Annotated in this window: 41 protein-coding genes (1 of these 41 only partly in view); 20 read left to right on the top strand and 21 right to left on the bottom strand. The window is 70.6% G+C overall.

The genetic code is table 11. The features are described from left to right. Nucleotides 1-124 precede the first annotated feature (124 nt). Nucleotides 125-838, top strand: a complete 714-nt coding sequence (locus EER30_RS39295; RefSeq protein WP_127506626.1) for a hypothetical protein — start codon at nt 125-127, stop codon at nt 836-838. A 172-nt stretch (nt 839-1,010) separates the two neighbouring features. Continuing rightward, the gene (locus EER30_RS39290; protein WP_127506624.1) at nt 1,011-2,240 is read left to right on the top strand and encodes an NAD(P)-binding domain-containing protein; all 1,230 of its coding nucleotides are present in this window, start codon (nt 1,011-1,013) and stop codon (nt 2,238-2,240) included. Nucleotides 2,241-2,249: 9 nt separating this feature from the next. Here the strand turns inward: EER30_RS39290 and EER30_RS39285 are convergent, their stop codons facing one another. Further along, complete coding sequence (locus tag EER30_RS39285; RefSeq protein WP_127506623.1) at nt 2,250-2,615, bottom strand: YciI family protein; 366 nt, start codon at nt 2,613-2,615, stop codon at nt 2,250-2,252. A 210-nt stretch (nt 2,616-2,825) separates the two neighbouring features. On the opposite strand from EER30_RS39285, the gene EER30_RS39280 reads away from it, so the two are divergent. Genes EER30_RS39280 through EER30_RS39275 form a run of 3 tightly spaced genes read left to right on the top strand, consistent with a single transcriptional unit; the run spans nt 2,826 to nt 4,805 of the window. Beyond that, nucleotides 2,826-4,292, top strand: coding sequence for a tyrosinase family protein (locus EER30_RS39280; protein WP_127506621.1), 1,467 nt, complete (start codon nt 2,826-2,828; stop codon nt 4,290-4,292). 46 nt (nt 4,293-4,338) lie between these two features. Continuing rightward, nucleotides 4,339-4,506, top strand: a complete 168-nt coding sequence (locus tag EER30_RS47590; protein WP_164842642.1) for a hypothetical protein — start codon at nt 4,339-4,341, stop codon at nt 4,504-4,506. Between the two features lie 14 nt (nt 4,507-4,520). Next, a complete protein-coding gene (locus EER30_RS39275) occupies nt 4,521-4,805 on the top strand; it encodes a hypothetical protein (RefSeq protein ID WP_127506619.1) in 285 nt (94 codons plus the stop codon). A 156-nt stretch (nt 4,806-4,961) separates the two neighbouring features. Here the strand turns inward: EER30_RS39275 and EER30_RS39270 are convergent, their stop codons facing one another. Then, a complete protein-coding gene (locus tag EER30_RS39270; protein ID WP_127506617.1) occupies nt 4,962-5,825 on the bottom strand; it encodes a hypothetical protein in 864 nt (287 codons plus the stop codon). 102 nt (nt 5,826-5,927) lie between these two features. Here EER30_RS39270 and EER30_RS48180 point away from each other — a divergent pair, with 102 nt between their 5' ends. After that, nucleotides 5,928-6,386 (top strand): nuclear transport factor 2 family protein, encoded by a 459-nt coding sequence (locus EER30_RS48180; RefSeq protein WP_205650612.1) that lies wholly within the window; start codon nt 5,928-5,930, stop codon nt 6,384-6,386. 462 nt (nt 6,387-6,848) lie between these two features. Here EER30_RS48180 and EER30_RS39260 read toward each other — a convergent pair whose 3' ends face one another. The 3 genes from EER30_RS39260 to EER30_RS39250 all read right to left on the bottom strand — a co-directional run bounded on the left by EER30_RS39260 (nt 6,849) and on the right by EER30_RS39250 (nt 11,379). Beyond that, complete coding sequence (locus EER30_RS39260) at nt 6,849-9,710, bottom strand: 3-keto-alpha-glucoside-1,2-lyase-like domain-containing protein (protein ID WP_240670586.1); 2,862 nt, start codon at nt 9,708-9,710, stop codon at nt 6,849-6,851. Between the two features lie 182 nt (nt 9,711-9,892). After that, the gene (locus EER30_RS47585; protein ID WP_164842649.1) at nt 9,893-10,477 is read right to left on the bottom strand and encodes a sigma-70 family RNA polymerase sigma factor; all 585 of its coding nucleotides are present in this window, start codon (nt 10,475-10,477) and stop codon (nt 9,893-9,895) included. Then, entirely contained in the window at nt 10,474-11,379 is a 906-nt protein-coding gene (locus EER30_RS39250) for an alpha/beta hydrolase (RefSeq protein WP_240670585.1), read from the bottom strand. Before EER30_RS39250 ends, EER30_RS47585 begins: the two co-directional genes overlap by 4 nt. 100 nt (nt 11,380-11,479) lie before the next feature. On the opposite strand from EER30_RS39250, the gene EER30_RS49625 reads away from it, so the two are divergent. Continuing rightward, nucleotides 11,480-14,089 (top strand): ATP-binding protein, encoded by a 2,610-nt coding sequence (locus EER30_RS49625; protein ID WP_205650611.1) that lies wholly within the window; start codon nt 11,480-11,482, stop codon nt 14,087-14,089. Here the strand turns inward: EER30_RS49625 and EER30_RS47580 are convergent. The 4 genes from EER30_RS47580 to EER30_RS39225 all read right to left on the bottom strand — a co-directional run bounded on the left by EER30_RS47580 (nt 14,079) and on the right by EER30_RS39225 (nt 16,908). Then, nucleotides 14,079-14,528 (bottom strand): hypothetical protein, encoded by a 450-nt coding sequence (locus EER30_RS47580; protein ID WP_164842641.1) that lies wholly within the window; start codon nt 14,526-14,528, stop codon nt 14,079-14,081. The two genes, EER30_RS49625 and EER30_RS47580, sit on opposite strands and share 11 nt — an antisense overlap. 61 nt (nt 14,529-14,589) lie before the next feature. Beyond that, nucleotides 14,590-15,540, bottom strand: coding sequence for an ABC transporter substrate-binding protein (locus EER30_RS39235; RefSeq protein WP_127506609.1), 951 nt, complete (start codon nt 15,538-15,540; stop codon nt 14,590-14,592). Nucleotides 15,541-15,630: 90 nt separating this feature from the next. Beyond that, complete coding sequence (locus EER30_RS39230) at nt 15,631-16,086, bottom strand: hypothetical protein (protein WP_127506607.1); 456 nt, start codon at nt 16,084-16,086, stop codon at nt 15,631-15,633. Between the two features lie 63 nt (nt 16,087-16,149). Continuing rightward, entirely contained in the window at nt 16,150-16,908 is a 759-nt protein-coding gene (locus tag EER30_RS39225; RefSeq protein ID WP_127506605.1) for an MBL fold metallo-hydrolase, read from the bottom strand. Between the two features lie 93 nt (nt 16,909-17,001). Here EER30_RS39225 and EER30_RS39220 point away from each other — a divergent pair, with 93 nt between their 5' ends. Further along, the gene (locus EER30_RS39220) at nt 17,002-17,958 is read left to right on the top strand and encodes a TIGR03885 family FMN-dependent LLM class oxidoreductase (RefSeq protein WP_127506603.1); all 957 of its coding nucleotides are present in this window, start codon (nt 17,002-17,004) and stop codon (nt 17,956-17,958) included. A gap of 1 nt (nt 17,959) precedes the next feature. Here EER30_RS39220 and EER30_RS39215 read toward each other — a convergent pair whose 3' ends face one another. Further along, on the bottom strand, nt 17,960-18,451 hold the full coding sequence (locus EER30_RS39215; RefSeq protein WP_127506601.1) for a hypothetical protein: 492 nt from the start codon (nt 18,449-18,451) through the stop codon (nt 17,960-17,962). 156 nt (nt 18,452-18,607) lie between these two features. Between EER30_RS39215 and EER30_RS39210 the strand changes: the two genes are divergently transcribed. The 5 genes from EER30_RS39210 to EER30_RS39190 all read left to right on the top strand — a co-directional run bounded on the left by EER30_RS39210 (nt 18,608) and on the right by EER30_RS39190 (nt 25,247). After that, the gene (locus tag EER30_RS39210) at nt 18,608-19,231 is read left to right on the top strand and encodes a GntR family transcriptional regulator (RefSeq protein ID WP_127506599.1); all 624 of its coding nucleotides are present in this window, start codon (nt 18,608-18,610) and stop codon (nt 19,229-19,231) included. Next, nucleotides 19,228-20,424, top strand: coding sequence for a CaiB/BaiF CoA transferase family protein (locus EER30_RS39205; RefSeq protein WP_240670584.1), 1,197 nt, complete (start codon nt 19,228-19,230; stop codon nt 20,422-20,424). Before EER30_RS39210 ends, EER30_RS39205 begins: the two co-directional genes overlap by 4 nt. Before the next feature lie 8 nt (nt 20,425-20,432). After that, a complete protein-coding gene (locus tag EER30_RS39200; RefSeq protein ID WP_127506595.1) occupies nt 20,433-22,490 on the top strand; it encodes a hydantoinase/oxoprolinase family protein in 2,058 nt (685 codons plus the stop codon). Between the two features lie 4 nt (nt 22,491-22,494). After that, entirely contained in the window at nt 22,495-24,366 is a 1,872-nt protein-coding gene (locus tag EER30_RS39195; protein WP_127506593.1) for a hydantoinase B/oxoprolinase family protein, read from the top strand. A gap of 89 nt (nt 24,367-24,455) precedes the next feature. Beyond that, the gene (locus EER30_RS39190; RefSeq protein WP_127506591.1) at nt 24,456-25,247 is read left to right on the top strand and encodes a class I SAM-dependent methyltransferase; all 792 of its coding nucleotides are present in this window, start codon (nt 24,456-24,458) and stop codon (nt 25,245-25,247) included. On the opposite strand, the gene EER30_RS39185 is transcribed toward EER30_RS39190, so the two are convergent. Beyond that, nucleotides 25,216-26,409, bottom strand: coding sequence for an LCP family protein (locus EER30_RS39185; RefSeq protein ID WP_164842647.1), 1,194 nt, complete (start codon nt 26,407-26,409; stop codon nt 25,216-25,218). The genes EER30_RS39190 and EER30_RS39185 overlap by 32 nt on opposite strands. A 431-nt stretch (nt 26,410-26,840) precedes the next feature. Here EER30_RS39185 and EER30_RS39180 point away from each other — a divergent pair, with 431 nt between their 5' ends. Then, entirely contained in the window at nt 26,841-27,488 is a 648-nt protein-coding gene (locus EER30_RS39180; RefSeq protein ID WP_127506587.1) for a class I SAM-dependent methyltransferase, read from the top strand. A gap of 50 nt (nt 27,489-27,538) precedes the next feature. On the opposite strand, the gene EER30_RS39175 is transcribed toward EER30_RS39180, so the two are convergent. Continuing rightward, nucleotides 27,539-28,225 carry a S1 family peptidase gene (locus EER30_RS39175; RefSeq protein WP_127506585.1) on the bottom strand — a complete coding sequence of 229 codons (687 nt, stop codon included), beginning with the start codon at nt 28,223-28,225 and terminating at the stop codon, nt 27,539-27,541. Between the two features lie 153 nt (nt 28,226-28,378). Here EER30_RS39175 and EER30_RS39170 point away from each other — a divergent pair, with 153 nt between their 5' ends. Next, complete coding sequence (locus EER30_RS39170; RefSeq protein ID WP_205650610.1) at nt 28,379-29,815, top strand: aldehyde dehydrogenase family protein; 1,437 nt, start codon at nt 28,379-28,381, stop codon at nt 29,813-29,815. A gap of 22 nt (nt 29,816-29,837) precedes the next feature. Beyond that, a complete protein-coding gene (locus EER30_RS39165) occupies nt 29,838-30,122 on the top strand; it encodes a hypothetical protein (protein WP_127506583.1) in 285 nt (94 codons plus the stop codon). A 94-nt stretch (nt 30,123-30,216) separates the two neighbouring features. On the opposite strand, the gene EER30_RS39160 is transcribed toward EER30_RS39165, so the two are convergent. Both EER30_RS39160 and EER30_RS49505 read right to left on the bottom strand, forming a co-directional pair. Further along, nucleotides 30,217-31,032: a hypothetical protein gene (locus EER30_RS39160; protein ID WP_127506581.1), complete on the bottom strand. Its 816-nt coding sequence runs from the start codon at nt 31,030-31,032 to the stop codon at nt 30,217-30,219. A 76-nt stretch (nt 31,033-31,108) separates the two neighbouring features. Beyond that, nucleotides 31,109-31,798 (bottom strand): DivIVA domain-containing protein, encoded by a 690-nt coding sequence (locus EER30_RS49505; protein ID WP_127506579.1) that lies wholly within the window; start codon nt 31,796-31,798, stop codon nt 31,109-31,111. A gap of 120 nt (nt 31,799-31,918) precedes the next feature. Between EER30_RS49505 and EER30_RS39150 the strand changes: the two genes are divergently transcribed. After that, nucleotides 31,919-32,269 carry an MmcQ/YjbR family DNA-binding protein gene (locus tag EER30_RS39150; protein WP_205650618.1) on the top strand — a complete coding sequence of 117 codons (351 nt, stop codon included), beginning with the start codon at nt 31,919-31,921 and terminating at the stop codon, nt 32,267-32,269. 156 nt (nt 32,270-32,425) lie between these two features. Here EER30_RS39150 and EER30_RS39145 read toward each other — a convergent pair whose 3' ends face one another. From EER30_RS39145 to EER30_RS39135, 3 genes are read right to left on the bottom strand one after another with little or no spacing between them, the layout of a single operon-like run. Next, a complete protein-coding gene (locus EER30_RS39145; RefSeq protein ID WP_127506577.1) occupies nt 32,426-33,208 on the bottom strand; it encodes an ABC transporter permease in 783 nt (260 codons plus the stop codon). Then, the gene (locus tag EER30_RS39140) at nt 33,205-34,170 is read right to left on the bottom strand and encodes an ATP-binding cassette domain-containing protein (RefSeq protein ID WP_127506575.1); all 966 of its coding nucleotides are present in this window, start codon (nt 34,168-34,170) and stop codon (nt 33,205-33,207) included. The genes EER30_RS39145 and EER30_RS39140 overlap by 4 nt, the downstream gene beginning before the upstream one ends. Nucleotides 34,171-34,228: 58 nt before the next feature. Then, complete coding sequence (locus EER30_RS39135; RefSeq protein WP_164842646.1) at nt 34,229-37,075, bottom strand: ATP-binding protein; 2,847 nt, start codon at nt 37,073-37,075, stop codon at nt 34,229-34,231. Between the two features lie 64 nt (nt 37,076-37,139). Here EER30_RS39135 and EER30_RS39130 point away from each other — a divergent pair, with 64 nt between their 5' ends. Further along, the gene (locus EER30_RS39130; protein WP_127506571.1) at nt 37,140-38,267 is read left to right on the top strand and encodes an AI-2E family transporter; all 1,128 of its coding nucleotides are present in this window, start codon (nt 37,140-37,142) and stop codon (nt 38,265-38,267) included. Nucleotides 38,268-38,524: 257 nt separating this feature from the next. Then, nucleotides 38,525-39,481: a prolyl aminopeptidase gene (pip, locus tag EER30_RS39120; protein ID WP_127506567.1), complete on the top strand. Its 957-nt coding sequence runs from the start codon at nt 38,525-38,527 to the stop codon at nt 39,479-39,481. 44 nt (nt 39,482-39,525) lie between these two features. On the opposite strand, the gene EER30_RS39115 is transcribed toward pip, so the two are convergent. The 3 genes from EER30_RS39115 to EER30_RS39105 all read right to left on the bottom strand — a co-directional run bounded on the left by EER30_RS39115 (nt 39,526) and on the right by EER30_RS39105 (nt 42,246). Further along, a complete protein-coding gene (locus tag EER30_RS39115; RefSeq protein WP_127506565.1) occupies nt 39,526-40,044 on the bottom strand; it encodes a hypothetical protein in 519 nt (172 codons plus the stop codon). Between the two features lie 118 nt (nt 40,045-40,162). After that, on the bottom strand, nt 40,163-41,866 hold the full coding sequence (locus EER30_RS39110) for a sodium:solute symporter family protein (RefSeq protein ID WP_127506564.1): 1,704 nt from the start codon (nt 41,864-41,866) through the stop codon (nt 40,163-40,165). After that, nucleotides 41,863-42,246, bottom strand: coding sequence for a DUF3311 domain-containing protein (locus EER30_RS39105; protein WP_127506562.1), 384 nt, complete (start codon nt 42,244-42,246; stop codon nt 41,863-41,865). The genes EER30_RS39110 and EER30_RS39105 overlap by 4 nt, the downstream gene beginning before the upstream one ends. Before the next feature lie 214 nt (nt 42,247-42,460). On the opposite strand from EER30_RS39105, the gene EER30_RS39100 reads away from it, so the two are divergent. Beyond that, entirely contained in the window at nt 42,461-43,801 is a 1,341-nt protein-coding gene (locus EER30_RS39100) for a cellulase family glycosylhydrolase (RefSeq protein WP_127506561.1), read from the top strand. A gap of 311 nt (nt 43,802-44,112) precedes the next feature. On the opposite strand, the gene EER30_RS39095 is transcribed toward EER30_RS39100, so the two are convergent. Further along, nucleotides 44,113-45,113, bottom strand: partial view of a glycoside hydrolase family 43 protein gene (locus EER30_RS39095; protein ID WP_127506559.1) — the 3' portion only. 664 nt of this gene lie beyond the right edge of the window; 1,001 of the gene's 1,665 nt are visible here — the last part of the coding sequence; its start codon lies off the right edge, out of view — the gene reads right to left on this strand; its stop codon occupies nt 44,113-44,115.

The raw sequence follows: 45,113 nt of genomic DNA, 5'->3' as shown, positions 1-45,113 counted from the left end.
CAACGCCCTACGCCTGGCCGGCCGCACTAACATCACCGAAGCCACCCGCTGGGCCAACCGCGAAATGACCAGGCCATTCACCATCCTCGGCCTCACGGGATGATGTTGAAACGGCCGTGGCCTGATGCTCGGGATGATGGCGTTTCCCGTAGCCGTGTCGGCGGCTCATCGACCCATCTGGTGGCAATGGCACAGCAAGCTCGAGCCACTGGTGCTCCGTCCCCGGGCTGTCGTCGTCGCCTACGTGCTGCTCGCCATTTTCTTGGCGGTCATGAACCATTCGATCGCCATGATCATCATGGATCTCAGCCTGTCGGCGACGGCGCCGATCACCGCGATCGTCGTCGGCTTCCTCATCACGCTCTCCGGCCCGGCTATGTTTCGCGCGGCGCCCGGGAACGCGGACTCGATCCGAGACGTCAGCCCCGAGGAGATCTACAGTTCGGCGTGCCGCCGCTTGATCGAGCGGGTGTTGTTGACGTCGACATGCGCGACAGTGGCGGTTGCTGCCCTTTTCCTCTCGAGTGTCTGGGAAACCTCGCCGCTGCTGGTCCCCGCCGTGGCCGTCGTGACGACCTTCAGCTGTTGCATCTTCGCCCTGAGTCTCGGTCAGTCCCTCGGACCGGTGATCGGGCTGGCGGTGGTCGAGTTGGCCCTGCTGCCGACGGGTCGCCGGGTGAGTTTCATGAAATTGCTCCGTCAGGCCGCCGACCGGCAGGTGCTGCGGCAGGCGGGCCGGGTTTTCCAGTTCCGGCACGCCGAGCTCCAAGATCTGCTCGCGAACCTGGATACCGACGGAGACTCCCTGGTCAGAGCCGCCCCGGCAGCGGACCGGTAGGCGACCGCACTGCACCCGTGACGCGTACCGGGCATGTGATGGCGCTTACGAAAGCCCGGCCAGCCGGTGTTTCGGGTGAACCTGGTGGCTCCGCGTGCGTTGGCCTGTCGTGGCGCATCATTCGGCGGTCGAACACACCCCATGGCGCCGCCCGGGTCGAGGGGAATCTTTGATGGCGGTCACCAGTGAATCAGGTCGTCGGTCCGATGTTGTCGTGGTCGGCGCCGGGCCGGCCGGGCTGGCCACCAGCAGGCACCTGTCGATGCTCGGCGTCGGCCATGTCGTGCTCGAACGCGACGAGGTGGGGGCGACCTGGCGCTCGGAACGCTGGGACAGTTTCCACCTGGTGACCCCGGCCTGGTCCGTACGTCTTCCCGGCCTCGACCTCTCCGCCCACGACCCGGACGAGTTCCTGTCGCGGACCGACATCATCCACATGCTTGACCGCTACGCGCGGCTGACCAAGGCGCCGGTGCGGACCCACGTCGAGGTCAGGGCAGTACGCCGCGACGGTGACAGCTTCGTGCTGATGACCTCCGAGGGGGAGTGGTCGGCCCGCGCGGTCGTCGTGGCCAGCGGCCCGTTGCGACTGCCCAGGGTTCCCGCGATCGCTTTGCCTACGGGAGTCGCCGGGGTGCACGCGATCGACTACCGCCGGCCGGACCAGTTGGCGCCCGGCGCCGTTCTGGTCGTCGGCAGCGGGCAGAGCGGCGTACAGATCGCCGACGAGCTGCGCCGTGCGGGCCGGACCGTCTTCCTCGCCACCAGCGCGGTCGGGCGGGTGCCGCGGCGCTACCGGGGCCGCGACGTCTTCGTCTGGCTGCGCGAACTCGGCCTTCTGGAGCAGTCCCGGGAGAAGACGCCCGAGGAGGTCCGCCGCGCTCCGCAGGTTGCGGTGAGCGGGTCGGGCGGGGGCCGCACCATGGCCCTGCAGCAGCTGGCCCGCGACGGAATCACCCTGCTCGGGAAGCTCGTAGGGGCCGACGGGGCCCGCTTCCGGCTGGCCGGCGACCTGGCTCACAACATGAAGGCCGCCGACGATTTCGCCGCCCGTTTCCGGGCCCAGATCGACCGGCACCTCGGGGCTGAGACGCCGGGAGACGTCGATCCGGTGGAGGCGCCCCTAGGGTACGAGCCCGCCTCGCCGACCGAGCTGGACGCCGCGACGGCCGGGATCGGCAGTGTGGTCTGGTGCACCGGCATGCGGCCGGACACCGGCTGGCTCCCCGCCGACGTGGTCGACCCGTCCGGAACGCCCGAGCAGCACGACGGCGCGCTGGCGCTGCCGGGGCTGTTCGTGGTCGGGCTGCCGTGGCAGACCCATCGCGGCTCGGGAATCCTCTACGGCATGGCCACGGACGCCGCCGACGTGGCTTCGCAGATCTCGAACTATCTGGGATGAAGCAGCCGATCAGCCCGCGGGGACCTCGTCGCTGCCCGGCACCCGCCTGACCTCGATCTTGGCGCCGCGAGCCACCGGGACCCGCTTGGCCCACTCGACCGCCTCCGTCTTCGTGGCGACATCGACCATGAAGAAGCCCCCGAACAGCTCCCTGGTCTCGCCGTAGGGCCCGTCGGTGACCACCGGGGTGTCGCCGCTGAAGTCGACCACCACACCCTGACCCGGGTCTTCGAGGCCCTCGGCCGCGAGCAGGACGCCCGCCTTGACCGCGTCCTCGATGAACTGGTGGGTGGTGGCCATCATCGCGTCGATGTCGGCCATCATGGCCGCGTTCGACTCGTCGGTGCCCCGCATGATCAACAGATATTTCGGCATCTGGCTCTCCTCGTCCCGGGGCCGCCGCTCGGCTCCCACATCCTCAGGTCGAACGACCGACCCGCGGATCGACACGCCCTGGGAAAGATTTTGCGCCCCGGGGACCAGGCCTGCCGGGAAATACCACCCTGTCGACGTCCCGACTGATTCGACCCCGCCCTCTCCGGCAAGGAGTAGGCAGGGGTTATTCAAAATGTCGCGGAGGTTCACATGTCCGTTGAACAGGTCGTCGCATCCCCGACCTACCTGGCCGATATCCGAAACTTCTTCCGCCCCGAGGACATCGAGCACATGGCCCTCAAAGGAATCGACCTGGCCACGTACGACGGGGTGAAAAGAAACGCCCTTTCCGTCTTCACCCACACCGCCCCACCGACGCCCGATATGCCACCCGACGCCGAAGGACAATGGAGTGCCGAGCGCTCCCAGACCTTCCGCAACTGGATCGTCAACGGCTTCCCGATGGGCGTCGCGGTCCCGCCCGTGGAAACGCCGGACACGCCTTCGACCCGCATCCGCAAGAACATCGAAACCCTGTCCGAGTCCGAGCTCGAAACACTCAAGACCGCCTTCGCCGGCCTGATGGCCCGCCCCGCGTCCGCGCCCGACAGCTACTTCGCGCTCGCCGGCATCCACGGCCTGAGTCAGCGCTGGTGCCTGCACCACGAGGACCGCTACAACCCGTGGCATCGCGTCTACCTGCAGGTCTTCGAGGACGCGCTGCGCTCGGTGCCCGGCTGCGCCGACGTCACCCTGCCCTACTGGGACATCCGTACGCCTCTGCCCGACCGCCTGCAGGAGCCGCCGTTCGACCAGTACGCCCTGCCCGAGGACCCCGGCGCCGCCGCCACTCCACAACCCGTCGCCGGCTATTTCCCGTACAAGACCGAACGCTTCTCACCCGCCGAGATCGCACTCAACGTGGAGGCCTTCGGCGTGCTCTCCGACATCGCGACGTCGATGAAACAGTCGATCTGGGGCGAGTACAACGTCGACGGCTACCAGGACTTCTCGATCCAGGCCCACGACGGCGGCCACGGCTCCATCGGCCCGACAATGGGCGACCAGAACGTTGCCTCCTTCGACCCTGTCTTCTGGTTCTTCCACTGCAACCTGGACCGTTTGTGGCTGAGCTGGCAGCACAAGGTCGGCGCGACCACTCTGACCGGCTTCAAGTCGACTCTGACCACCAGCGCCGAATGGCTGTCCGCGCCGTTCAACGCGCTCCCTCCGTTCGACGCCACCTCCGACGCGTCAATAGACCTGCCGATCGCGTACGACAAACTGGATACAGGCGACACGATGGAGAACACCGTCGGCAGCCTCCGGGCAGCCCGAACCTTCTCGATAAAGCGAAGCAGCCCGGTCTCGGTCCGCGTGAAGGGCATCAGCCGCCTGGACATCCCCGGCTCCTTCGCCGTGAACCTGCTCGCCGACGGCCGCCCGATTGCCAAGCGCTACTTCTTCCAGCCCAACCTGCCCCGAGACTGCGAAACCTGCAGAAAACACGGCATCATCAACATCGACTTCCGCCTGGACCAGGACTCGATCCTCGACCGCACGCTGACGGTCACGATCGACGTCCCCGGTCACGGAGACCAGGTAGGCACGGCCTTCCCCCTCGACCAGGCCGGCAGCCCCACGATCAACGCCCGCCTGCTCCTCGAGGACGAATGAGTTCGACCGCGGGCGTCGCGACGCTGAGGCGTTCTATCGTGATGGCGTGAGCACTCGCGACCTCCCCGCGCAGATCGGTGACCTCCCGCCGATCGGACGGCCGGCCAACGGCGCCCTGCTCGAGGCGGAACGGCAGGACGTCGCTCCCGCGCTGTCGCCTGTCGGATCCACAGTCACCTCGGCGGTCGCGCTCAAGGTGGGCGTGCTCTGCTGACGTACGGTGTCGGGATGAACCCGGACACCCCGGACGACCTTGCTCCGCGCAGTTGCCGCCAACAGGACTTGGCCGGCTTGATCGGCGTGCTTGCGGTCCTGGAAGGGGAGATTTCGGCGGGCGCTGTCTCGCCGCATCTACGTGATCGGATTGGGCGTCGGCTGGCGCGAGAGGCGCTTGTCCGGCCAGACCCCACCGAAAGGGAGTTGCGGCAGGCGATCAGCGACCTCAACCATCGCCTTCGGTATGCCCTCGGCGAGTATCAGGACTCGCCACCGCAGCTTCCCGTACCGGAGTAACAGCCGCCAAGGTCTACTGATCTGCCGCGGAGCCGACGTGGGGCTCCCTGTTCCTCGATGTAGCGGGCCAATGCGATCAGCGCAACAGGATCGGTGACCTTGGCCTGGCCGAGGCTTGGCGCATGCCGCCGAATGCCTGTGCCGACGTCTCTGTCTCTACTTCCGGGAGGCGCTCGACGATGCACGCCATTGGAGCGACGCCATCGTTCCCGTCCCGGCGGAGGCGAGGAGGCTGAGGATCAGCTGGAACAGTTTCGGGCTGTCGTTCCATCCGGCCGACACCGACGCGAAGGTGGCGATGCCTGTTGCGATACCCGCCCGGACGTGCCCGCTGCCGAACGAGAACTTGGACGTCTTCACCGGCGCGGCGGGGGACCAACTGGGGCGTGTTCGCGGGGAAGCGGGAGGCGGCCGACGCCCAGGAAGCGGACGAGTGCTAGTCGGGACGCGCTCCTGCGGGCCGGGGCGTGGCCGGGAGATAACATGGATCTTCCCGTCGTGGGCCGACAGGGGAGCGACCGACCAGAACGACCGCACCGCCATCGGCAGGCCGATGACCAGTCCGATCAGTGCCGTGATCCTCGGGTTGGCCAGCGAGGGAGCGTGGGTCAGCGCCCACACGATCGCCTCGCCGATCCGGCCACTCGCGCCGGTCTCACTGGAAATCGCGAACGGTTTCGGCCCGGTCAACAGGCCGGCTATCCCGACAACCCAGCCAACCCCGATCAGAAGCCCGAAGCCGATGGCGCTTACGACACCGGCGGCCGCGCGCGCCCTCCACGCTCGTAACGGAAGCCGTTTCTCGGCGGCCTCGAAGCCCAGCCAGAGCAGAATCATGGCGAACGGACTGGCGTAGACGTAGGCCTGCGATATGCCGTGGCGCGCTGAAAAGGCGTCCACGAAGCCGTAGATCCCGGTTCCGACGTAGTAGATGCCACCGAGAAACACGACGGCCGAGACGGCTATCGCGCCAACGGCGAGCAGGAGGCCGACCAGTCCCTTGCCGAATTTTGAAAGCATCCCAGCCGACCGAGGTCCAATGTGCAGTCAGGATCGAACAGCATACCCCGCGCAGGCCGCCCTGGTGAGACGATGATCTTGAGTCGGCGCTAACCTGCGCGGGTGCGAAACAAGATCATTTTCACCTGCCTTGCGACGACCTTGCTCACGGCCGCCTGCGGTGACGCAGCCGACCCGGCGGCGGCGCCCACCACGTCGGAGAAACCGGCCGCGATCACCCCGGCGAGTCCCGTGACTTCGCAGCCCGCGAAGGCTGAAGGCAGCACCGAGTTGAGGCAGGCCGTTCAGGCCTACAGCGACGCGTTCCTCACCGGTGACGCCACAACGGCCTACGGCCTGCTGTCCGAGCGGTGCCGCAAGCGGACGTCACTGTCGACGTTCACCGGAATCGTCAGCGCGGCGGAGCAGATGTACGGCAGCGCTCTGCCGTTCGAGTCGTACTCGGCCAAGGAGTCCGACGACCTAGCCCGCGTCACTTACACCTATTCCATCAAGGCGATCAACCAGGAGGCCGAGCCCTGGACCCGCGAGGCCGGCAACTGGCACCAGGACGATTGCTGACCAGCGCGCGCTCGGTGCGATTCCACTAAAACCGCATGGGCCCCGCCCCCGCACCCCCGCCCGAGCGCTAGGAGACCACCCAAGCTTTCGCCAGGCCTTTGTGAAACATCGATTGGGCGTCCGCGGCCCAATTACCGCGAGGGCGCGATGCGCCCGAACCGCAACCGGCACAGAATGTTCCCTTGACCACCACATAGGCCGGCCTGAGTGACGCGTCGACTGCCTTGACCACAGCGCGGCAGCCGGCCCACCTCCCGCCGGGGGATCACTCACCCCGAGTTGCACTCAGAGCCCCGGTGACCATTCCCCTGGCCGTCACTCGATGCCCGGCAAGGTCGGCCCCGGGATGCTCCACCACAGACATAGCTGCCTCTCAAAGTCAGTGGTGGAACATTCCGGGGCCGACCGTCCGAGCGCAAGAAAGCCACCGGGCGAAACACACCCGGTGGCCCTCAAGAAACCTCAGACCGTAGGTTCGATCCAGATGTTGCGGTACTGCACCTTGTTCCCGTGATCCTGCAACCGGATCGACCCGGTAGCCGGCCCCTCAGGAATGTTCCCACCAGTCCCGTTCGGGATCTCGATGTTGTCGTGGACCTTCTTGCCGTTCCACACGACCGTGATCCGCGCGTTCTCCGTCTTGGCTCCCGCGTCGTTGTACCGCGCCGCCCGGAACGTGATGTCGTACGTCTGCCACGTCTCCGGCGCCGTAGCCGCGTTCAGATCCGGCGCCTTCACCGTGTAGATCGCCCCCGCCTCGTTGTTGGCGAGGGTCGTGTCCCCGTACGAGTCGAGGATCTGCAGTTCGTAACGTTCCTGCTGGTAGACCCCGCTGTTGCCACGGTTCTGCCCGGTGACGTCGGCCGGGAGCAGCGGCACCTTGAATTCGACGTGCAGCTTGTAGTCCCCGAACGCTTCCTTGGTCCGCAGGTCCCCACAGCAGACCTCGGTTGCGTTCGGCGCCACCGCCGGCCAGGCCGGGCGACGCCCGTCGGTGTGCTGCCACTCGTCCAGACCGTGACCGTCGAACAGCGTCAACCGCGAGGACGGTTTGCGCACGCTGATGAAGTCGAGGTTCACGTGCCCGCTGTCGAGCGCGTCCACCCGGTACGTGATCGTGTTCGTGCCGCGCGAGAGGGCCAGCTTCGTCGTCACGGTCGCCCAGTCGTCCCACGTGACCGTGCTCGGCAGCGTCACCTGCTGGATCTTCCGGCCGTTCACGTGGACGCTGATCGTCTTGTTGCCGCTGAACGGGTTGGGCCCGTTGGAGTAGCGCAGTCCGACCGCGTAGTCGCCGCTCTTGTCCACGTCGACATGCATCGTGGTCGAGGCGTTCAGGTTGCCGAAGCCGGCGGCGAAGCCCACTCCGCTGAATCCCCGGTGGTCCGTGGCTAGCGCCGCGGTGCCTTCCCGGTAGCCCTCTTCGGCCTCGTAGAAGATCTTCTGCTCGTCGCGCCCCGGGATCTCGTTCAGCGTGTACCAGGCCTCGGTGCTCCACAGCGTCTCGCCGTCCTTGGCGGCGAACGGACGCGGCGACCGCAGGTGCACCACCCGGTCCGCCCGCAGCCCCGGGATCGTGAGCGTCACCGTCTTGCGGTCGTGCGACACCTTCGCGCCCGTGACCGTCAGCGCCTCTTCGTCGACCTTGGGCCCGCCGTACTGGGCCGTAGGCGCGTACCGCCACTGCTTCACCGCGTACGAGCTGGCGATCTTGGCGACCGTGGCGTCCGACAGCGGTTCGGTGTATTCGATCGCGAACCCGGTCGATGTCGCCTTGACCGTCTTCATGTCGAACACGCTCTTGCCGTTCGGCGTGAGCTTCTGCAGCCCGTACCGGAGCTTGCCGTCCTGTCCCCAGTTGCCGTCCGCGCCGAGCCCACCGACGTAGATCGCGCCGTCCGGCCCGAGCGACACCTCGTTGATGCCCGCTTCGAGGCCTTGCGTGTGGCGGAAGACCGCGCCCTGCTCGACCCCGTTGACCTCTTCGAGCGCCGCCCGCTGCAGTCCGCCGTAGGTGACGTCGCCGATCAGGAATTGCCCGCGGTAGGTGCCCGACTTGAGCAGTACCGGCGTGCTCGGCGAGTTGGCGATCTCGTTCTGTGGGAGCCACAGCACCGGCCGGGCCGGCTTGGCCGCGTCGAACTGGCCGTCCGGGTTGGTGTAGTGGTTGTAGAACGCGCCCTTCTCCATCTTGAGGAGCTTGGACGACGGCAGCCAGCCACCCTGGTTGTCGGTGACGTAGATGTCGTCGCCGTTGCCCCAGCCGATGCCGTTCGGGGTACGCAGACCGCCGGCCAGCATCTTCACCTTGCCGGTCTTGCGGTTCACCTCGATGTGCGTGCCGCGGCCGCCGACCGGCTGCGGGTCGGTCGTCGCCCCGCCCAGGTTGATCGAGACGGAGAGGTTGGCGTAGAAGTTGCCGTTGCGGTAGAGCAGCCCGAACGCGAACTCGTGGAAGTTGCCTCCGAAGGGCCACACCGCGACCGTACGGCGGGTGTCGAGCACCTGGTCGCCGTTGGTGTCGCGCAGCTCGGTCAGCTCGTGCTTCTGCGAGACGTAGACCAGCCCGTCGACGACCGCGATGCCCATCGGCTCCTTGAGCTTGTCGGCGATCTTGGTGTATTTGACGCTGGCCGGGCCGGTCTTGCCGGTCACGTTCTCGACCAGGTAGACCTCGCCGAGCACCTTGTCGGTGCCGCCCCAGGTGCTGATGACCATCTTGCCGTCCGGCCGCCAGGCGATGCCGGTCACCGCCGGCTCGAAGCCGTCCGGGCGCAGGTTCGTGAGGTCGTAGCCGGGGTTGACGATGGTCAGCGGCAGGCCGTCGCCGGGGGCGTCGGTGCCCTCGATGCACTCCTTGCGGCCCGGCGCGGTCACCCGCACGACGCCCGCGTCGGTGCTCAGCGCGCTGGTCGGCACGGTCGCGAAGTCGCCGCTGCCCGGGGTCTTCCAGGCCAGGGTGAGCCGCTGGCCGCCGGCGCGCTCGAAGTATTCGACGCGCAGCGCGTGCACGCCCGCGGTCAGTTCGGCCTCGCCGTCCTTGGCCGGGTCGGTGCCGTGCAGGCCGTCGTGGTCGATGACGAGCTTGTCGTCGATGTAGAGCTTCGACCCGTCGTCGCTGGTGAGCCGGAAGGTGTAGTTGCCGGCCGAGGCGGCGGTGAGGTTCGCCAGCGCGTGCGTGACGAAGTTGTCCTCCTGGCCGAACTGCTCGGCGGTCGACCAGTCGATGGTCGGCATCAGCTTGTCGACGTTGGGCGTCTGTCCGGGCTTGAGCTCACAGACCTTGTTGAGCGGCAGTCCGATGTCGTACGTCCGAAGGGTCACGCCCGGTTCCTGGGGCGGCAGGTCGGCAGCGGCCTGAGCCGTTGCCGGTATCGCAGCGAAAGTTCCTATAAGTACGGCGGCCAAGATCAGACGTTTCATCCACGCTCCCCGGTTACCAACCCGATGCAGAAGTGTGAACATCATCATCAGCTTTTGACGCGCCGTCCATATCTTTCGATAAATCAATCCTTACTTTTTTCTGTCGCGCGAAAAGTCCGCCATGCCAGGTCCGCCAGGCATGTCGGGTCGCCAGTGTGGACGGTGCGGTGGAAAGCGGACATCAGAGCCCGGTGGTCCTCACGCGACACTGCCCGATCGTGGCCCTCCGCGAGGCGCCGGCGGGCCCGTCGCACGAGCTGCCGGGCATAGACCTCGGAAACTCCCAGAAGATCCCCGATTTCCCGGTACGGCACCTCGAACGCCTCGCGCAGGGTGTAGGCCACACGCGAGCGCGGTTCGAGACGGGCCACCAGCAACCGCAATGCCGTACGCAGTTCGTCGGCTTCGGCGACACGGTCGGCGGGGTCGGGGGACGGCTGCATCGACGCGGTGAGCGCGGTCGTCGGGCGCTGCTGCGCGCGGTTGAGCGACAGATGCACGGTGGTGCGCGACAGGTACGCCGGAGGATCGTGCACCTCGGCGTGGTCGACCCGCTGCCAGCGCAGCCACGCGTCCTGCACGACGTCCTCGGCCTCGGACCCGGCGATGCGGGTGGCGATGCGCAGCAACCGCTCGCGTACGCCCAGGAAATCGGCCAGCGGGCTCACGAGAGCGCCTCGCGCAGCACCGCGATCGCCTGTGCCGTGGCGGCCCGCGCGGCGAAGGTGTCGCGCAGCGGGTTCAGGCTCAGGAAGTCGTGGCAGATGCCGTCGTAGCGCACCGTGGTGACGGCGACCCCGGCGGCGCGCAGCTTGGCCGCGTACGCCTCGCCCTCGTCTCTCAGGACGTCGGCCTCGGCCACGCAGACGAAGGCCGGGGGCAGCCCGCGCAGCTCGTCGAGGGTCGCCTGGTTGGGCGAGGCGGTGATCTCGGAGCGGGTCGCGGGGTCGGGCGCGTAGTTGTCCCAGAACCAGGCCATCGCCCGCGCGGTGAGCCACGGCCCGTCGGCGAACGCGTGGTACTCCTGCCGGGCGTCGGTGACCGGGTAGTACAGCGACTGGTGCACGAACCGGACATCGCCGCGGCGCAGGGCGAGGATGGCGACGGCCGCCGCGAGGTTGCCGCCCGCCGAGTCGCCCGCGACCGCCATCCGGGACGCGTCGAGGCCTTCGGCGGCACCGTGCGCGGTCACCCAGCGTGCGGTCGCATAGACCTGCTCGACCGCGACCGGATAGCGCGCCTCGGGCGAGCGCGCGTACTCGACGAAGAGAACCGCCGCGCCCGTGCCGGCCGCCAGCAGCCGGATCAGCCGGTCGTGGGTGCCCGCGTCGCCGAGCGTCCAGCCGCCGCCGTGCGCGTATACGACCGCGGGCAGGATGCCGTCGCTGCCGTGGGGCCGGACGATCCGTACGCGGACATCTCCTACCGAAGCGGGCACGGTCACCCAGTGGGAGTCGACCGGCGGCGCCTCGACCTCCCCGGCCTGCAGGCGGTCGAACGCGCGGCGGGCCTCGGCCGGCGAACCGGGCGGTGGGGTGCCCAGCGCCTCAGCGGCGGGTTCCAAGATCACGACAAGCCCCCTGACGACGGTGCAGAACTGCTGCCCGGATCGACGGTACGAGCCCTCGGTGCCGATCGAGTGCGGCCCGCGCTGTCGTAGGGTCGGCTGGATGGCGGACTTCGTGATCGGCCGGGACGACGAGTTCGCCCAGCTCCAGACCTTGATCGACCGCGCCGCGGCGGGGGAGGGCGGCGCGCTGCTGCTGCACGGACAGCCCGGCATCGGCAAGTCGGCGCTGCTCGGTCACGCCGCCGAGCGAGCCTCCGCGGCCGGTTTCCGGGTCCTCACCGGTTCCGGCACGCCGGGCGAATCCGCGTTCGGCTTCGCGCTGCTCGATCAGCTTCTGCGCCCCCACCCGCTGCCCAGGACCGAAAACCCCGGGGTGTACGCCGTGGCGCAGGCGACGCTCGAGCTGGTCACCTCGCTGGCCGACAGTCAACCGGTCGCCCTCGTCGTCGACGACCTGCACTGGGCCGACCCCGCCAGCGCGGTCGTGCTGTCCTTCGTCGGCCGGCGCGTCGGGGCCGACGCGGTGCTGCTGCTGGGCGCCCGCCGCGACGACTTGCCCGACAGCAGCGGACTGCCGGCCCGGACGGTGACACCGCTGGGCCCGTCCGAGTCCGAGCGTGTCGTACGGGCGTACGCCCCCGGTCTCTCGGCTGCCGTGAGAGGGCGCATCCTGCGGGACGCGGCCGGCAACCCCCTGGCCCTGACCGAGCTGGCCCAGGGCGCGCACGGCCCCGAGATCCTGACCGGGGAGCTGCCCCTCACCGAGCGTCTCGAGCAGACCTTCGCGGCCCGGCTGGCCACACTGCCCGAACCGGCCCGGATCGCGCTGCTCGCCGCGGCCGTCGGCGAGGGCGACGTCGACGAGGTGCTCGCCGCCGCGACCGAGGTGACCGGGCAGCCCGTCGAGGCGCCCGCGCTCGCGCCCGCCGTGATGGCCCGCGTGATCGAGCCGCTGGGGTCCGGCCGGGCCGTCCGGTTCCGCCATCCCCTCGTACGCGCCGTCGTCCGCCGCTCCGCCGCCGGCAGCGACCTGCGCGCCTGCCACCGCGCTCTCGCCGCGCTCACCGCCGACCGCCCCGACCGGCACGTCTGGCACCGGGCCGCCGCGGCCGACCGGCCCGACGAGAGCATCGCCGCCGCCCTGGAATCCTCGGCCCGTGAGGTGCGTGAACGCGGCGGCGGGGTCGGCGCGCACGGCATGTTCCTGCGCGCGGCCGAGCTGTCCACCGGACCCCGCCCGCGCGCCCGGCGGCTGATGGCGGCGCTGATCGCGGTCTCCGACGTGGGCGACGCGGCCGAGGCCGCCCGGCTCGTACGGCTCGTCGAACCCGAACATCTCGACCCGGCGTCGCGGCTGCTGCTGAGCCTGCTGCGGGAGAGCTACGTCGAGCTCGGGCTGGGCACGGCCGGGCGGCACGAACCGGTGACCGAGGTGGCCGCGGCGCTGCCGTCCGGGGCCGACGTCGACCAGCTGCTGGTCAGCGTCGGCGAGATCGCCACCCGCTTCTACTGGTCGGGCGACTTCGAGTCACCGGTGCGGCGGGCGCTGGCCGAGCTGCTCGACCGGCTCGACCTCTCCCCGTACGACCCCCGGCGGATGCACGCCGAGGTCATGCTCCGCCCGGTCGAGCGGGCCGCCTCGGTCCGCGAACGGCTGCGCGGGCTCGACACGACCGGGCTCGGTCCGATCGGGCTCTACCAGGTCGGGCTGGCCGCCCAGGTCTGCGGCGACCTCGTGCTCTCGCACCGGCTGCAGACCAGCGCGATCGCCGCCCTGCGCGGATCGTCGCAGCTCACCCTGCTGGTCAACGCCCTGTCGTCGCAGGCCGTCGCGGCGCTGCTGCTGGGCGACCCACGGCTGGCCGCCACCTGCGCCGAGGAGTTCGCCCGCCTGGCCACCGACATCGGGCAGCCCCTGTCCCGGCCGGTCGGGCAGATCTATCTCGCCGCGGCGGCCGGGCTGCGCGGTGACGAGGCGGGCTCGCGCGATCCGTTGGCCGAGGCCGAGAAGGTGCTGCTGCCGCTGGGCGCGACCGAGCTGCTGATCCTGGTGCGGCTGGCCCGCGGGCTCATCGCGCTCGGCGCCCACCGGCCCGACGAGGCGTACGAGGAACTCAGCGCGATCACGCATCCGAGCTTCTCGCTGTTCCTGGTGCAGCCGCTGGCCGAGGCGGCGATCGGGGCCGGCCGCCACGACGAGCTGGCCGCCCGGGTCGCCGAGCTGCGCCCCTCGCTGGAACGCACCGGGTCGCCGGCACTGGCGATCGGCCTCGCCTACGCGACCGCGGTGCTGACCGACGAATTCGACTTCAGTGACGGTCTGCCGCCGGTGGCCGAGGCACACCTGCGAATGGCGTACGGGCAGTCTCTGCGCCGTCGGAGGCGGGCGGTGGAGAGCCGGTCGCACCTGAGGGCCGCGCTCCGCACGTACGAGGCCTTCGGTCTGGGGCCGTGGGCGGCGCGAGCCCGGGAGCAGCTGCGCGCCGCCGGGGAAAGGGTCGAGACGCCGCGCTCGGACCTGATCGACCGGCTCACCCCGCAGGAGCTGCAGATCGCGACGCTGGCCGCGCAGGGGCTGACCAACCGCGACATCGCGCGGCGCCTCTACGTCTCGCACCGCACGATCGGCTCGCACCTCTACCACATCTACCCGAAGCTCGGCGTGACCTCGCGCGCCGAGCTGACCGCGGTGCTCGGCCCTACGTCGTAGCGCAGTCCTTCTCGGCCTGCGCGGCCGCCTTGTCGAAGCCCGGGTCCACCTTGCCGGTCCACGGGCTGGGCAGCTTCGACACCCGGGCCGCCTCGGCCGAGAACGCCTTGAGGTCGGTGGCCGCCTTGCCCGGCTGCCCCTCGTCGGCGAGTTTGGTCAGCGTCAGGGCGAGATCCCCGTACGCCTTCTTGGCCGTGGCGGGCGGAACCTTGCCGCTGCCGTCGATCGCGGCCGAGATCGCCGACGTGAAGTCGTTGAACGCCACATCCACCTTCGCGCAGATCTCGGCGGCGGTCGGCGGGACCGACGGCGACGGGGCCGTGCTGGTGGCGACGGCGCTCGGCTTCTCGACGGCCTGGTCAACCGTCCTGTCGTCACACGCGGTCAGACCGGCGATCAGCGGAACGAGAAGCAGTGTGGACAGCAGACGAGGTTTCACGGCCGCAGACGTTAGTGCGGCCGCGTCGACCCGCTTCAGCCGGGTCAGCGCCTCGCCCGGCCTACGGGAGCAGTTGGTCGAGGGTCGGGGCCTTGGCGAAGATGCCGTCGCGCTGGCCGAGCTGGGCGACGCGTTCGAGGGACTGCCGGTTGATGTCCTCGGGCCAGCTCGGCAGGATCATCGCGATGCGTACGGTGTCGTTGATCTGCGTGTACGTCCCCACGACGTCGCGCACCTCGTCGGGGTGCTCGGCCGCGTAGCGCATCGACTCCTTTATGGCCGCGGTGAAGTCGGCGGCCAGCTTGGGTTTCGCCGTCAGCGTGCCCTGGCTGGTGAAATAGAGCGCCACGGTCAGGTCGGGCGCGGTGTCGACGAAGTTCGACGCCAGGATCTGCCCGCCCTGGGTCAGCACCGCGCTCAGCGCCGGCTCGACCACCCACGCCGCGTCGACCTTGCCGGCCTGCAGGGCGCCCGGCATGTCGGGGAACGGCATCGCCTGGAACCGCAGGTCTTCGGCCTTGCCCCCGGCCCGGCGCACCGACTGGCGCACGGTGGTGTCGCCGAGGTTCTTCAGCGTGTTCACCGCGATCCGCTTGCCGGTCAGCTCCCGCGCCGAGCGGATCTTGCTGGCGCCGCTGACCACGATGGCCGAGAAGTCGCGCCCGGCCCGCCCGTTCGAGGCGACGCCGCTGGCCACCGCCTTCAACGGCGCCCCGCCCGTCTGCGCGGCCATCAGCGACGTCACGTTACTGAACCCGAACTGGTACTTGCCGCCGACCACGCCCTCGACGATCGGCGCGCCACCCTGTTCGGCCGAGAGTACGAGGTCGATTCCGCGCCGGGCGAAGAAGCCCTTCTGCTTGCCCAGATAGATCGGCGCCACGTCGATGATCGGGATGACACCGACGCTGACCTTCGTGGCCGTGCCCTCACCTTTTGTCTCGTCCGGGGAGCAGGCCACCGCGGCGACGAGCGTCATGACGGCCATGGCGGCGACGAGAATCCGGCGCATGGTGTGCCCTTTCAGCTACGCGGCGCGACTGCGCCCGGCGCAACATACCGGATCAAGGGCCCGGCTCGGCTCCCGCGCGAAGACAAAATTTCAGGACGTGCGAAGGTGCTCCATGCGCTGCCGCACGGCCTCGGCCGACGACGCCCCCGACGCGAAACGGTCCACTTCGGATTCGGCGCTCTCGAGCCTTTCCCGTACGCCCTGAGCCTCGGACCCGGCCAGGTCGAACCGCAGCCTCCACCCCGCCAGCTCGAGCCGGGACGCGTGCACCAGGAGCGTGCCCTCGGCCGCGGGCTTGTCAGCGGCGTGCACGAGTTCGCGGTCGAGCTCGTCGAGCCCCCGATCGAGCCCGTCCACGTAGTCGGCCCACTTCTGCTCGTCGACCTCGGCGGCGCCGGCGTGGGCGTGACCGAGTCCCGTGCGCAGCCGGTCGAACGAATGCCGGATCGCCTCGGCGAATCCGCTGTGCCGAGCGGCCGCGGCCCGCTCAGCGGCGGTCAGGCGGCGCAGGACGTCGGAGGCCTGCTCAGTTCTCGGTGTCGTCACCGCACGACATTACGATCCGCCACCGGCTCCCGGGCGAACATCGCGTGAACTCTGCCCGCGCGCTCAGCCGGTGGCGGCCAGTTTGCGGAGGGCCTCGGCCGCGTTGTCGGTGAAGGGGTCACCGTGGCCGGGGAGGATCGTCTTGACGTCGAGCGTGGCCATCTTCTTCACCGACTCGGCCGCCTGGGTCATGTTCTCGCTGTACTGCGAGTCGGGGCCGGACAGGCCGTTGGCGTTGCGCAGGGCGTCGCCGGGCAGGAGCGTGCCGCTGGCGGGGTCGAAGATGGCGATGTGGCCGGGGGTGTGACCCGGGGTGTGGATCACCTGGAGGCTGAAGACCTCGTCGCCGTCCTTGAGGGGAACCAGTTCCTTCGCCGCGACGATCTCGGGGACGTCGGCGGCGCCGGTGTAGATCTTCGCGTTCGGGGTCAGGGGTTCCACGCTGCCCAGACCGCCCGCGTGGTCGTCGTGTTTGTGGGTGAGGATCACGTGGCGGACGGCGGCGAAGCTGCTGCCCGCGGCGGCGAGACCCTGCCCGATGGCGTCGGCCGACCCGGGAGTGCCCAGGTCGACGATCGCCGCCGTGTTGCCGCGGACCAGGATGTAGGCCGACACGAACGAGAGGTTCACCCGCTGCCAGCCGCCGTTCGCGGTCCCGCCCGGCGGCGGGGTGGCGGAGCCGGACGCCGGGGCCGGGGCCACGGCCCCGGGCGACGACGAGGGCGAGGACGAGCACCCGGTGATCGTGTTCAGCACGGTCACGCCGACCGCGCCCGAGCCGGCGATGAACAGGAGCCTTCTGCTGATCCGGAGGTCGCGCATGACCTGATGCTCGACCCGCCGCCGGGATGATCGCTACCGATTCGGGAGAGTCTTGGCCGATTCTTGTCCTGCGGGTCTGGGTATGGGGCTCCCATGACGGAGTACGGAATCCACGCCTCACACGAGCAGATCCCGCCCGCCGAGTTGCTTGCCGCGATGGTCGCCGCGGAACGCGCCGGCTTCGACGCGGCGATGTGCTCCGACCACTTCTCCCCGTGGAGCCGCCGCCAGGGCGAGTCCGCGTTCGCCTGGTCGTGGCTCGGCGCCGCGCTGCAGGCCACGAACCTGTCGTTCGGGGTGGTCAACGCGCCGGGTCAGCGCTACCACCCGGCGATCATCGCGCAGGCCATCGGCACGCTCGGCGCGATGTATCCGGGGCGGTTCTGGGCCGCGCTGGGCAGCGGCGAATACAGCAACGAGCACATCACCGGCGAGCCGTGGCCGCGCAAGGAGGTGCGCGAGGCCCGGCTGCTGGAGTCCGTCGGCGTGATCCGCGACCTGCTGGCCGGCCAGGAGGTCACCCGCGACGGGCTGGTCAAGGTCGACCGGGCCCGGCTGTGGACCCGGCCCGAGACCGCCCCGGCGCTGATCGGGGCCGCGGTCAGCACGAAGACCGCGGCGTGGTGCGCGGGCTGGGCCGACGGCCTGGTCACGGTGAACGCGCCTGACGACCACCTGCGCTCGATGATCTCGGAGTATCGCGACGCCGGCGGCCGCGGCCCGATCTGCCTGCAGGTGCATCTGAGCTGGGCGGCGACCCAGCGCGAGGCCGAGCAGATCGCGCACGACCAGTGGCGCAGCAACATCTTCGCGCCGCCGATCTGCTGGGACCTCGAGACCGTCGAGCACTTCGACGTGATCAGCGAGAACGTGACCGTCGAGCAGGTCGGCCAGGTCGTCAACATCTCGGCCGATCTGGAGGAGCACATCGAGAAACTGCGCGGGTACGCCGCCCTCGGCTTCGATCGCGTCTATCTGCACCACGTCGGGCAGGACCTGACCCCGTTCATCGAGGCGTTCGGGGCCAAGGTCCTGCCGGCCCTACGTTGACCTAGGCCGCTCCGCAGTTGGCACGGAACTGGTAGGTGGTGGAGTTGGTCTGCGAGCCGCCGTCGTAGTCGAGGCGCATTCCGGCGGCCGAGCCGTCCAGCGCCCCCCGCTTCACCACCACCAGCAGGTTGGCCTCCTCGCCGGCCCGGACCGTGGCCTTCGCGGCGGGGATCCGCGACTCCCAGGTCTGGTTCGTCGACGGGGGATAGTTCGCGTTGAGGATCGGGGCGCGGCCGTTGAGCAGCACCACGAACGCCTCGGTCGCCTGGACGCCCTGAGGCTCCTCGAGGCTGAGGTTCTTGATGACGAGGTCGGCGCCGGCCGGAGCCCGCACCACCGCGCCGACCACCATCGACGAATCCTCGGCGATGCGTACGCACTGCGTCACCGGGTCACCGCCGAAATCCAACTCTCCGCTGTCGTCTGAGGCGCAGGCGGTCACCGAGACCGCCAGCGCTATACCGAGCGTGGCCACGCCACTGCGCCGAATCATGAGGGGGGACCGTACTGACTCTTTGTTACGTAACGATCTCGATGCGGACAGTCGCTCGATTGCATGCAACCGGACCGAAAACGCCGATTGACCTTGCCTTTCCGCCGGGCCTGTGGGAAGGATTGCATGCAATCTTGCGGTGCGGCGGGAGGTCTGGTGCGAGCAGCGGCGGAACAGGTGGCGGAGTCCCTGCGGGATGAGATCCTCGCGGGGGTCTTCCCGTCGGGCGCGCGACTCGGGGAGGCCGAGCTGGCCGGGCGGCTGTCGGTGAGCCGCACACCGGTGCGCGAGGCACTGTCCCGGCTCGCGGCCGAGGGCCTGGTCGAGATCCAGCCCAACCGGGGCGCCCGCGTCGTCACCCGCACCCCCGACGAGTTGCGTGAGATCTTCGAGATCCGGCTGCGCCTCGAGCCGTACGCGGTGTGTCGTGCCGTTCCCAGGCTGACCGCCCGGCAACTCGACGAGCTCGACGACCTCGCCACGACGATGGTGACCGTGGGCCGCAGCAGCACCCTGGTCGATCTGAACCGGTGCTTCCACGGCCTGTTCATCGACGCCGCCGGGTCGCCCCCGCTCGCCCAGGCGCTGCGCGCGGTGACCCACGCGGCGGTCGTGCACCAGAACTTCCACGACTACAGCGAGGACGCGCTGGACCGCAGCCTGCGGCACCACGTCGAGATGGTGGCCGCGGCCCGGGCCGGCGACGGCGAATGGGCCGAGGCGATCATGCGGGCCCACCTGTGCAACGCCCGCGCCACGATGATCGGGGGCCGTCCGTGACCGCGCTCCCGCTGGACGATCTGCGGGTCGTCGAGTTCGGCCAGTTGCTCGCCGGGCCCTTCTGCGGCCAGCTCCTCGGCGACTTCGGCGCTGAGGTGATCAAGGTTGAGGCGCCCGGCGCGGGCGATCCGATGCGGCAGTGGGGGCGCGAGAAGCCGCACGGCAAGTCGCTGTGGTGGCCGGTGGTCGCCCGCAACAAGAAGTCGGTCACCTGCGACCTGCGCAAGCCCGAGGGGCAGGCGCTGATCCGGCAGCTGATCGACCGGGCCGACATCGTGGTCGAGAACTTCCGCCCCGGCACGCTCGAACGCTGGGGGCTGGCGCCCGAGACGCTGTGGCAGACCAATCCGGGGCTCATCGTCACCCGGGTCACCGGCTACGGGCAGACCGGGCCCTACGCGAGCCGGGCCGGGTTCGGCTCGATCGGCGAGGCCATGGGCGGCATCCGGTACGTGATGGGCGAGCCCGACCGGCCACCGGTGCGGGCCGGCATCTCGCTGGGCGACTCGCTCGCCGCGACGTACGCGTGCCTGGGAACTCTGGTCGCCGTGCATCACCGCACCCGCACCGGGCGCGGCCAGGTGGTCGACTCGGCCATCTACGAGGCGGTGCTGGCCATGATGGAGTCGTTGCTGCCCGAGTGGGCGGTCGCCGGCTACCAGCGCGAACGCACCGGTGCGACGCTGCCCAACGTGTCGCCCAGCAACGTCTACCCGACCGGCGACGGCGACCTGATCCTCATCGCCGCCAACCAGGACACGGTCTTCGGACGCCTCGCCGCGGTGATGGAGCAGCCTGAGCTGGCCACCGACCCGCGCTACGCGACCCATTCGGCGCGGGGCAAGGCCATGGTCGAGCTCGACAACCTGATCGCCGAGTGGACCTCCAAGCGCGAGGCCGAAGGGCTGCTGGCCGCGCTGCACGAGGCGGGCGTGCCGGCCGGGCGCATCTTCCGGGCCCGCGACATGTTCGACGACCCGCACTTCGCGGCCCGGCAGGCGATCGTCACCGTGCCGCACCCCGACTTCGGCGAACTCCCCATGCAGAACGCGACGCCGCGCCTGAGCGAGTCACCCGGGGCGGTCCGCTCGGCCGGCCCGGCGCTGGGCGAGCACAACGACGAGATCTACGGCGGTCTTCTGGGCCTCGGCGAAACGGAGCGCGCGAGCCTGCGCACAAACATGACCATCTAAGGAGCGAGATGTCGTATCGACTCGGCGTGGATGTGGGAGGCACCTTCACCGACGTGCTGCTCGTCGACGAGGACACCGGTTCGACGTGGCGGGCCAAGACCGCCTCGACGCCGAGCGACCAGTCGGTGGGCGTGCTGCACGGCATCGACAAGGTGTGCGCCGAGGCCGGCATCGACCGGCAGGCCGTCGCGCACGTCCTGCACGGCACCACGGTCGCCACCAACGCGATCCTCGAGGGCAAGGGCGCGACCGTCGGCCTGGTGACCACCGAGGGGTTCCGGCAGGTGCTGCAGATCGCTCGCTCGTTCGTGCCCGGCGGCCTGGCCGGCTGGATCATCTGGCCCAAGCCCGAACCCCTGGCCGCGCTGGAGAACACGGTCGAGGTGCCCGAACGCGTCGCCTCCGACGGTTCGGTGGTGCGCGAGCTCGACGAGGACGCGGCCCGGCAAGCCCTGGGCCGGCTGCGCGAGCAGGGCGTCGAGGCCCTGGCCGTCTCGCTCATCAACGCCTTCGCCAACGGCGCGCACGAGCGGCGCCTGGCCGAGCTCGCCGCCGAGGAGCTGCCCGGGGTCGAGGTTTCGCTGTCCAGCGTCGTGCTGCCCGAGATGCGCGAATACGAACGGGCGCTGACCACCGTGGCCAACGGCTACGTTCAGCCGCACGTCGCCCGCTACGTGGCCAACCTGTCGGCCAAGCTCGCCGCCGAGGGTGTGCCGGCCGAGCTGTCGATCCTGCGCAGCGACGGCGGGCTGGCCGCGGCCCACGCGGCGATCGGGGCGCCGGTCACGATGCTGCTCTCCGGGCCGGCCGGCGGGGTCGCGGGCGCGGTCTGGGTCGCCGAGCAGTCCGGGCACACCGAGCTGCTCACCTTCGATATGGGCGGCACCTCGACCGACGTCGCGCTCGTGCGGCAGGGCCAGGCGCGCATCGGCCGCGAGACCAAGGTCGGCGATCTGACCGTACGGGCCTCCGCCGTCGACGTCCGCACGGTGGGCGCGGGCGGCGGCTCGATCGCCCACGTGCCCGAGCTGACCCGCGCGCTGCGCGTGGGGCCGCAGTCGGCCGGCGCCGAGCCGGGCCCCGCCGCGTACGGGAAAGGCGGCAACGCCCCCACGGTGACCGACGCCAACGTGGTGCTCGGCTACCTGCCGTCGACCCTGGCCGGCGGGGAGATCGCGCTCGACCGCGACGCCGCCCGGGCCGCGGTGCAGACGATCGCCGACGCGATGGGCCTGGACAGCGCCGAGCAGGCCGCCGCCGGGATCGTCGACATCGTCAACGAGAACATGCTCGGCGGGCTGCGCCTGGTCAGCGTGCAGCAGGGCTTCGACCCGCGCGAGTTCGCCCTCGTCGCGTTCGGCGGCGCCGGACCGCTGCACGCCAACGCGCTCGGCCGGCTCACCGGGGCGTGGCCGGTCATCGTGCCGCCCTCGCCCGGAGTGCTCTGCGCCCTCGGCGACGCCACCACCTCGGCCCGCGACGAGTCCGCCCGCACGGTGCTGCGCAAGCTCGGCGACCTGAGCCCCGACGAGTTCGCCGTCATCTTCACCGAGCTGGCCGCCGCAGCCTCGGGACGGCTGATCGAGCAGGGCGTCCCGGCCGAGAAGCAGACGATCGGCTACTCGGCCGACCTGCGCTACGTCGGGCAGGGCAACGAGCTGCCGGTCACCTTCTCGTTCGAGAACGACGGGCTCGACGGGCTGGCCGGGCGCTTCGACGCCGAGCACGAGCGGCTCTTCTCGTTCACCCTCGGCGTCGACCACGAGCTGGTCAACGCCCGCGCCACCGTCACCGGCGCCCGGCCACGCGTCGCCCCGGTGCATCTGGACAAGGGCGACGGCGACCCGGCCGCGGCCCGCACGGGCAGCACGCGCATCTACGTCGACGGCGGGTTCGTCGACGCCGCCCTCTACGACCGGCTGCTGCTGCGCGCCGGCGACGTCGTGACCGGCCCGGCGATCGTCACCGAGATGGACTCGACCACGCTGATCCTGCCCGGCCACGCGGCCACCACCGACCCGAACGGCAGCCTGCTGATCCGCCCGCTCGAGAGCCTGGAGGGCTGAACCCATGGCCAGCATCGTGCAGACCGCGACCGACGCGATCACCAAGGGCGACGTCGACCCCGTGACCCTCGACCTGGTCGAGAACGGGCTGCGCAACGCCCGCTACGAGATGGACGAGGTGCTGTTCCGCACGGCGCTCTCGCCCGGCATCCGCGAGCAGCACGACGAGTTCCCGCTCATCGCCGACCCCGACGGGCGCATGGTGGTCGGGCAGTTCGGGCTCTCCATCCCCGACTTCCTGCAGGGCTTCGCCGGCGAGATCCGCGAGGGCGACGTGCTGCTGACCTCCGACCCCTACGCGTGCGGCGCCGCCATCAGCCACGCCAACGACTGGCTGGTGGTCATGCCGATCTACGTCGACGGTCGGGTCGTCGGCTGGTCGTCGATGTTCGGCCACATGTCCGACGTGGGAGGCAAGACGCCGTCGTCGATGCCGACCGACGCGAAGACGATCTACGAGGAGGGTGTGGTCATCCCGCCGTTCAAGCTCTACTCGGCCGGGGTGCTCAACGACGACGCGCTGCGCATCATCCTGAACCAGGTGCGCGTGCCCGAGTGGAACCGCGCCGACCTCAACGGGCTCGTGGCCGCCTGCCGCACGGCCGCGCGGCGGGTCCGCGAGATGTGCGCCCGGTTCGGGGTGGCCACGTACCTCTCGGCTCTGGACGCTCTGCTGCAACGCAACTATGACGCGATGAAGACGTTGCTGCACGTCGTCTTCGAGGAGGGTCGCACCCTCTCGTTCACCGATTACATCTGCGACGACGGTGTCGGCTACGGCCCGTACGAGCTGAAGTTGTCCCTGACCCGCACCGGCGACGAGGTGCACCTCGACTTCACCGGGTCGTCGCCGCAGGCCATCGGGCCGGTCAACTACTACCTGAACGAGAACCTGGCCCGGATGTTCTTCGGCATCTACATGATCACGGTGGCCGACCCGCAGATCCTGTGGAACGACGGCTTCTATCCGCTGGTGAAGGTGACGATCCCCGACGGGTCGTACTGGAAGCCGAAGCACCCGGCCGCGCTCAACGCCCGCAACCACGGCATCGGGCGGGTCTTCGACCTGTTCGGCGGGCTGCTGGGGCAGACGAACCCGGCGCTGCTCAACGCGGCCGGTTTCTCGTCGTCGCCGCACTTCATGTATTCCGGGAACTACTCGACGGGCGACCGCAAGGGGGAGTGGTTCCAGCTCTACTCGATCGGGTTCGGCGGGATTCCGGGGCGGCCGCTCGGGGACGGGCCCGACGGGCACTCGCTGTGGCCCAGCTTCGTGAACATCCCGTGCGAATTCCTCGAGTCGTACTACCCGCTGCGCATCGAGAAGTGGGAGACCGTCGCCGACACCGGGGGCGCGGGACTGCACCGCGGCGGCAACGGCGTCGACGTGGCCTACCGGTTCCTCGAGCCGGGGACGATCGCCATTCACGACGACCGGTGGCTGACCTACCCGTGGGGGGTCAACGGCGGGGCCCCGGGCGCGCGCGGTCGCAAGTGGATCGACCGCGACGGCGGCGAGCGCGAGATGCTGCCCAGCAAATGCCACGACATTCCCGTACGACCGGGGGACGTGCTGCATTTCGTCACCTGGGGCGGTGGCGGGTGGGGCGACCCGCTCGAACGCGATCCGGCGCTGGTCGCCCTCGAGGTGCGGCGCGGTCTCGTCACACCGGCCGGGGCCCAGGCGTACGGGGTGGTGGTGCTCGACGACGGTTCGGTGGACGTCGACGCCACCTCGGAGCGGCGCGGCGTCCTGCGGGCGGAGCGGCCGGACGAATTGCCGGTGTTCGACATGGGGCCGGGGCTCGACGTGATCCTCGCGCGCTGCCAGGATGAGACCGGCCTTCCGGCCCCGACCCGCCCGGTCTGGAACTGATCGCTGAACCGGCGCCGGCCCGCCCGGTCTGGAACTGACGGTCCGGATCGGCGCCGCCCCGTCCCCAGCGTGCCACCTGGAGCCCGATCTTGAGCTGGCGCAAGTATCTGTTGATCCCGCGGCTGACCCTGGCGTCGATCGGCGCACCTCGATCCCAGACGCGGGCGTGGGAGCGGTATTGGGACGGCATCTCACGTCTCGGGCCGGACGGCGACGTGCTGTGGGACGCCGACGAGCCGGCCGAGGCGGAGATGCTCGCCGCGATGCTGAGCCGGCACGCCGACCCCGGGCTGCCGATGGTCGATCTGGGCTGCGGTTCAGGGCGCCAGGTGCACGCGTTGACGAAGTTCGGTTCGCGGGTGATCGGCATCGACGGTTCGGCGGCCGCGGTCGCCCGCGCCGGTTCGGGCGCGGCCGTCGTCTTCCGGGTCGCGGACATCGCTTCGGGCGGGCTCGGGGAGCGGCTGCACGACGAGATCGGGGACGCCAACGTGCACATCCGTGGGGTGTTGCACGTGCTCGACGACGACGCGCGGCGGGCGGTGGCCGCGAACATCGCGGCGCTGCTGGGGGAGCGGGGAACGCTCTACCTCTGCGAGACCAACCACACCGGCGACCCGCTCGACTATTTGCTCGACCAGGGCGCCCGCCCGACCCGGCTGCCGCCGCTCGTGCACCGGCTGATCCGGGCCGGCGTGCGGGCGCCGCGGCGGTTCGGGCCCGAGGAGGTGGCGCAGGTGTTCCCGGCCGGCGGCTGGGAGACGGTCGAGCAGGGCGCGACCGAGGTCTACGGGATTCCGCTGGAGCCGGGCGGGCCGGTCCAGCGGATCCCCGCGTGGTACGCCGTCGTCAGGACTTCGAGGCGCCCGTCGCGTCGCTGATCAGCAGCTCGGGGTGCCGGATCAGGTAGGCCGGGAGCTTGTCGGCCGCGGTGGCGTCGAACAGCGCCTGGGTGTCGGCGTTGATCGTCTCGGCGCCGGAGCCGTTGCCGGCGTAGGTGCCGTTGTTCGTCTTGATCGGGATCAGGTCGCCGGCGGCCAGGCCCTTGAGGCCGAAGATGAAGTTGTCGACCGGCACGCCGTGCGTGTCCATCTTCAGCGACTTGCCGGCCGCCTGCAGGATCTTGCCGACCTTGGCCGGGTTGCCCATGATGCCGGCGCTGCTGGCCTTCTTGGCCATCGCTCGCAGCAGCTGCTGCTGGTGGCGCTGACGGTCGTAGTCGCCGTTGGTCGAGTGGCGCAGGCGGGAGAACTCGAGCGCCTCCCACGGCTGCATGGTGCGGCAGCCCTTCTCGAACCAGAGGGCGTTGCGCGGGGGCGACTTCGGGTCGGCGCCGTGCGCGTACTCGACCTTGCCCTTGTTGACGACGTAGTGGCTCGACCACATGCGCTTGTCGACGCACAGGTGCACGCCGCCCATCGCCTCGAGGATGCCCTTGAAGCCGTTGAAGTCGATGACCATGACGCCGTCGAACTCGATGCCGGTCAGCTCGTTGATGGCCTTGGTGGCCAGCTTGGCGCCGCCCTGCCAGCCCCGGCCCTTCTGCGACCCGAAGGTGTAGGCCGAGTTGATGCGGGCGGTGGTGCCGGGGAAGTTCATCTTCGCGTCGGCCGGGATCTTCGCCATCGTGTCCCGGGGGATCGAGATCATGTACGCCTGGTCGTGCGAGGCGGTGATGTGCAGGATCAGGATCGTGTCGGAGCGGGACTCGCCCTCGCCCCACCCGGTGCGCGTGTCGAGGCCGAGCATGAGCAGGTTCATCGCGCCCTTGGGCAGCTTGCCCGCCTCGACCGTCTTGTTGCCGAGGTTGCCCTCCGAGTCGAGCACCGACGAGGTCGTCTGGATGTTGTTGGTCAGCTTGCCCAGGAAGTAGTTGACCGAGACGAGGCCGCCCACGCCGACCAGCGCGAGGATCACGCCGAACGTCATCACCAGCTTGGCCCAGAGCGGCGCTTTGCGGCGCTTGCTCTTCTTGCCGTTCTTGCCGGTTCCGCCACCGTTCTGCGTATTCCGCTGACCCTGGCGGTCGTCACGATTTCTCATCGTGGCGCTCTGTGCCGGCATATGTTCGAACTCCCTCTGTGACACAGGCGTCTGACAATCCTCTACTACGAGGGCCGCCCGCGCCGGGCTCAACGCCGTGAGAACAGATATATGGTCGTGATCTTTTAGTCAACCCTGCTGAACAAGGGGTGACCTGTCGGCAACGGATCGGATATATAGCACCGATTTCGGGCACACGGCGTGATGGGGCGACCACGTCGTGCGTCCGCTCAAGTATTCGCCGGAGATCGTCCGCACGGCCACCCCGCAGTCCGTTTTCGGCGGTTATTTGATCTCCCACTAATCGCGCGGGCCATTCGCAACGGGTGATATGAATGGTTTCTGGGAATTGACTGGATGTTTCCGGTGTCCATTTAGTGTGGTTAGGGGCGCCCCGTCGGGAACGCGCCGACGCGATAGGGTCCCTGCCCGTGGATGACCGGACGAACGAATTGCGTGACGCCCACGACGTGCTGGCCGACTTCTACGTCGGCTACCTCGACGGGCACCTGGAGAAGTCGCCGATCGAACGGGCCGTGCTCGACCTGTTCTGCGAGCTGACCCTGACCGCCGGCCTGGGCCCCGAGGTGGCCGACGTCGGCTGCGGCACCGGCCGGCTGCTGCCCTACCTGGCCAAGCGCGGAGTGTCGCCGCGCGGCACCGACCTGTCGCCGCGGATGGTCGAGGTGGCGACCCGCGATCATCCGGGGTTCACGGTCGAACAGGCCGACCTGCGGTCGCTGCCCTACGCGGACGCATCCCTCGCGGGGGTGGTGTGCTGGTACTCGCTGCTGTTCCTGCCGCCGGAGGCCCGGCCCGTCGCGTTCGGCGAACTGGCCCGCGTCGTGCGGCCGGGCGGCTATTTCGCGTGCGCCTACAAGAACGGCGACGGACGGCTGCGGCGCAACGGCGCGGCCACGACACAGCTGGGCGTCAACTTCGACCGTTATCACCTGTCGGCGGCGGAGATGCGCGAGCACGTCACCGCGGCGGGCTTCGAGCCGGTGTTCGAGGGCGACACGCCCCGCGAGGGTGAGGACGAGTTCTCGCTGGCGTACCTGGTGGCCCGCCGCGGCTGACGGGAAGGGGCCGGAGCGTGTGTCGCTCCGGCCCCGCCCGACGAGAGCTGTCAGACGCCGGCGACCGAGGTGATCCAGGCGCGGTTGTAGGCGACGCTGCCGTAGTACTGGCGGCTCTGGCCGTCGGCGGTGGAGGCGACGCCGACCTGCGCGCCGTTGTAGACCTGGGGGCCGCCCGAGTCGCCGCGCCACGCGTTGCCGTTGATCCGCTGGCTGCCGATCGCGCGACCACCGTACGCGTCGGTCTGGTTGGTCGAGGTGACCTGGACCGTGGCGGTCTTCAGCGTCGTCGAGGCGCTGCAGCCGCTGTAGCAGGTCATGCCCCAGCCGTAGATCGAGTTGGTCGAGCCGACCGGCGGGTACGCGCTCGACAGAGGCATGTACGACGTCGAGATCGACGAGCTGAGCCGCATGAGGGCCAGGTCGTAGCGCGTCGACGTGCTGCTCACCGTGCGGGTCACGCCGCCCGAGGTGCGGTTGACGCTGCCGACCCGCACCGACATCGTGCCCGAGATGCAGTGCCGCGCGGTCAGTACGTAGTTGGCCGAGATGATCGTGCCCGAGCAGGTGAAGCTGCCGTTGCTGAGCACGGCGGCGGCCCACGGCGCGGACGAGACCGTCCCACCGCCGATGATGTTGGTGCCGGGGTCGGAGGGGGCGGCCGAGACACCGGCGGGGGCGGCCAGGGCTCCGGTCAGGGCGGCGGCAAGCGAAGCGACGACGATGCGGATGCGCACGCCGGACTCCTTTCGGGGGTGTCGACGCGTACGGCACCGGTCGGCGCCCGCCGCATCGAAGGCTGTCGAAATACCGTACGTTGCGGCGCCCCGAAAAAGAACCACACCATTTCGCACCTATCACCGTGTGATGGCCGCCGATAGCCTCTACGCGTGGACCTCAGGATGTTCGTCGGCGGCGCCTGGACGACCGCCCGCTCGAAAGCGACCGTCACCGCGACCAGCCCCGCCACCGGCGACAACCTCGGCCAGATCCCGGTCGGCGGCCGCGAGGACGCGCAGGCCGCCGTCGACGCCGCGCGGGCGATCGCGCCGCGCTGGGCCGGCCTGGGCGCCTTCACCCGGGCCAAGCTGCTGCACCGCGTGGCCGACACCATCGAGCGCCGCCGCGACTCGCTCGCCAAGATCCTCACGATGGATCAGGGCAAGCCGCTGTTCGCCGAGGCGTACGACGAGGTGGACGAGCTCATCGAGTACTGGCGCATGGCCGCCGAGGACGGCAAACGTCTTTCCGGGCAGCTTCCCAGCTCGGTGGCGGCGAACAAGCGGGCGATGCTGATCCGCCGCCCGCGCGGCGTGGTCGGCGTGATCACCCCGTGGAACTGGCCCTACACGATGCCGGCCGAGCTGATCGCGCCCGCGCTGGCCGCGGGCAACACGGTCGTGTGGACCCCGGCCCCGACGACCTCGGTCGCCGCGATCGCGCTGGCCGACTGCGTCGCCGACGCCGACCTGCCCGGCGGGGTGCTCAACCTGGTCCTCGGGCCCGGCCCGGTCGTGGGCGACGAGATCGCCCGCAACCCCGGCGTCGACGCGGTCGCGTTCATCGGCTCCACCGCCACCGGCCGGAAGGTGGCGAGCGCGGCGGCCGGCAAGGCGACCCTGCTCGAGATGGGCGGCAACGGCCCGCTGGTCGTGCTCGACGACGCCGACCTCGACCAGGCGGTCCAGGGGGCGCTGCTGGCCTGCTTCCTCTGCGCGGGTCAGAGCTGCACGGCCGGCGAGCGGCTGCTGGTGCACGCCGCCGTGCACGACGAATTCGCGCGCCGCCTGGCCGAGGCGACCCGCGACACGGTCGCGCTCGGCGACCCGTTCGGCGACGGGACGACGATGGGCCCGCTGAACAACGCGGCGGTCGCGGCGAAGATGGACGCGCACGTCGCCGACGCGGTCGCCCGGGGCGCCACGATCCTCACCGGGGGCGAACGCGCGAAGGGTCACCTGACCGACCTCTACTGGCAGCCGACGGTCCTCGACAACGTGCCGCGGCACGCGCTGGTCGCCACCGAGGAGACGTTCGGGCCGGTCGCGCCCATCGTGACGATCCGCTCGCTCGACGAGGCGATCGAGCTGACCAACGCGTCCCGCTACGGACTCCTCGCAGCCATCTACACCGCCGACGTCGGCAAGGGCCTCGCGTACGCCGACGCGGTGCGCACCGGATGGGTCAACGTCAACGCGTCGACGAACTACTGGGAGAGCCACCTGCCGTTCGGCGGCCGGTCGGGCTCGGACAGCGGCCTCGGCCGGGTCGGCGGCAGCCACGCGATGGAGACGTTCACCGAGCTGCAAACGGTGATTCTCGGTTGACCGACCGGTCAGAATGATCATTGTGAACGTCGACGAGCTGCTGGAATCGCTCGACCAGCTGCGCGACCGGGAGCGACTGCGCCGGGTGGCCGCGTGGGCGCCCACGGCCACCGACCGGGCCGCTCTGCTGGATCACGGCGAATACGGGCGGCGGCTCGCGCTGGTCGCCGGTCTGGTGGCCCGCGACGTTCGGCTGATCAAGGCGTCGGGCGGGCCGGTTCCACTGCTGCGGGCCGGGCTGTTCGACCGCCGCATCACCGAGCTGTCCTCCCGGGACAGGCGCAAGACAGCCCGGCCACCGCGGTAGGGCCGGAGCCCGCGCTATGGCCTGGCCGACCGCTCAGGTCGCGAGGGGCAGCGGGTTCGCGGCAGTGCGGTTGTCCCGGCCGACGTGGCGTACGTCAGCCGTTTCTGTGGTGTTTCTGAACGAAGGTGTAGCCGGGGGCCAGTGGCTGCTCGTTCTCGGCGGCGCGGTAGAGGTCGAGTTGTTTCTCGCTGGGCTGGGCGCCGCGAGGGAGTTTGCGGACGAAGCCGCTGACCCAGTGGTCGCCGCGGGCGCTTTCGGCCGGGATCGGCTCGACCATCGGGGCGTAGAAGACCATCTCGGTGACCGGCTTGCCGTCGACGGCGGGATAGGACGGGTGGCCGGCCGAGTCGACGCTGCCCTCGACCCGGGTCAGGAAACCCTCGCGGATCAGCTGGTCGAGGGCGTTGCGCAGCAGGAACGCGGCCTTGGCGCCCCGGCCGAACCGCTTGGCCAGCAGGTCCTCGCTGATCACGGCGCTGCCGTCGTCGAAGACCCGGCCCAGCTTGCGGACGGTGTGCAGCACCTTGGCCCGGTTGGACTGGTCGGGCTCGTAGTCGCGGGTGACGACCTTGGAGTCGTACTCGTGGAAGAACGGGACGCCGTCGACGGTGACCGGCTCGTCGAGCGCGGCGGTGCGGATGACCAGCTCGTCCTTGCCGGGATGCCAGACGACGGTGACGAGCACGCCCGGGTGCACGTCGTCGGGCCAGGTCAGGCCGGTGACCTGCCATTCGACGTCCTGCAGCGGCTCGGCGGCGAAGACCGCCCGGGTGGCGGCGCGGCCGAGGTGGCGGTGCTCGATGACGACCTTGACCTCGGGGCGGGTCTCGACGCTGTCCTCGGGGATCGCGCAGACGCCGGCTTCGAGGTCGGCCCGCCACAGGGCGAGTCGGCGGGTCACCGTCTTCATGCGGTGAAGATACAGGCCGGCCCCGCTAGTGCTCGCTTGTGCTCGCTCTTGTTCGCGGGGCCGGGGCCTGTCGTGGTCAGTCGAGCTCGCGGCCCGAGGTGCTGTCGAGCTCCTGCAGCTGGCGGGTGACGTGGTCGCCCAGGGCCTGCTGGTAGGTCTGCGCCAGGCGGCCCAGCTTGTCGATCTCGTTGAGCAGCTCGGCCCGTTTGTCGCCGAGGGTGTTCATCGCCTCGGTGTGCTTGCGGCGGGCGTCACTCTCGATCGTGCCCGCCGTGAGCTGTGCGTCGGTCGAGAGCTTGTCGGACTCGGCCTGCGCCGCCGAGATCACCGCGTCGGCCTCGGACCGGGCGTCGCGCATGTGGTCGTCGGCCGTGCGGCGGGCCATCATCAGCACCGGCGAGTCACCGTCGGCGGCGCTCGGGGCCGGCGCGGCGGGCGTCTCGCGGCGGGCGCGCTCGAGCTGGGTCTGCATGCTGCGGGCGTTCTGCTCGGCGCGGGCGCGGGCCTCCTGCAGGCGCCCGAGCTGAGCGGTCAGGTCGGACAGCTCGGCCTCGAGCGCCCGGTTGCCGGGCCCCGAGGCGGCCGGACCGCCCGGGCCGGGCCGCTGCATCTGGTCGTGCAGGGCGCGGTTCTCCTCGAGAAGGCGGATCAGTTCCTGCTCGACCTCGTCGAGGAAGGCGTCCACGTCCTCCTCGTCGTAGCCGCGCTTACCGATCGCCGGCTTCTTGAAAGCCACGTTGTGAACGTCGGCTGGAGTTAGCGGCATCGTGCTCCTCGGTTCCACTGCTGTTACGACCGTGCCGAGGCATCCTACGCACAACGAGTCCGGCGCGCTCCCGGTGTCATAGCATCAGTCGCCTACCCAACACATGCGAAAGGGAATATGTTGGCCACCGCCGACGACGTACGCCGCCTGGCTCTGGCGATGCCCGAGACCGTCGAGATCCCCAGCGACGGGTTCGACTTCCGTGTGCACAACAGGGGTTTCATCTGGTCCTATCCCGAACGTGAGCCTGGCAAGCCCCGCCGTATCCGCACGGACGTCGCTGTCCTGTACGTCGGCGACGAGGCCGAAAAGCAAGCTTTGCTGCTGGGCGAACCGGCCCTGTTCTTCACCGTCCCCTCCTACGACGGACTGCCCCTGGTGATGGTCCGCCTACCTTCGGTGACAGTCGACCGCCTCGAGGAACTGATCACCGACGCCTGGCAGATGCGCCGGCAGCCACCGCCGCCGTAGCGCGCCTGTCCCGCGGGGACGCCGGTCCTTGATACAGGCCCCTCGAGTGCGATTGAGGCCCCTGTATCAAGGATCAGCTCAGTGCACCCCCGCTCAGCGCGACCGATTGTGCGGACGGCCTTCCGGCGAGGGGCCGACCTCGATCGTGAGGGCCGCCTAGCGGCCCAGCAGGCGGTAGCGCCTCACTGCCAGCGGGGCGAAGACGGCGATGAGCAGCAGCGGCCAGGCCATGGCCAGCATGACGGCGTGTTCGGCCGGCCAGGAGTCGCTGCCCAGGCCGGGGTTGCCGAACAGTTCGCGTGCGGCGGCGACGGTGGCTGAGATCGGGTTCCACTCGGCGACGGCGCCCAGCCACGCGGGCATCTGGTCGGGGGCGACGAACACGTTGGACAGGGCGGTCAGCGGGAACGCCAGCGGGAAGACGATCAGCCCGACCATGTCGGGGTTCGGCACGACGCTGCCCAGATAGATGCCGACCCACGTCAACGCCAGGCGCAGCAGCAGGATCAGGCCGATCGCGGCCAGCGCGGCCCCGGCGCCGCGATGCCACTGCCAGCCCACGAGCAGACCGCAGACCAGCAGCACGGCCATCTCGAGCAGCGCGCGGGCCAGGTCGGCCGTGCTGCGCCCGACCATGAGCGCGGAGCGGGCCGTCGGCATCGAACGGAACCGGTCGACCACGCCGCGGCTGATGTCGAGCGAGATGGCGGTGGCGGTGGCGCCCAGACCGTACAACTGGGTCATCACGAAGACGCCCGGGAGCAGGAACTCGCGGTAGCTGTCGCCGCCGACGGCCATGCCGCTGCCGAACACATAGCCGAACACCAGCACGAACATGATGGGCAGGGAGAAGTAGATGATGATCTGCTCGGGCTCGCGGACGACGTGGCGCAGGTAGCGCGTGGTCATCACCCAGCCGTCGGCGATGGCGGTGGTCATCGGGTCTCCTCTTTCTCGGCTCGGTGCCCGGTCAGGCTCAGGAACGCCTCGTCGAGCGTCGGCCGCCGGATGCCGAGGTCGTCGACGGTGATCGCGGCCTCGCGCAGCGCCCGCGCCGCTTCCGTCAACGCGACGACACGGTCGGTGACGGCAAACCGCAGACCGCGTACGTCGGGGTCGACGTCGACCGTCCCGGCGGCGCCCTCGACCCGCGCCAGCAGGGCCGCCGCTTCGTGGAGCCGGTCGGGTTCGCGGATCACGACCTCGAGGCGGTCGGCCCCGATCGCGGCCTTGAGCTCGTCGGGGGTGCCCTCGGCGACGACCCGCCCGCTGTCGACCACCGAGATGCGGTCGGCGAGCTGGTCGGCCTCGTCGAGATATTGGGTGGTCAGCAGCACAGTGGTGCCCTCGGTGACGAGTTTGCGCACCGTGTCCCACACCTGGTTGCGGCTGCGGGGGTCGAGCCCGGTGGTCGGCTCGTCGAGGAAGAGCACCTGCGGCGCGCGGATCAGGCTCGCGGCCAGGTCGAGCCGGCGCTGCATGCCGCCGGAGTATTCGGAGGCGGACCGGTGCGCGGCGCCGGTCAGGTCGAACTGTTCGAGCAGTTCGTCGGCGCGGGCCTGAGCTGCTCGGCGGCCGAGGTGGTGCAGCCGGCCGAAGAGAACCAGGTTCTGCCGGCCGCTGAGCGAACCGTCGACGGCCGAGTATTGACCGGTCAGGGCGATGCGTTCGCGTACCAGGTCGGGGCGGCGGGCGACGTCGGCCCCGGCGACCTCGGCCCGGCCGCCGTCGAAGCTGAGCAGCGTCGCCAGGATGCGCACGGCCGTGGTCTTGCCGGCGCCGTTGGGGCCGAGCAGCCCGCAGACCGTGCCCGCGGCCACGCTGAGCCGGAACCCGTCCAGCGCCGGCACGCCTCGGTAGGTCTTTCGCAGCCCGTCGGCGGCGATGGCGATTGTCGTCATGGGCCGAGGCTGCCGGGCGGCGCTGACGAGCGACGCACGAGCCGCTGACGAGCGGCGGTCAGCGCTCGGTGCGCAGGCCGGCCAGGGCGGCTTCGGCCTGGGCCACCGCCTGGGCGGCGTCGGGCCCGGGAATGTCGGGGGTCACCTGGCGATACCAGTGGGCCGCCTCGGCCGGGTCTCCGGATGCCTCGGCCACCCGGCCCAGGGTCACATAGATGGTCAGGCGGGTGCCGTCGGCCGTGTACCAGCCGGTGGGGCACTCGGCCAGGGCCAGCAGGCAGAGGGCGCGGGCCTCGTGGACGTCACCGCGGCGCAGGGCCAGCCGGCCCAGACCGTGGCGGGAGGACGCCAGCAGCTCCGGAGCGCCGCTCTCGGCCGACAGCGAGACGGACAGGGCGAAATCCTCGGCCGCCCCGGCCGCGTCGCCGCTGAGCATGCGGGCGTCGCCGCGGGAGCGGTGCAGGTCGGCCAGGTCGACCTGGGAACGCAGCTCGACCGCCAGGCGCAGGGCCTCGTCCATGTGCGGGCGGGCGGCCTTGTGGTCCTCGTTCAACGTGGCCAGCTCGGCCAGGCCGGAGCGGGCCAGCATCGTGCCCCAGCGCTCGCCCAGGGCGCCGAAGCCGGCCAGGCCCCGCTCGAACTCGACGCTGGCGTGGGCACGGTCGCCGCGGAACACCGCGATCCAGCCGCTGCCGATGGTGGCCAGCGCCTCGCTCCACGGGTCGGCGCGCAGGCGCGAGCGCAGCGCGCTGTGCAGGTCGAGCAGTTCCTCCTCACCCTCGACCGGAGGGCCGGCCGCGAAGGCCGACAGGTAGAGCAGGAACGGCTGGCGGGGCGGGTGGGTCAGGGTCTCGAGGTAACCGGTGGGGTGCTCGCCCGCGCGCAACGGATCACCCGACAGCGCGGCGTTCAGGCGGGTCAGCACGAACTCCTCGGCCAGGCCGGGCGGGGCCTCGGGGCCGACGCGGTCGAGCAGTTCCTGGGCGAGCGCCGACGCCTCGCTGCGCGCGCCGCGCAGCCACCAGTAGAACGACAGCGCCGCGACCAGGCGCAGCGCGACCTCGTCGGAGCCGTGGCGCAGCGCGGCGTGCAGGTTGTCGCGGTCGGCGTCGAGACGGGCGAGCCAGTCGAGCTGCTCGGGGCCGCGCAGGTGAGCGTCGGCATCCTGAGCCAGGGCCAGGAAGTACGCCGCATGGGCCTGAAGCACGTCGTCACGCGCGGAGAGCTGCTCGGCGCAGAAGGCCTTGATCGTGGCGAGCATGCGGTAGCGGGTGCCGTCCCGCTCGATCAGCGACTTCGTGACCAAGCCGTCGAGCACGTCGAGGGTCGCGGTGCCCAGGCCGCCGAGCTGCTCGATCGCGTCGAGGCCGGCGCTGCCGCGGAAGACCGTGAACCGGGCGGCGAGGGTGCGTTCCTCGGCGGTGAGCAGGTCCCAGCTCCACGCCACGACGGCCCGCAGCGTGCGGTGCCGTTCGGCGGCCGTGCTGCTGCCGCGCGACAGCACCCGGAACCGGTCGTCGACCCGCCGGGCCAGTTCGCCGACCGGCAGCACCGGCAAGCGGGCCGCGGCCAGCTCGACCGCCAGCGGCAGACCGTCGAGCGTGCGCACGATGCGGCGCGCGGCGACCTCGTCGTCGCCGGTCAGCGTGAACCCGGGCAGCACGTCGGCCGCCCGCTCGGCGAACAGCCGCACGGCGGCCTCGGCCGGCAGCCCGCCGACCGGCACCCGCACCTCGCCGGTGACCCCGAGCGGTTCCCGGCTGGTGGCCAGCACCCGCAGGCCGGGACACGCCGTCAGCAGCAGCCCGGCCAGCGCGGCGACCGCGGCGACCACGTGCTCGCAGTTGTCGAGAACGAGCAGCAGCTCCCGCGTGGACAGCGCCGCCACCAGCCGCTCGGCCGCGGCGGGGCCGGCCAGCCGGTCGCCCAGCAGGCCGCCGTCGCGCAGGCCCAGCGCGTCGAGCATCGCCCGCGGCACGTCGCCCGGCCCGGTGCCGGCGGCCAGCTCGACGAAGCAGGCGTCGCCCTCGAAACGCCCGGCCGCCTCGAGCGACAACCGTGTCTTGCCCGCCCCGCCGGCCCCGACCAGCGTCACCAGCCGGGCCGTGCCCAGCGCGGACGAGACCCGGGCCAGCTCGTCGTCGCGGCCGACGAAGCTCGTCAACTGCGAGGGCAGCCGGTGGCGGGGCACGGTGGGGGAGCCGCGTAGGACCGACGCGTGCACCGCGCGCAGCTCGGCCGACGGGTCGGCGCCCAGCTCGTCGCGGAGGATCCGGCGCGCCTGCTCGAAGGCCGTCAGCGCCTCGGCCGGTCGCCCGCCCGCGACCAGGGCCCGCATCAGCAGCGCCCACGTGTGTTCGCGCAGCGGTTCCTGGCCGACCAGGGCCCGCAGCTCGTCGACCGCGTCGCCGGACGGCCGCAGCAGCAGCTCGGCCTCGACACGGCCCTCGACGGCCTGGCGCCGCCGCGACGACAGGAGGTCGGCCGCCGCGGGCGCGAAGGGCGCCGATCGTACGTCGGCCAGGGCCTCTCCGCGCCAGAGCGAGAGCGCCTCGGTCAGCAGCTCGGCCGCCGTCGCGTACGAGGAAGCGCGAAGAGCCTCGTGGCCCGACGACGCGAGCCGGGTGAAGCGGTGCACGTCGACCTCGCCGGGCTCGACGTCGAGGCGATAACCCGAGCCGTCGTACGAGATGGGCAGCTCGCGCCGCAGCCGGGAGACGTTGGACTGCAACGCGTTGACGGCCCCCGCGGGCGGCGTGTCACCGTAGAGGTCGTCGATCAGCCGGGGGAGCGGCACGATGCGGCCCGCGTCGAGCAGCAGGCGGGCGAGCAGGGCACGCACCCGCGCGCCGCCGGTCGCCACAGCGCCGCCCCCGAGCGTAGGACCCAGAACCCCGTACGGCATGGGTCTCATTCTTCCCGGAGCGCCGGACCAGCGCGAAGGGCGCACCCTATCTAAGGTGATCGGCATGCCCGCCAGACTGAACGCCGTCAAGTCGAGGACCGCCTTACGCACCACGGCCGTCCTCTCGGCACAGACCCTCGTCGTGCTGGCCATGGCCTATGTGCTGCTCTGGCTCATGGGTCGCGCCTGGTCGGTGATCTGGCCCCTGGTCGTCGCGCTGCTGCTCACGACGCTGACCTGGCCGGTGACCCGGTTCCTGCGCAACCGCCTGCGCTGGCCACCGGCGCTGGCCGCCAGCGTCGTCACCGTACTGTTCCTGGTCGTGATGGCCGGCATCATCGTGGTCATCGCCGTTCCGGTCGCGTCGCAGTCGGGCGAGCTGGCCGACCGGGTGGTCGCCGGCATCCAGAGCGTGCGCGAATGGGCGGCCGGCCCGCCGCTGAACTTCGGCGACGACGACATCACGGCCGCGCTCGACTCGGCCATCCAGCGCGTGCAGAGCAGCGCGGGCAGCATCGTCAACGTCACCCTGACCGGCATCAACACGATCGTCAACGGCGTGGTGACCACGGTGCTGGCGTTGTTCCTGATGTTCTTCTTCCTCAAGGACGGGCCGCGGTTCCTGCCGTGGCTGTCGCGTCAGCTCCCGGGCCGGCTCTCGACCGACCTGCCCGAGGTGGCCGCCCGCAGCTGGAACACGCTCGGCTCGTTCGTGCGGTCACAGGCCTTCGTCGGCCTGCTCGACGCGGTCTTCATCGGCCTCGGCCTGTGGATCGTCGGCGTACCGCTGGTGCTGCCACTGGCCGTGCTGACGTTTGTCACCGCGTTCGTGCCGATCGTCGGGGCGCTCTTCGCGGGCTTCGTGGCGGTGCTGATCGCCCTGGTCAGCGAGGGCTGGGTCGACGCGCTGATCGTGCTCGGCATCATCATCCTGGTGCAGCAGCTCGAGGGGAACGTCTTCCAGCCGATCGTGCAGAGCCGAGGGCTGGGCCTGCACGCGGCGGTGGTGCTGCTCGCGGTGACCCTGGGCGCGAGCCTGGCCGGCATCGTCGGCAGCCTTCTCGCGGTGCCGGTCGCCGCGCTGGTCTCGGTCGTCTACGTCTACATCCGAGAACAGCTCAGCGACCCCGAACCGGAACCCGACCCATTACCGGAATCCGACCCCGAGCCGGGAGAGCCGTCGACGATCTGAGCAGGGCTTGACGATGGGGCGTGTCTCTCGGGACGCGCCCCATCGCCGTAACTGGCGTCGGCTCCGCGCCCTCCCGCCCACCACCTGCGCCAACTGCTTCCGGCCGTCGCCGACGGCTCGTGGCGCGTCTGCGTCGACCGGTACAGCACGGGCGGCGGCATCCGGCTACGTCCTGAGAATCGACCCGATCTCGTCCACCACCGACAGGCAGGACGCCACCTTCCGCGTCGGCTGTTGAACGGTGTTGGATTGTCGGGATGAGCCGTCTGTATCCCGAGATCGAACCGTTCGCGTACGGCCTGCTCGACGTCGGCGACGGACACCGCGTCCATTGGGAGAGTTGCGGCAATCCGCGGGGAAAGCCGGCCCTGGTGCTGCACGGCGGACCGGGTTCGGGGGCCGGGGCGTCGTGGCGGCGGCTGTTCGACCCGGCGGTCTACCGGGTGGTCCTGTTCGACCAGCGTGGCTGCGGGCGCAGCACCCCGGACGCGGGTGACGTGCGCACCGACCTGTCGACCAACACCACGCCGCACCTGCTCGCCGACATCGAGCGGCTGCGCGCGCACCTGGGGATCGAGCGGTGGCTGGTGCTGGGCGGGTCGTGGGGCAGCGCGCTCGGTCTCGCGTACGCCCAGCTTCACCCGGGCCGGGTTTCCGAGCTAGTGCTGTTCAGCGTGGTCACCAGCACCCCGGCCGAGCACCGGTGGCTCACCCGCGACCTCGGGCGGGTCTTCCCGCAGCAGTGGGAGAGGTTCCGGGACGCGGTTCCAGCGGCCGAACGCGACGGCAACCTGCCCGCCGCCTACGCCCGGCTGCTGGCCGACCCCGACGAGGCCGTGCGAGACCGGGCCGCGCGTGCCTGGTGCGACTGGGAGGACGCCCTGGTCTCGAACGTGCCCGGCGCCGGACCCGACCCGCGGTACGACGATCCGGCGTTCCGTCTGACGTTCGCGCGTCTGGTCACGCACTACTGGGCGCACGACGGCTGGTTCGGCGACGGTGAGCTGATGGCCGGCGCGCACCGCCTCGCCGGCATTCCCGGGGTGCTCGTGCACGGCCGCCTCGACCTGGGCAGCCCCGCCGACATCCCGTGGCGACTGTCGCGGGCGTGGCCCGGTGCGCGGCTCGAGCTGATCGACGAGGCCGGCCACGGCACCGGCCGGGGCGTCGGCGACGTGGTGGTCGACGCCCTCGACCGGTTCGGCCGGCCCTGACTCAGGTGGCGGCGCGGCCGGACGGCTGTGGGGTCTCGCGCTGCCTACGTCGTCACCCTGAAGGTCTTCAGGAAGAACGGGGTCCGTTTCGCCGCGTCCGGTTCGTGGATGGCGGCGCCGTTCAGGTTGCGGTCGTCCGGCCAGGCCAGGGCGATTGTCGTGCCGGTGTCCACGGCGCGGTCGGCCAGGACGGCGCCGTCCTCGGTGGCCAGCACGGCCACGCGGGAACCGGTCGCGGTCCGGTAGGACACGGCCAGGCGCCCGGCGGACGGAGACAGGCGCAGCCCGGTCACCTGTGTGCAGCCGAGGGCCGTCAACGGCAGATCACGCAGGCCGCTCAACGACGTCAGGTTCAGCAGCATCGGCCGGCACGAGGCTACGGGCCGCGAGACGACGAGCCGATCCCCGGCCACGTCCGCCGCGACGGGCAGGGTGGCCGGGTTGTCGGGGATGTCCTCGCCGACCGGCGACGTGATGACCAGGCGTTCGAGTCCGGTGGTCAGGTCGTAGGCGACCAGGCCGTGCGGGCGCCAGAGGTACACGGTCGTGCCGGCGGTGGCCACCAGATCGACTGGATTCGATGTGAACCCGGTAGAACGCCTCGAAGGGCTCGGCGACGACGGCCCTGACCAACACCATGTCCGATACACGCGGGAGCACCCCGTCAGGTTCCCAGAGTGATCAAAGTCGTGGGTACGCCCTCCGCGACGGATCGTCGTCCGAGGCGTTCTCGAATCGGGTCGGACGGCTGACCGGCGTGAAGAACGACGTGGGCACCGGCTCGCCGTCCAGGATCTCGGTCATCCGGCGTACGGTGGGGTCGCCTTCGTCGGCCACGTAGTCGTGCTCGCGCGTGTCGTCCCGCCCGTCGCGCACGTCGGCTGCCCGCAGCAGCGGCGTGAGCGCGGCCGCGACCAGCAGGTTCACCGCCAGCGCGACGATCCCGACGTAGATGGTCGCGTCGCTGTCGAGCCCGAGGTTGTTGAGCGGCCACGCCGAGCCGCCGAAGTGTTCGCGCACCACCTGCCGCCCGTCCGTGCCGCCCAGTTTCGGCACCTGCCACAGCATGAACAGGCCGACGACCAGGCCCGCGCCGACGCCCAGCCCGAGAGCCCACCGGTGGAACCAGTTCGTGTAGAGCCCGAGAGCCACCGCCGGCAGCGTCTGCATGATGAGCACGCCGCCGATGAGCTGCAGGTCGATCGCGAACTGGGTGTTGAGCAGCAGCAGGATGAGCAGGGCGCCGAACTTGACGGTCAGCGAGACCGACTTGCTGACGTACGTCTCCTCTTTGGCTGTTGCTCTGGGGCGCAGGTAGACGCGGTAGATGTCGCGGGTGAACAGGTTGGCCGCGGCGATCGACATGATCGCGGCGGGCACCATCGCCCCGACACCGATCGCCGCGAAGGCCAGCCCGGCGCACCAGGCGGGCGCGTTCTCGTTGAACCACTGCGGCACGACGGTGTTCGCGTTCCCGCCGATCGGCTGCGTCCCGTCATAGAGGGCGGCGAAGCCCACCAGCATGAGTACGCCCAGGGTCAGCGTATAAACGGGCAGGACCGCCAGGTTGCGTCGCAGGGTGCCGCGGTTGCGCGCGGCCAGCACGCCGGTCAGCGTGTGCGGGTAGAGGAACAGTGCGACGGCCGAGCCCAGCGCGAGCGTGACGTAGTTGAGCTGACTCTGCACGGGCAGCAGCAGGCCGTCGTCGGTGCGCGGCGTGACGGCGTACCGGTCCTCGGCGATTTTGAAGATCGTCTCCCACTGGCCGGGAGTCATCGCCACGATCATGAGCACGGCCAGGACGGCCCAGAGGATGAGCGCGTCCTTGACGATCGAGACGAGTGCGGGCCCGCGCAGCCCCGAGTTGAACGTGTAGAGCGCCAGCACGACGAACGCCAGCGTCAGCGGCCAGCCCTTGGGCAGGCCCATGACCTCGAAGACCGCCTCCATACCGATCAACTGCAGGGCGATGTACGGCATGGTGGCGACGATGCCGAGCACGGCGACCACCGTGCCGAGCCCCGGGGAGCCGAAGCGGGCGCGTACGAATTCGGCCGGCGTGACGAAACCGTGCACATGGCAGACCGACCAGAACCGGGCGAGCACGACGAACAGCATCGGGTAGACGATGACCAGGAACGGCACGGGAAAGAACCCGGTGGCACCCATGCCGTAGACCAGGGTCGGCACGGCGACGAACGTGTACGCCGTGTAGACGTCCCCGCTGAGCAGGAAGAACGTGACCCAGTTGCCGAACGCCCGGCCACCCAGCCCCCACTCCTCGAGCGAGTGGATGGAGTCGGGCCGCCGCCACCGGGCCGCGGCGAAGCCCATGAGCGTGACCGAGCCGAAGACCGCCAGGAAGACGGCGAGCTGCGTGCTCATCGGACCTTGTGGTGCACGAAGGCGATGACGCCGCTGGCCAGGAACGCGAAGCCGAGCTGGCACCAGTAGAAGAACGGCAGGCCCAGCAGGGTCGGGTCGATGCGGTTGTAGAGGAACGGCATCAGCGGCAGCGCGATCGGGACGATCAGCAGCCAGTGCCAGCGGCTCTTGTCCTCACGGGTGGCGACCTGGACCTGGCGGCGGTCACGGACGGTGGGCCACTCGGCGCTGCGGTGCCGGGCGGGCGTGCGGCGCCTCGAAGGGGCCTCGGGCTCCGGGACGGGCCAGGGTGGCGGGGTCGTAGGTGGATAGACGGCCGCGCGCCCATACCGATTGCGGGAGGGCGGCCACTCGGGGGGCCCGTACGGTGCGTGCGCCATGCTCGCCTCCGGAGCGTGATCACTCGGTCGCAACGGACCTTGGCACGTGACCTAGATCACCTGAATCCTCCGTTCGGCCGATGTGGACCCCGCGCGGGCATTGATTGCCATCAATTGCCGGGCGGGCTACGGTGTCGGCTGAACGGCGCGGTGTGCCACCCGGCACATGAGTGGGCGCGCTGGCGGATCATCACGCCCCACCCAGAGGTAGGTCATGAAGAGGAAACTCACTGTCCTCGCCACCGCGCTGCTCGCCGCCGCGGCCGCCGTGCTGTTCTTCACCGGACCGGCGTACGCCGCCACGGGCCTGCACATCGCCGGGCGCAACATCGTCGAACGGAACGGCTCGACGTTCGTCATGCGCGGCGTCAACCACCCGCACGCCTGGTACGCGAACCGCACGTCCTCGTTCGCCGACATCAAAGCGGCCGGCGCCAACACCGTACGCGTCGTGCTCAGCGGTGGCCGCTGGACCACGAACACGGCCGCCGACGTCACGAACGTGATCGCCCTCTGTAAACAGAACCGGCTCATCTGCGTGCTGGAGAACCACGACACCACCGGGTACGGCGAGGACAGCGCGGCGTACACGCTGGATCAGGCGGCCAACTATTGGATCGGGCTCAAAAGCGTGCTGACCGGCCAGGAGGACTACGTCGTCATCAACATCGGCAACGAGCCGATCGGCAACACGAACCCGGGCCAGTGGACGGCGGCCACCGTCGCGGCGATCCAGAAGATGCGCTCCAACGGCTTCGAGCACCTGCTCATGGTCGACGCGCCGAACTGGGGTCAGGACTGGACCTACGTCATGCGCGACAACGGCCAGGCGATCCTGGACGCCGACACCCGCAAGAACACGGTGCTGTCGATCCACATGTACGCCGTCTTCAACCAGGCGAGCGCGATCATCAACTATCTCGACACGTTCGCGAGCAAGGGCTGGCCGCTGGTCATCGGCGAGTTCGGCTGGCAGTTCGCCTCGGGCGAGGTCGACGACGCGACGATCCTGTCGGAAGCCGAACGCCGGAACCTGGGTTATCTGGGATGGAGTTGGTCGGGCAACACCGACCCGATCCTCGACATGACCACGAACTTCGACGCGAACCAGCTGACCACATGGGGCCAGCGCATCGTCAACGGCCCGAACGGGCTCAAGGCCACCGCACAGGAGGCCACGATCTTCGGCGGGTCGCAGCCGCCCTCATCACCGCCCCCGTCGTCACCGCCGTCGTCGCCGCCTCCGTCCGGGTCGCGCGGCTGCACCGCCACGTACGCGGTGACCGGCCAGTGGGGCGGCGGCTTCCAGGCCGACGTGAAGGTGACCGCGGGCAGCAGCGCCATCCGAGGCTGGACCGTCACGTGGACCTACGCGAACGGCCAGACCGTGACCCAGTCGTGGAACGCGACCGTGACCAGCAGCGGCGCCGCCGTGACAGCCCGGAACGTCAGCTACAACGGCAGCCTGGGGGCGGGTGCGACCGCGCAGTTCGGCTTCCTGGGCTCGTGGACCGGCAGCAACAGCGTCCCCGCGATGGCCTGCGCCGCGACCTGATTTGGCGGGCGGGCGGCCTGGAGGGTCGCCCGCCCCGAACGTTGAGGCCCGCCGGCCGTTCGCCCCGGGTCCGAGACCATCTCACCCGTGACGGCCGGTCGCGGTGACTGGGTGGTCGCGCGGGCTATCCAGGCCGGCCGCCGTCGTGGTGCCGCAGAAGCGCGGCCGGTCGCGGTGACCGATTGGCTCGCCGCCGTCCCTGATACCCGGGCCGGATGCCCGACCCGGGCCGGATGCCCGACCCGGGGTAGCTGAGGGCAGACCTCCGCGGCGAAAGCTCTTTAGTGCGGGCTGAGGCCACCACGCCGCGGCTATTGGCCTCTCGTGGCGCGGTAGGTGGCGCGGTCGAAGTCGGCGTAGGCGCCCTCTCGGCCCAGGTCCTGCACCCACAGGCCGACGAACGCGCCGGTGAAACCCCAGGCGGCCGGCTCCCCGTTGATCACCTGGGCGGCGTACTCGTCGGAGAGGGTTGTGGCATCCAGCGTCGGGCCGGCGTCGTGCCAGGTCTCGCCCGGGAGGGCGTACGCGAAGGTCAGGTCTTGGGCGTTGAATCGTGTGCGGAGGCGGACCGGGCCTGCGGTGGGGACGGGGGTGCGGACGCCGGGGATGACGCGGACCTGGCCGTTGTCGCAGGCCAGAAGGTCTAGGACCGGGGTGCCGTCGTCGTCGGCGGTGAGGTGCAGGTAGTACCAGTTTCGGGTGTTGTAGTAGGCGGTGATGCCGGCCAGCTGCCGATAGTTGCGGGGATCGAACTCCATGGTGGCCTCGAACTCGCACTCGGCGGCGACCACGCGGCGGGCGACCAGGCTCGGCTTGAAACGGCCCAGCGGGGACAGGCCGCCGTGGATGCGCAGGTGCGACGGGCGTTCGGTGAGCGAGACCCAGTCGGGTGTGGCCGGGCGGCGCAGGGTCGACCAGTTGACGCCCAGCGTGGGGGCGGTGAAGTCGTCGTCCTCGGACTGCTCGGAGGAGACGGGCGCGGCCGCCGGGATCTCTGCGCCGAGCGGGGCGGGCACGGTGTCGGCGGGCAGGCCGTCGGCGATGCGGGGCCAGCCCTGCTCGGTCCAGGTGACCTCCTGGATCGCGGACTCGCGGCCCAGCACGCAGCGGCCGAGCGGGGAGTAGGGGCGGCCGACGAGGTGCGCCAGATACCACTGGCCGGCCGGGGTCTCGACGAGGCTGCCGTGGCCGGCCTTCTGCAGCGTGAGCTCGGGGTGACCGGTCGAGGTGACCAGCGGGCCGGCCGGGTCGGCCAGGTAGGGGCCGAGCAGGTGGCTGGAGCGGGCGACCGTCACCTGGTGGGCCCAGCTCG

It is taken from the genome of Actinoplanes solisilvae (assembly GCF_003999975.1).
GTDB lineage: Bacteria > Actinomycetota > Actinomycetes > Mycobacteriales > Micromonosporaceae > Actinoplanes > Actinoplanes solisilvae.
The sequence above is the reverse complement of the archived record's forward strand: the minus strand, read 5'-3'. Positions and strand labels throughout refer to the sequence as shown.

Bases quoted from the DNA above. Each gene is read 5' to 3' on its own strand.
- EER30_RS39140 (WP_127506575.1), bottom strand. From the start codon at position 34,170: ATGACGACAATCGCCATCGCCGCCGACGGGCTGCGAAAGACCTACCGA.
- pip (WP_127506567.1), top strand. From the start codon at position 38,525: ATGAGCCGTCTGTATCCCGAGATCGAACCGTTCGCGTACGGCCTGCTC.
- EER30_RS39220 (WP_127506603.1), top strand. From the start codon at position 17,002: ATGACGGAGTACGGAATCCACGCCTCACACGAGCAGATCCCGCCCGCC.
- EER30_RS39225 (WP_127506605.1), bottom strand. From the start codon at position 16,908: ATGCGCGACCTCCGGATCAGCAGAAGGCTCCTGTTCATCGCCGGCTCG.
- EER30_RS39280 (WP_127506621.1), top strand. From the start codon at position 2,826: ATGTCCGTTGAACAGGTCGTCGCATCCCCGACCTACCTGGCCGATATC.
- EER30_RS39160 (WP_127506581.1), bottom strand. From the start codon at position 31,032: ATGAAGACGGTGACCCGCCGACTCGCCCTGTGGCGGGCCGACCTCGAA.
- EER30_RS39215 (WP_127506601.1), bottom strand. From the start codon at position 18,451: ATGATTCGGCGCAGTGGCGTGGCCACGCTCGGTATAGCGCTGGCGGTC.
- EER30_RS39135 (WP_164842646.1), bottom strand. From the start codon at position 37,075: ATGCCGTACGGGGTTCTGGGTCCTACGCTCGGGGGCGGCGCTGTGGCG.
- EER30_RS39275 (WP_127506619.1), top strand. From the start codon at position 4,521: ATGAACCCGGACACCCCGGACGACCTTGCTCCGCGCAGTTGCCGCCAA.
- EER30_RS39285 (WP_127506623.1), bottom strand. From the start codon at position 2,615: ATGCCGAAATATCTGTTGATCATGCGGGGCACCGACGAGTCGAACGCG.
- EER30_RS39105 (WP_127506562.1), bottom strand. From the start codon at position 42,246: ATGGCGCACGCACCGTACGGGCCCCCCGAGTGGCCGCCCTCCCGCAAT.
- EER30_RS39235 (WP_127506609.1), bottom strand. From the start codon at position 15,540: ATGCGCCGGATTCTCGTCGCCGCCATGGCCGTCATGACGCTCGTCGCC.
- EER30_RS49625 (WP_205650611.1), top strand. From the start codon at position 11,480: ATGGCGGACTTCGTGATCGGCCGGGACGACGAGTTCGCCCAGCTCCAG.
- EER30_RS39270 (WP_127506617.1), bottom strand. From the start codon at position 5,825: ATGCTTTCAAAATTCGGCAAGGGACTGGTCGGCCTCCTGCTCGCCGTT.
- EER30_RS39145 (WP_127506577.1), bottom strand. From the start codon at position 33,208: ATGACCACCGCCATCGCCGACGGCTGGGTGATGACCACGCGCTACCTG.
- EER30_RS39295 (WP_127506626.1), top strand. From the start codon at position 125: ATGCTCGGGATGATGGCGTTTCCCGTAGCCGTGTCGGCGGCTCATCGA.
- EER30_RS39110 (WP_127506564.1), bottom strand. From the start codon at position 41,866: ATGAGCACGCAGCTCGCCGTCTTCCTGGCGGTCTTCGGCTCGGTCACG.
- EER30_RS39130 (WP_127506571.1), top strand. From the start codon at position 37,140: ATGCCCGCCAGACTGAACGCCGTCAAGTCGAGGACCGCCTTACGCACC.
- EER30_RS39200 (WP_127506595.1), top strand. From the start codon at position 20,433: ATGTCGTATCGACTCGGCGTGGATGTGGGAGGCACCTTCACCGACGTG.
- EER30_RS39185 (WP_164842647.1), bottom strand. From the start codon at position 26,409: ATGAGAAATCGTGACGACCGCCAGGGTCAGCGGAATACGCAGAACGGT.
- EER30_RS39195 (WP_127506593.1), top strand. From the start codon at position 22,495: ATGGCCAGCATCGTGCAGACCGCGACCGACGCGATCACCAAGGGCGAC.
- EER30_RS39290 (WP_127506624.1), top strand. From the start codon at position 1,011: ATGGCGGTCACCAGTGAATCAGGTCGTCGGTCCGATGTTGTCGTGGTC.
- EER30_RS49505 (WP_127506579.1), bottom strand. From the start codon at position 31,798: ATGCCGCTAACTCCAGCCGACGTTCACAACGTGGCTTTCAAGAAGCCG.
- EER30_RS39100 (WP_127506561.1), top strand. From the start codon at position 42,461: ATGAAGAGGAAACTCACTGTCCTCGCCACCGCGCTGCTCGCCGCCGCG.